The 55,498-nt window shown below is 73.6% G+C and carries 53 protein-coding genes (1 of these 53 running past the window's edge); 28 read left to right on the top strand and 25 right to left on the bottom strand.

The window, feature by feature from the left end:
• The 3 genes from IG94_RS0124355 to IG94_RS0124345 form a co-directional block, all read left to right on the top strand.
• Positions 1 to 185, top strand: the end of a protein-coding gene (locus IG94_RS0124355) for a GntP family permease (RefSeq protein WP_031040995.1). It extends 1,213 nt beyond the left edge of the window; 185 of the gene's 1,398 nt are visible here — the last part of the coding sequence; its start codon lies off the left edge, out of view; its stop codon occupies positions 183 to 185.
• Positions 186 to 249: 64 nt separating this feature from the next.
• Complete coding sequence (locus IG94_RS0124350; RefSeq protein ID WP_031040992.1) at positions 250 to 1,011, top strand: SDR family oxidoreductase; 762 nt, start codon at positions 250 to 252, stop codon at positions 1,009 to 1,011.
• Complete coding sequence (locus IG94_RS0124345) at positions 1,008 to 2,132, top strand: L-idonate 5-dehydrogenase (RefSeq protein WP_043484426.1); 1,125 nt, start codon at positions 1,008 to 1,010, stop codon at positions 2,130 to 2,132. The genes IG94_RS0124350 and IG94_RS0124345 overlap by 4 nt, the downstream gene beginning before the upstream one ends.
• A 49-nt stretch (positions 2,133 to 2,181) precedes the next feature.
• On the opposite strand, the gene IG94_RS0124340 is transcribed toward IG94_RS0124345, so the two are convergent.
• Positions 2,182 to 3,720, bottom strand: a complete 1,539-nt coding sequence (locus tag IG94_RS0124340; protein ID WP_031040984.1) for an APC family permease — start codon at positions 3,718 to 3,720, stop codon at positions 2,182 to 2,184.
• A gap of 127 nt (positions 3,721 to 3,847) precedes the next feature.
• Positions 3,848 to 4,798 carry a hypothetical protein gene (locus IG94_RS0124335; RefSeq protein ID WP_031040981.1) on the bottom strand — a complete coding sequence of 317 codons (951 nt, stop codon included), beginning with the start codon at positions 4,796 to 4,798 and terminating at the stop codon, positions 3,848 to 3,850.
• A 268-nt stretch (positions 4,799 to 5,066) separates the two neighbouring features.
• On the opposite strand from IG94_RS0124335, the gene IG94_RS0124330 reads away from it, so the two are divergent.
• From IG94_RS0124330 to IG94_RS0124305, 6 genes are all read left to right on the top strand, one after another.
• On the top strand, positions 5,067 to 5,960 hold the full coding sequence (locus IG94_RS0124330; protein WP_031040979.1) for a DMT family transporter: 894 nt from the start codon (positions 5,067 to 5,069) through the stop codon (positions 5,958 to 5,960).
• A 79-nt stretch (positions 5,961 to 6,039) separates the two neighbouring features.
• Complete coding sequence (locus IG94_RS0124325; protein ID WP_043484446.1) at positions 6,040 to 6,579, top strand: NUDIX hydrolase; 540 nt, start codon at positions 6,040 to 6,042, stop codon at positions 6,577 to 6,579.
• 211 nt (positions 6,580 to 6,790) lie between these two features.
• Entirely contained in the window at positions 6,791 to 7,183 is a 393-nt protein-coding gene (locus tag IG94_RS0124320; RefSeq protein ID WP_031040975.1) for a YidH family protein, read from the top strand.
• Between the two features lie 2 nt (positions 7,184 to 7,185).
• On the top strand, positions 7,186 to 7,515 hold the full coding sequence (locus tag IG94_RS0124315) for a DUF202 domain-containing protein (RefSeq protein ID WP_372457607.1): 330 nt from the start codon (positions 7,186 to 7,188) through the stop codon (positions 7,513 to 7,515).
• A 139-nt stretch (positions 7,516 to 7,654) separates the two neighbouring features.
• A complete protein-coding gene (locus tag IG94_RS0124310; protein WP_031040972.1) occupies positions 7,655 to 8,680 on the top strand; it encodes a phosphotransferase family protein in 1,026 nt (341 codons plus the stop codon).
• A 7-nt stretch (positions 8,681 to 8,687) separates the two neighbouring features.
• Positions 8,688 to 9,902: an acyl-CoA dehydrogenase family protein gene (locus IG94_RS0124305; protein WP_031040971.1), complete on the top strand. Its 1,215-nt coding sequence runs from the start codon at positions 8,688 to 8,690 to the stop codon at positions 9,900 to 9,902.
• Positions 9,903 to 9,978: 76 nt separating this feature from the next.
• Here IG94_RS0124305 and IG94_RS0124300 read toward each other — a convergent pair whose 3' ends face one another.
• From IG94_RS0124300 to IG94_RS0124290, 3 genes are read right to left on the bottom strand one after another with little or no spacing between them, the layout of a single operon-like run.
• Complete coding sequence (locus tag IG94_RS0124300; RefSeq protein ID WP_031040970.1) at positions 9,979 to 10,572, bottom strand: TetR/AcrR family transcriptional regulator; 594 nt, start codon at positions 10,570 to 10,572, stop codon at positions 9,979 to 9,981.
• Positions 10,573 to 10,594: 22 nt separating this feature from the next.
• Entirely contained in the window at positions 10,595 to 12,277 is a 1,683-nt protein-coding gene (locus IG94_RS0124295; RefSeq protein ID WP_031040968.1) for a class I adenylate-forming enzyme family protein, read from the bottom strand.
• A complete protein-coding gene (locus IG94_RS0124290; RefSeq protein ID WP_031040966.1) occupies positions 12,274 to 13,044 on the bottom strand; it encodes an SDR family oxidoreductase in 771 nt (256 codons plus the stop codon). Before IG94_RS0124290 ends, IG94_RS0124295 begins: the two co-directional genes overlap by 4 nt.
• Before the next feature lie 275 nt (positions 13,045 to 13,319).
• Between IG94_RS0124290 and IG94_RS0124285 the strand changes: the two genes are divergently transcribed.
• Positions 13,320 to 14,600 carry an exo-beta-N-acetylmuramidase NamZ family protein gene (locus IG94_RS0124285; RefSeq protein WP_031040962.1) on the top strand — a complete coding sequence of 427 codons (1,281 nt, stop codon included), beginning with the start codon at positions 13,320 to 13,322 and terminating at the stop codon, positions 14,598 to 14,600.
• A 21-nt stretch (positions 14,601 to 14,621) separates the two neighbouring features.
• Here the strand turns inward: IG94_RS0124285 and IG94_RS0124280 are convergent, their stop codons facing one another.
• Positions 14,622 to 17,441 (bottom strand): penicillin acylase family protein, encoded by a 2,820-nt coding sequence (locus IG94_RS0124280; RefSeq protein ID WP_031040959.1) that lies wholly within the window; start codon positions 17,439 to 17,441, stop codon positions 14,622 to 14,624.
• Positions 17,442 to 17,662: 221 nt separating this feature from the next.
• Between IG94_RS0124280 and IG94_RS0124275 the strand changes: the two genes are divergently transcribed.
• Entirely contained in the window at positions 17,663 to 18,265 is a 603-nt protein-coding gene (locus IG94_RS0124275; protein WP_031040956.1) for a hypothetical protein, read from the top strand.
• 90 nt (positions 18,266 to 18,355) lie between these two features.
• Here IG94_RS0124275 and soxR read toward each other — a convergent pair whose 3' ends face one another.
• On the bottom strand, positions 18,356 to 18,883 hold the full coding sequence (gene soxR, locus IG94_RS0124270) for a redox-sensitive transcriptional activator SoxR (RefSeq protein ID WP_031040954.1): 528 nt from the start codon (positions 18,881 to 18,883) through the stop codon (positions 18,356 to 18,358).
• A gap of 149 nt (positions 18,884 to 19,032) precedes the next feature.
• Between soxR and IG94_RS0124265 the strand changes: the two genes are divergently transcribed.
• Positions 19,033 to 19,494, top strand: a complete 462-nt coding sequence (locus IG94_RS0124265) for a MaoC family dehydratase (protein WP_031040951.1) — start codon at positions 19,033 to 19,035, stop codon at positions 19,492 to 19,494.
• On the opposite strand, the gene IG94_RS0124260 is transcribed toward IG94_RS0124265, so the two are convergent.
• The 3 genes from IG94_RS0124260 to IG94_RS0124250 form a co-directional block, all read right to left on the bottom strand.
• Positions 19,485 to 20,150 carry a TetR/AcrR family transcriptional regulator gene (locus tag IG94_RS0124260; protein ID WP_031040948.1) on the bottom strand — a complete coding sequence of 222 codons (666 nt, stop codon included), beginning with the start codon at positions 20,148 to 20,150 and terminating at the stop codon, positions 19,485 to 19,487. The genes IG94_RS0124265 and IG94_RS0124260 overlap by 10 nt on opposite strands.
• Positions 20,151 to 20,210: 60 nt before the next feature.
• A complete protein-coding gene (locus IG94_RS0124255) occupies positions 20,211 to 20,525 on the bottom strand; it encodes a YiaA/YiaB family inner membrane protein (RefSeq protein WP_031040945.1) in 315 nt (104 codons plus the stop codon).
• 89 nt (positions 20,526 to 20,614) lie between these two features.
• Positions 20,615 to 21,766 carry an acyl-CoA dehydrogenase family protein gene (locus IG94_RS0124250; RefSeq protein WP_031040942.1) on the bottom strand — a complete coding sequence of 384 codons (1,152 nt, stop codon included), beginning with the start codon at positions 21,764 to 21,766 and terminating at the stop codon, positions 20,615 to 20,617.
• A gap of 111 nt (positions 21,767 to 21,877) precedes the next feature.
• On the opposite strand from IG94_RS0124250, the gene IG94_RS0124245 reads away from it, so the two are divergent.
• Both IG94_RS0124245 and IG94_RS0124240 read left to right on the top strand, forming a co-directional pair.
• Positions 21,878 to 22,519, top strand: coding sequence for a TetR/AcrR family transcriptional regulator (locus tag IG94_RS0124245; RefSeq protein ID WP_031040936.1), 642 nt, complete (start codon positions 21,878 to 21,880; stop codon positions 22,517 to 22,519).
• A 64-nt stretch (positions 22,520 to 22,583) separates the two neighbouring features.
• Positions 22,584 to 23,300, top strand: coding sequence for an ArsR/SmtB family transcription factor (locus IG94_RS0124240; protein ID WP_031040934.1), 717 nt, complete (start codon positions 22,584 to 22,586; stop codon positions 23,298 to 23,300).
• Positions 23,301 to 23,375: 75 nt separating this feature from the next.
• On the opposite strand, the gene IG94_RS0124235 is transcribed toward IG94_RS0124240, so the two are convergent.
• From IG94_RS0124235 to IG94_RS0124200, 8 genes are all read right to left on the bottom strand, one after another.
• Entirely contained in the window at positions 23,376 to 24,473 is a 1,098-nt protein-coding gene (locus tag IG94_RS0124235; protein WP_031040930.1) for a Zn-dependent alcohol dehydrogenase, read from the bottom strand.
• Positions 24,474 to 24,560: 87 nt separating this feature from the next.
• The gene (locus tag IG94_RS0124230) at positions 24,561 to 25,949 is read right to left on the bottom strand and encodes an aldehyde dehydrogenase family protein (RefSeq protein ID WP_031040928.1); all 1,389 of its coding nucleotides are present in this window, start codon (positions 25,947 to 25,949) and stop codon (positions 24,561 to 24,563) included.
• A 140-nt stretch (positions 25,950 to 26,089) separates the two neighbouring features.
• A complete protein-coding gene (locus IG94_RS0124225; RefSeq protein ID WP_031040925.1) occupies positions 26,090 to 26,293 on the bottom strand; it encodes a hypothetical protein in 204 nt (67 codons plus the stop codon).
• A 2-nt stretch (positions 26,294 to 26,295) separates the two neighbouring features.
• On the bottom strand, positions 26,296 to 27,549 hold the full coding sequence (locus tag IG94_RS0124220) for an MFS transporter (RefSeq protein WP_031040921.1): 1,254 nt from the start codon (positions 27,547 to 27,549) through the stop codon (positions 26,296 to 26,298).
• A gap of 58 nt (positions 27,550 to 27,607) precedes the next feature.
• Positions 27,608 to 29,056: a CitMHS family transporter gene (locus IG94_RS0124215; RefSeq protein WP_031040918.1), complete on the bottom strand. Its 1,449-nt coding sequence runs from the start codon at positions 29,054 to 29,056 to the stop codon at positions 27,608 to 27,610.
• Positions 29,057 to 29,202: 146 nt separating this feature from the next.
• Entirely contained in the window at positions 29,203 to 31,446 is a 2,244-nt protein-coding gene (locus IG94_RS0124210) for a molybdopterin oxidoreductase family protein (protein WP_031040915.1), read from the bottom strand.
• A gap of 163 nt (positions 31,447 to 31,609) precedes the next feature.
• Positions 31,610 to 32,227, bottom strand: coding sequence for a TetR/AcrR family transcriptional regulator (locus tag IG94_RS0124205; RefSeq protein WP_031040912.1), 618 nt, complete (start codon positions 32,225 to 32,227; stop codon positions 31,610 to 31,612).
• Entirely contained in the window at positions 32,224 to 32,910 is a 687-nt protein-coding gene (locus IG94_RS0124200; protein ID WP_052410837.1) for a hypothetical protein, read from the bottom strand. Before IG94_RS0124200 ends, IG94_RS0124205 begins: the two co-directional genes overlap by 4 nt.
• 204 nt (positions 32,911 to 33,114) lie before the next feature.
• Here IG94_RS0124200 and hmgA point away from each other — a divergent pair, with 204 nt between their 5' ends.
• From hmgA to IG94_RS0124185, 3 genes are read left to right on the top strand one after another with little or no spacing between them, the layout of a single operon-like run.
• Positions 33,115 to 34,464 (top strand): homogentisate 1,2-dioxygenase, encoded by a 1,350-nt coding sequence (hmgA, locus tag IG94_RS0124195; RefSeq protein ID WP_031040903.1) that lies wholly within the window; start codon positions 33,115 to 33,117, stop codon positions 34,462 to 34,464.
• Positions 34,465 to 34,490: 26 nt separating this feature from the next.
• Positions 34,491 to 35,240: a GntR family transcriptional regulator gene (locus tag IG94_RS0124190; RefSeq protein ID WP_031040900.1), complete on the top strand. Its 750-nt coding sequence runs from the start codon at positions 34,491 to 34,493 to the stop codon at positions 35,238 to 35,240.
• Positions 35,241 to 35,262: 22 nt separating this feature from the next.
• Positions 35,263 to 36,432, top strand: a complete 1,170-nt coding sequence (locus tag IG94_RS0124185) for a type ISP restriction/modification enzyme (protein ID WP_031040898.1) — start codon at positions 35,263 to 35,265, stop codon at positions 36,430 to 36,432.
• Between the two features lie 82 nt (positions 36,433 to 36,514).
• Here IG94_RS0124185 and IG94_RS0124180 read toward each other — a convergent pair whose 3' ends face one another.
• Positions 36,515 to 37,219, bottom strand: coding sequence for a TetR/AcrR family transcriptional regulator C-terminal domain-containing protein (locus IG94_RS0124180; RefSeq protein WP_031040896.1), 705 nt, complete (start codon positions 37,217 to 37,219; stop codon positions 36,515 to 36,517).
• A 63-nt stretch (positions 37,220 to 37,282) separates the two neighbouring features.
• Between IG94_RS0124180 and IG94_RS0124175 the strand changes: the two genes are divergently transcribed.
• A complete protein-coding gene (locus IG94_RS0124175) occupies positions 37,283 to 38,227 on the top strand; it encodes a daunorubicin resistance protein DrrA family ABC transporter ATP-binding protein (RefSeq protein WP_031040894.1) in 945 nt (314 codons plus the stop codon).
• Between the two features lie 56 nt (positions 38,228 to 38,283).
• The gene (locus IG94_RS0124170) at positions 38,284 to 39,084 is read left to right on the top strand and encodes an ABC transporter permease (protein WP_031040893.1); all 801 of its coding nucleotides are present in this window, start codon (positions 38,284 to 38,286) and stop codon (positions 39,082 to 39,084) included.
• Positions 39,085 to 39,312: 228 nt separating this feature from the next.
• Here IG94_RS0124170 and IG94_RS0124165 read toward each other — a convergent pair whose 3' ends face one another.
• Together IG94_RS0124165 and IG94_RS0124160 are read right to left on the bottom strand one after the other, a co-directional pair.
• Entirely contained in the window at positions 39,313 to 39,582 is a 270-nt protein-coding gene (locus IG94_RS0124165; RefSeq protein ID WP_031040890.1) for a hypothetical protein, read from the bottom strand.
• Between the two features lie 542 nt (positions 39,583 to 40,124).
• Entirely contained in the window at positions 40,125 to 40,931 is an 807-nt protein-coding gene (locus IG94_RS0124160; RefSeq protein WP_031040887.1) for an SGNH/GDSL hydrolase family protein, read from the bottom strand.
• 537 nt (positions 40,932 to 41,468) lie between these two features.
• Here IG94_RS0124160 and IG94_RS0124155 point away from each other — a divergent pair.
• The 4 genes from IG94_RS0124155 (at position 41,469) to IG94_RS0124140 (ending at position 45,545) form a co-directional block, all read left to right on the top strand.
• Positions 41,469 to 42,368 carry a glycosyltransferase family 2 protein gene (locus IG94_RS0124155; protein WP_224222202.1) on the top strand — a complete coding sequence of 300 codons (900 nt, stop codon included), beginning with the start codon at positions 41,469 to 41,471 and terminating at the stop codon, positions 42,366 to 42,368.
• Entirely contained in the window at positions 42,365 to 43,435 is a 1,071-nt protein-coding gene (locus IG94_RS0124150) for a glycosyltransferase family 2 protein (RefSeq protein ID WP_052410836.1), read from the top strand. Before IG94_RS0124155 ends, IG94_RS0124150 begins: the two co-directional genes overlap by 4 nt.
• Complete coding sequence (locus IG94_RS0124145; protein ID WP_031040879.1) at positions 43,428 to 44,246, top strand: polysaccharide deacetylase family protein; 819 nt, start codon at positions 43,428 to 43,430, stop codon at positions 44,244 to 44,246. Before IG94_RS0124150 ends, IG94_RS0124145 begins: the two co-directional genes overlap by 8 nt.
• A 189-nt stretch (positions 44,247 to 44,435) precedes the next feature.
• Complete coding sequence (locus IG94_RS0124140) at positions 44,436 to 45,545, top strand: DUF5925 domain-containing protein (protein WP_031040875.1); 1,110 nt, start codon at positions 44,436 to 44,438, stop codon at positions 45,543 to 45,545.
• Between the two features lie 47 nt (positions 45,546 to 45,592).
• Here IG94_RS0124140 and IG94_RS0124135 read toward each other — a convergent pair whose 3' ends face one another.
• Positions 45,593 to 45,964 carry a GntR family transcriptional regulator gene (locus IG94_RS0124135; protein ID WP_031040872.1) on the bottom strand — a complete coding sequence of 124 codons (372 nt, stop codon included), beginning with the start codon at positions 45,962 to 45,964 and terminating at the stop codon, positions 45,593 to 45,595.
• Positions 45,965 to 46,035: 71 nt separating this feature from the next.
• On the opposite strand from IG94_RS0124135, the gene IG94_RS0124130 reads away from it, so the two are divergent.
• The 3 genes from IG94_RS0124130 (at position 46,036) to IG94_RS44110 (ending at position 47,799) form a co-directional block, all read left to right on the top strand.
• Positions 46,036 to 46,962, top strand: coding sequence for a GNAT family N-acetyltransferase (locus IG94_RS0124130; RefSeq protein WP_031040870.1), 927 nt, complete (start codon positions 46,036 to 46,038; stop codon positions 46,960 to 46,962).
• Positions 46,943 to 47,443 carry a ribonuclease FAU-1 family protein gene (locus IG94_RS0124125; RefSeq protein WP_031040867.1) on the top strand — a complete coding sequence of 167 codons (501 nt, stop codon included), beginning with the start codon at positions 46,943 to 46,945 and terminating at the stop codon, positions 47,441 to 47,443. The genes IG94_RS0124130 and IG94_RS0124125 overlap by 20 nt, the downstream gene beginning before the upstream one ends.
• Before the next feature lie 221 nt (positions 47,444 to 47,664).
• Positions 47,665 to 47,799 carry a hypothetical protein gene (locus IG94_RS44110; protein ID WP_107060664.1) on the top strand — a complete coding sequence of 45 codons (135 nt, stop codon included), beginning with the start codon at positions 47,665 to 47,667 and terminating at the stop codon, positions 47,797 to 47,799.
• Between the two features lie 14 nt (positions 47,800 to 47,813).
• Here IG94_RS44110 and IG94_RS0124115 read toward each other — a convergent pair whose 3' ends face one another.
• Positions 47,814 to 48,302, bottom strand: coding sequence for a GNAT family N-acetyltransferase (locus tag IG94_RS0124115; RefSeq protein ID WP_031040864.1), 489 nt, complete (start codon positions 48,300 to 48,302; stop codon positions 47,814 to 47,816).
• A 178-nt stretch (positions 48,303 to 48,480) separates the two neighbouring features.
• Here IG94_RS0124115 and IG94_RS0124110 point away from each other — a divergent pair, with 178 nt between their 5' ends.
• Complete coding sequence (locus tag IG94_RS0124110) at positions 48,481 to 49,551, top strand: lytic polysaccharide monooxygenase auxiliary activity family 9 protein (protein ID WP_031040851.1); 1,071 nt, start codon at positions 48,481 to 48,483, stop codon at positions 49,549 to 49,551.
• A 129-nt stretch (positions 49,552 to 49,680) separates the two neighbouring features.
• Here IG94_RS0124110 and IG94_RS0124105 read toward each other — a convergent pair whose 3' ends face one another.
• Positions 49,681 to 50,649, bottom strand: coding sequence for a DNA polymerase Y family protein (locus IG94_RS0124105; RefSeq protein ID WP_031040847.1), 969 nt, complete (start codon positions 50,647 to 50,649; stop codon positions 49,681 to 49,683).
• Positions 50,646 to 54,209 (bottom strand): DNA polymerase III subunit alpha, encoded by a 3,564-nt coding sequence (locus IG94_RS0124100; protein WP_031040844.1) that lies wholly within the window; start codon positions 54,207 to 54,209, stop codon positions 50,646 to 50,648. The genes IG94_RS0124105 and IG94_RS0124100 overlap by 4 nt, the downstream gene beginning before the upstream one ends.
• Before the next feature lie 154 nt (positions 54,210 to 54,363).
• Between IG94_RS0124100 and IG94_RS0124095 the strand changes: the two genes are divergently transcribed.
• Entirely contained in the window at positions 54,364 to 55,422 is a 1,059-nt protein-coding gene (locus IG94_RS0124095; protein WP_031040840.1) for an ABC-2 transporter permease, read from the top strand.
• Positions 55,423 to 55,498: the final 76 nt, after the last annotated feature.

Below are 55,498 nucleotides of genomic sequence, written 5' to 3'. Positions count from 1 at the left end.
TGCTGGTCCTGGCCATCGGCGCCGGTTCGCTCTTCTTCAGCCATGTCAACGACGCCGGTTTCTGGCTGGTGAAGGAGTACTTCGGGCTGGACGTCGGCCAGACCATCAAGACCTGGTCCGTCATGGAGACGATCATCTCGGTCGTCGCGGGTGCGCTGGTCCTGCTGTTGTCCCTGGTCATCTAGCCAGGTCCGGCAGCCCGGCCGGCAGTGGACCGAAGTGGACCGGAAGGACCCGAGGAGTACGACGATGACGGCTCACCCCCTCTTCGACATCGCGGGGCGCACCGCCCTGGTGACCGGCTCCAGCCGGGGCATCGGGCTGGCCCTCGCCCGGGGCCTCGCGGAGGCCGGCTGCCGGGTGGTCCTGAACGGGCGCGACGGCGACCGCCTCGCCGAGGCCGCCGCCGGGCTGCCCGGCGAGGTCCGCACGGCAGTGTTCGACGTGACCGACGGGCCGTCCGTGGCCGCCGGGATCGCGGAGGTCGAGGAGCGGGTGGGCCCGCTCGACATCCTGGTCAACAACGCGGGGATGCAACTGCGGGCGCCGCTGCTCGAGTTCGCGGACGCCGACTGGCACCGCGTCCTGGACACCAATCTCACCAGTGCCTTCCTGGTGGGCCGCGAGGCCGCGCGCCGGATGACGGAGCGCGGCCGCGGCAAGATCGTGAACATCTGCTCGCTGCAGAGCGAGGTGGTCCGCCCGGGCATCGCCCCGTACGCGGCGACCAAGGGTGCGCTGAAGATGCTCACCAAGGGCATGTGCGCCGACTGGGGCCCGCACGGAGTGCAGGTCAACGGGCTCGGCCCCGGATACGTCGAGACCGAGCTGACCCGGCCGCTGGTCGAGGACGAGCAGTTCAGCGCCTGGGTGCGCGGGCGCACGCCGGCCGGGCGCTGGGGGCGTACCGAGGACCTGGTGGGCGGGCTGCTGTTCCTCGCCTCGCCCGCGGCGGACTTCGTCGGCGGACAGATCCTGTACGTCGACGGCGGCATGACGAGCGTGCTGTGAGCGCCGGGGAGACCGGTCCGGGTCCCGGCGTGGAGTCCGTCGTGCCGGGCTGTGTGATCCACGGTGCGGGCGACCTGCGGGTCGAGGACGTGCCGGTCCCCCGGCCGGGTCCGGGCGAGGCGCTGGTCGCCGTGCGCTACGGCGGCGTGTGCGGCTCCGACCTGCACTACTGGCGGCACGGGGGCGTCGGCGACTTCCGTCTGAGGGAGCCGATGCTGCTCGGGCACGAGGTCGTGGGGACGGTCGTCGCGTACGGTCCGCCGGGCACGGGTGCCGGCACGGGGACCGCCACCGGCTCGGCGGCGCCGGGCCGTCCGGCCACCGGTGCGTTCGTCGCCGTGCACCCGGCGACCCCGTGCGGGGTGTGCCCGGAGTGTGCGGACGGGCGGCGCAATGTCTGCCGGGACACCCGGTATCTGGGCAGTGCGGCTCGTTTTCCGCACGTCCAGGGCGGCTTCGCGGCGCAGATCGTTGTGCCCGCCGAGCAGCTGCGGGCCCTGCCCGCCGGTCTCGACCCGCGCCGGGCCGCCCTCGCCGAACCACTCTCCGTCGCCCTGCACGCCGTGCGCCGCGCCGGGGATCTGGCCGACCGGCGGCTCCTGGTCACCGGCGCGGGGCCCATCGGGTGCCTCGTCGTCGCGGCGGCCAGGGCGGCGGGCGCGGCGCACGTGACGGTGACGGACCTGCTCCCGGCGGCCCTGGAGTACGCGGCGGCCGCCGGCGCCGACACCGTCGTACGGGCGGACGCCCCGGGGGACGCCGGGTGGCCGCCGGAGGTGGACGCGGCGATCGAGGCGTCCGGGGTGGCCGCGGGGCTGGACACCTGCCTGCGGCTGGTCCGGCGCGGCGGGGTCGTCGTCCAGCTCGGCATGCTGCCGCCGGGGCAGAGCCCGTTCGCCGGCAACCTGGTGGTGAGCCGGGAGATCGAGCTGCGCGGGGCGTTCCGCTTCGACGGCGAGTTCGACGACGCGCTCCGCCTGCTGGCGGCGGAGCCCGCGTTCGACGCGCTGGTCAGTGCGGTGCTTCCGGTGCGGGAGGCGGAGGCGGCGTTCGGGCTGGCCGCGGACCGCGGCCGGTCCTGCAAGGTGCTGCTGGACTTCGGCGGGGCCCCGGCCCGCTGAGCCCGCCGCCCTGCTCCCGCGTGGTGTGCCGCCCAGCTCCCGCGCGGTGTCAGGACGAGGCCGCCTTGTCCAGTTGGAACGCCTCGTTGCCCTGGCCGATGCGGGCGTGCCGCTCGGGGGCGCGGGAGCGCAGGAGCGCGCCCTGCACCACGCCGGCGAGTGCGGCGAGGCCGATGATGCCGGGCAGTACCCAGCTCAGGGCGGAGCCGGGTCCGGCGCCGACGAGGACGTCGAAGTCCTTGACCGTGTAACCGGCGATCACGAGCAGGGCGACGCCCGCGACGGCCGAGGTCACCAGCCGGACGCCCTGGGCGCCGGCGGCACCGCGGCGGACGAAGAAGGCGACCACGGAGAAGGACGCGGCGGCCATCAGCACGATGACGCCGAGCGCGCCGATGTTGCCGCCCCAGGTGAACAGGTGCAGGACGGGCTGGGTGGGGTCGCCGTTCGGCTTGTCGTCGGCCACGGCGAAGCCGATGACGACGACCGCGGACACGGCGGTCTGGAGCAGGGAGCCGGTGCCGGGCGCGCCGCTGGTGCCGCTGGTGCGTCCGAAGGCGGCGGGCAGCAGTCCCTCGCGGCCCATGGCGAAGGCGTACCGCGCGACGACGTTGTGGAAGCTGAGCAGGGCGGCGAACATGCCGGTCACGAACAGGATGTGCAGCACGTCGGTGAACGTGGCGCCCAGCCGCGACTCGGTCAGGAAGAACAGCAGTCCGGCGCTCTGCTCCTGCGAGGTGGCGACGACGTCGTCCGGGCCGGTCGCGACGGTCAGGGCCCAGCTGCTGAGCGCGAAGAAGACGGCGACCCCGGCCACTGCCAGGAACATGACACGCGGAACCAGTACGTGGGGCCGGCTGGTCTCCTCGGCGTACACGGGTGCCTGCTCGAAGCCGAGGAAGGCGGCGATGCAGAAGCACAGCGCGGTTCCGACACCGGCCCCGCCGAGGGTGTCCGGGTTGAAGGCGTGCAGCGAGAGTCCCTGCGGCCCCGGGTCGGTGACGGCGGCGATGTCGAAGACCACCACGAGGACCACCTCGATGAGGAGCAGGACACCCAGCACGCGCGCGTTGACGTCGATCTTCAGCCAGCCCAGCGCGCCCACGGCGACCACGGCCAGCAGCGCGGGGATCCACCAGGCCACGTCGAGGCCGGCGTAGGTCGACAGGAGCCCGGAGACCTCGAAGCCGAAGATGCCGTAGATGCCGACCTGGAGGGCGTTGTAGGCGACGAGGGCGACCAGGGCGGCGCCCGCGCCGGCGGTGCCGCCGAGTCCGCGGGAGATGTACGCGTAGAAGGCGCCCGCGTTGTGGACGTGCCGGCTCATCTCGGCGTACCCGACGCTGAACAGGATCAGCACCACGCCGAGCACCACGAAGAGCAGCGGCTGCCCGACCATGCCCATCACCGCGAAGGTGGTCGGCATGACGCCCGCGACGACCATCAGCGGAGCGGTGGCGGCGAGCACGGACAGCAGCAGCCCGCCCGTTCCCAGCCGGTCCGCGCGCAGCGCCCGCTCCTCGCCCTTGAAGGTGCTGATGGCGCCACCGCTCGCGGATCTGCTCGTGCTCGAACTGCCCGTGGTCATCGCAGGACGTCCTTCTCTCGTACGGTCGGGTGCGCCGGTTCGTGCTCTTGATCTGTCGTTCGCGTTCTCGTTCTTGTTCGCGTCTGCGTTCTCGTTCTTGTTTGCGTTCTCGTCCGGGCCGGAACTCTCATGCCGTGCCGAGGGCGCTCGCGCGGGCGGCGCGGAAGGCTGGCAACGGGGCGCGGTCGGGGTACGACCAGGGCGCGGGCGTGGCGTGCTCGCCGATGCGCTGGAAGAGGGCGGCGGCCTCGGCGCCGCGGCCCTCGCAGAACTTGGCGTGGGCGAGGAAGTTGAGGTCGATCAGCCGCCGCGGGTGGCCGTCCTGCTCCCACTCCAGCCACCAGTCGAAGGCCGCCTTCATCACCAGCCGGGCGCGTCGGCCGACCCAGTGGCCGGAGGCGTTCGGGTCGGCGGACTCGTGCCCGCCGGCGGCCAGCACCCGGTAGCGCTCGGCGTGCGCGACGACCGGGAGAATGGCCAGCGGGGAGTCGGCGGGGGCCTGCTCGGCGGCCCAGTTGGCGAAGTCGTAGACCTCGTGCAGCGGGTCCGGGCCCTCGCCGCCGCCGCGCTCGGCGAGGGCGGCGACCATCAGGTGGTGGGCGTGGTGGTGGTCGGCGTAGCGCCCGCGCACCTGCTCGAAGGCCCGGGTGACGTCGTCGTCGGCTCCCAGCGAGCGCTCCAGCAGGAGCAGTCCGAGCCAGGGGGTGGGGTCGTCGGGCGCGCGGTCGGCCGCGCCACGACAGGTTTCCCGGGCCCTGTCGGGCTTCTCCTTGCCCCGCAGGGCGCGGTGCACGAGGGCGAGGGCGAGCAGGACGGCGGCGTCCGCGGCATCCGGTTCGGCGAGCAGCCACTCGCGGGCCCAGGCGGCGCAGTAGGTCTCCTTGGCGAGCACGGTGATCCGGTGCCCGCGCCGGTCCCACTCGTCGCCCGTGTGGGCCAGCAGGGAGCGGGCGGACTGCCACCGGCCCTGGGCCAACGCCGCACGGGCGGCGGCGAGTTCGGCGTCGTCCAGGGCCTCGTCGAAGACCTGCGCCGCGCGTTTGCGGCCTCGGCCGAGGGCGGGCGGGGGTGGAGACACCGCGGGAAACTTCCTCACGCGACGATGACGGGTCGTCGTAGCCGGGTTGTCATGACCGGACTGCCATGAACTGATCACGCACAGCAAACCCCCAGCCAACGCTTGAGTCAAGCGGAAAAGTCGCATGACACGCGTCAACTCACCTGACGCACAAGCCACTTGCCTCACTCCCACCTCGAATGCGTCGCCCACCCGGCGCCCGCCACCCGCCCGCACTAGAGTCGTCCCCGACGCACCCGTGACCCGACTGACGATCGAGGTACGCAGCGTGTCGGTTCTCGTTCTGACCCTCGCCGTGAGCGCCGCGTGCTGCCTGGGTCTCGGCTTCGTCCTCCAGCAGAACGCGGCCGAACGCGCCCCGCTGGGCGACTTCCTCTCGCCCCGTCTGCTGCTCGACCTCGTGCGGGTACCGCGCTGGCTGGCCGGCATGGGACTGATGGTGACCGGCATGGTGCTGGGCGCGATCGCCCTGGGCGGCGGCGAACTCACCCTGGTCGAACCCCTCCTGGCCACCAACCTCCTGTTCGCCCTCGCACTGTCCCGCCTGCAGACCCGGCAGCCGCTGGGACGCCAGGGCTGGGTCGGTCTCGCGCTGCTGGCGGGCGGGGTCACGGCTTTCGTCCTGGCGGGCGAGCCGCGGGGCGGCAGCGCGGTCACCGATCCGGTACGGCACTGGCTGATTGTCGGCGCGATGCTGGGCCTGGCCCTCGTGCTCACGGCGTGCGCCGGGCGTTTCCGGCTGACCTGGGGCCCCACCCTGCTCGCCCTGGCCGCCGGGCTGCTGTACGGGGTGCAGGACGCGCTGACGCGGGTGAGCGGGCGGCGCTTCTCCAAGGGCGGCATGGCGGAGGTGCTGACGGGGTGGCAGCCGTACGCGGTCGTGGTGCTCGGCGTCACCGGCCTCGTCCTGGTCCAGAGCGCCTTCGAGACGGCGCCGCTGCGCAGGTCGCTGCCCGCGCTGACGGCGGCCCAGCCGCTCGCGGGCATCGCCTGCGGCGTCGGGTTCCTCGGCGACCGGCTGCGGACCGACGCCCCGGCGCTGGCGTGGGAGGCGGGCGGGCTCGCGGGCGTGGTGGCGGGCATCGTCCTGCTGGGCCTGCACCCGGCGATGCCGCAGGGCACGGGTGAGAGCGGGCACGAGCGGGCCCTGCAGCGGGGGTGACCGGACGGGTGCCGCCGCTTCGGGCGGCCCGTGGGCTGCTGCTTCGGGCGGCCCGTGGGCTGCTGCTTGGATGGCGGGCATGAGTGCTGCTGACGAGATCCTCGACGTCGTCGACGAGAACGACCACGTCGTCGGGCGGGCCCGCCGGGGCGACGTGTACGCCCGGGGACTGCGCCACCGCTGCGTGTTCGTCCGGGCCCGCGACCCGGAGGGCCGCGTCTTCGTCCACCGCCGCACGGCGACGAAGCTGGTGTTTCCCGGCCTGTACGACATGTTCGTCGGCGGGGTCGTGGGCACGGGCGAGTCCTACGACGACGCGGCGCTGCGGGAGGCGGAGGAGGAGCTGGGGGTGAGCGGGCTGCCGCGGCCGGAGTACCTCTTCAAGTTCCTGTACGACGACGGGGGCGGGCGTACGTGGTGGTCCGCGGTGTACGAGGTGGAGTGGGCGGGGGCGGTTGCTCCGCAGGTGGAGGAGGTCGCGTGGCACGGGTTCCTCGGGGAGGAGGAGCTGGCGGGGCGGGTGCGGGGCGGGGAGTGGGAGTTCGTGCCGGACGGGTTGGCGGCGTATGCGCGGCTGCGGGCCTGGCGGGGGTTCAGTGGGTCGGCGCCGATGCGGTGACCTGGCGCGGGTGCGGGTCGGCGCCGATGGGTGACCCGGCGTGCGGGCCGGCGGGGGGTGGGTGCGCGGCCCGGCGCTTGCGGGGTGCCGCTGCGCCCACCCGTGCCGCCCTGGGGGCACCTCCCAGGCCCTTCAGGCACTGGGGGAGGCACGACTGCCCGCAGCTCGGGCGGCACGACTGCCCCTAGCTGCGCGGGGTTAGGGTCTTGGGGTGATGGGAATTGTGCGGAACGTTCGGGTGTGGTTCGTGCCCGAGGAGGTGCGGCGGGAGGGGGCTACGCCCGACTACCGGTTCTCGCTGGCCAACGAGCGGACCTTCCTCGCCTGGCTGCGGACCGCCCTCGCACTGATCGGCGGCGGCTTCGCGGTGGACCAGTTCCTGCCCGACCTGCGCTGGGGCTGGCGGGTGGGACTGGCGCTCGCGCTGCTCGCCGCGGGCGTCCTGTGCTCGCTGCGGGCCGTGAACCACTGGGTGCGCTGCGAACGCGCCATGCGCCGCAACGAGGACCTGCCCGTCTCCCGCTTCCCGGCCCTGCTCAGCGCCGTCGTCGCCGTCGTCGCCCTGGTGATGGTCGTCGTGGTGCTCGTCGGCTGGGAGGGCTGAGCGTGAGCGGCGCCGGCCCGGCCGCCCCGGGCCGCGACCCCGGGCTGCAGCCCGAGCGCACCCGTCTCGCGTGGCGCCGCACCACCCTCTCCGGCGCCGTCGTCGCCGTACTCGCCGTCAAGACGGCGCTGCACGGCGGGGCGACTCCCGTCGGCGTCCTCGCCACCGCCCTGTGCTGCGGCCTCTGGCTGGCCTTCCTCCGGATCGCGCACGTGCGCATCCGCACCCTCGCCGTGGCGCACCGCCCGCCGTCGCTCGCCCCGTCGCTCGCCGCCGCGGCGGCCCTGTGCACCGGCGCTCTCGCCGTGTGCGGCGTCCTGCTCGTCCTCTGAGTACGCGCCGGTCCCCGAACACGCACCGGCCCCGCGGCGCCCGGCCGTAACGCCGATCACGTTCCGCCCGCCCACTGGACGGCATACCGACCGGTCGGCATCATGAGTCCCGTACTGTTCACCTGCCCAGGGAGCGCCGATGAGCCCCGACCACCCGCCCGGACTCGATCTCGACAGGTTGCGCGTCCTGCTCGACCGCGAGCGGCCCGGCCTGGTGACCGGGCCGCTGTCCGGCCGGCTGATCGAGGGCGGGCGCTCGAACCTCACCTACGAGGTCTCGGACGGTACCGCCCGCTGGGTCGTCCGGCGCCCCCCGCTCGGCCACGTCCTGGCCACCGCGCACGACATGAGGCGCGAGCACCGTGTCATCACCGCCCTGCACCCGACGGACGTGCCCGTGCCGCGCACCCTGCTCCTGTGCGAGGACGAGGAGGTCGTCGGCGCGCCCTTCTACGTCATGGAGTTCGTGGCGGGCACCCCGTACCGCACCGCCGCCCAGCTGGCCCCCCTCGGGCCGGAGCGCACCCGGGCCGCCGTGCTCAACCTGGTCGACACGCTGGTCGGGCTCCACGCGGTGGACACCGCGGAGGTCGGCCTCGCGGACTTCGGCCGCCCCGAGGGGTTCCTCGACCGCCAGCTACGCCGCTGGGCCAAGCAGCTCGACGCCTCCCGCAACCGCGACCTGGCCGGCATCGACGAACTGCACGCCACCCTCGGCCGGGAGCTGCCCCGCTCCCCCGCCCCGACCGTCGTGCACGGCGACTACCGGCTCGACAACGTGCTGATCGGCGGTGACGACGACGGGATCAGGGCGGTCCTCGACTGGGAGATGTCCACGCTGGGCGATCCGCTGACCGACCTCGGCCTGCTGGTGATGTACAGCAGCCCGCTGGGCCTGCCGGACTCCCCCGTCTCCACCACCGCCCAGGCCCCGGGCCACCCCGCCCCCGCCGAGCTGATCGAGCGGTATGCCGCGCGCTCGGGGCGCGACGTGTCCGCCGTCGCCTGGTACACGGCGTTCGCGTGGTTCAAGCTCGCGGTGATCCTGGAGGGCATCCACTACCGCTACACGCTGGGCCAGACGGTCGGCCGCGGCTTCGACCGCATCGGCGACCTCGTCCCCGTCTTCATCGAGCACGGACTGACCACCCTTCAGGAGGGCTGACCCCGTCATGGACTTCGCGTACGACGCACGCACCGAGGAACTCCGCGCCAGGCTGCTGGCCTTCATGGACGAGTACGTCTACCCGGCCGAGCGGACCGCCCACGAGCAGCGCGCCCGGCTCGCCTCCCCCTGGGACACCCCGCAGGTCGTGGAGGACCTGAAGGCCGAGGCCCGCCGCCAGGGCCTGTGGAACCTGTTCCTCCCCGACGCCGAGTACGGCGCGGGCCTCACCAACCTCCAGTACGCCCCGCTCGCCGAGATCACCGGCCGCAGCCCGCAGCTGGCCCCGACCGCGACGAACTGCGCCGCGCCCGACACCGGCAACATGGAGGTGCTGGCCCAGTTCGCCGACGAGGCGCAGCGCAAGCAGTGGCTGGAGCCGCTGCTCGCCGGGGAGATCCGCTCGGCGTTCGCGATGACCGAGCCGGAGGTGGCCTCCTCGGATGCCACGAACATCACCACGCACATCGAGCGCGAGGGTGACGAGTACGTCGTCACGGGCCGCAAGTGGTACATCTCCGGGGCGATGAACCCGGACTGCAGGATCTTCATCGTGATGGGCAAGACCGACCCGGACGGCGCGGACGTCCGCCGCCAGCAGTCCATGGTGCTGGTCCCGCGCGACACGCCCGGGGTGACGGTCCACCGGGCGATGCAGGTCTTCGGGTACGAGGACCACTACCACGGCGGCCACGCCGAGGTGGTCTTCGACCGCGCGCGCGTGCCGGTGTCGAACCTGATCGGCGAGGAGGGCGGCGGGTTCGCCATCGCCCAGGCCCGTCTCGGTCCCGGCCGCATCCACCACTGCATGCGGCTGATCGGCATGGCCGAGCGCGCGATCGAGCTGATGTGCCGCCGCGCGGTGTCCAGGGAGGCCTTCGGCAAGGCGCTGGCCCAGCAGGGCGTGGTCCACAACTGGATCGCCGACGCCCGGGTCACCGTCGAACAGCTGCGGCTGCTGGTGCTGAAGACCGCCTGGCTGATGGACACCGTCGGCAACCGGGGCGCGCACACCGAGATCCAGGCGATCAAGATCGCCACGCCCCGCGCGGTGGTCGACATCATCGACCGGGCGATCCAGCTGCACGGCGCGGGCGGCGTGAGCCAGGACTTCCCGCTGGCGGAGCTGTACGCCGGTGCGCGGACGCTGATGATCGCCGACGGTCCGGACGAGGTCCACCAGCGCTCGCTGGCCCGCCGGGAGATCAAGAAGTACCTGTAGAGGGACCTTCGAGCGGGCGGGCGACGCGCGACGGGCCCCCGGGAGGTTCCCGGGGGCCCGTCGCCGCACGGGTGTGTCAGGGGCGCAGTGCGCGCAGCAGCAGGTCCGCGAGGTGGTCGGCGACCTCCTGCGGGCTGAGCGGGCCGTCGGGGCGGTACCAGGTGGACAGGTGGTGGATGGACCCGAAGTGGTAGTCCACCACCAGGTCGGCCGGGGTCTCCTTGGTGAAGACGCCGGTGCGCTGCCCCTCCTCGATGAGCGCCCGGAACCGTTCGTGGTAGCGGCGGCGCTCGGCGCGTACCTGTTTGTTCTTCTCCGGGCTCAGCTGGTGCATGGAGCGAAAGAAGATCGACGCGTCGTCGAGGTTCTCGATGGTCGTGACGACGACGTCCGCCGCCGCCTCGCGCACCCTGCTCTCCACCGGGTCGTCAGAGTCCGCGAAGGCGTCCAGGCGTTCCTGCTGGAGGCGCAGCACGCGCGCGTACACCTCGTGCAGGAGGTCGTCCTTGGAGCCGAAGTAGTGGTAGAGCGCCCCCTTGGTGACGCCCGCCGCCTCCACGATCTCCTGTACCGAGGTGCGGTCGTAGCCCTGCTCGGCGAAGAGCCGGGTGGCGGCGGCCAGGAGCCGCTGCGGCACCGGAGTGCCGTCCCCGTCCGTGGTCCTGGGCACTGCCTTCACCTGCCTTTCCGTTTCACTGTCCGTTCACTGCCGTGTCCTGGTGCGTACGGGAACGCAGTTCCCGACGGAGGATCTTCCCACTCGCCGTCTTCGGCAGGTCGGGCAGGATCTCCACCTGGCGCGGGTATTTGTACGCGGCCAGTCTCTCCCCGCAGTAGGCGGCGAGTGCGTCCGGGTCCGTGTCGGCGCCCGGCCGGAGGCTGATGTACGCCTTGACGGTCTCCCCGCGGTAGCCGTCGGGGACGCCGACGACGGCCGCCTCGCGCACCGCCGGGTGGGTGTAGAGCACGTCCTCGACCTCGCGCGGCCAGACCTTGAAGCCGGAGGCGTTGATCATGTCCTTCTTGCGGTCGACGACGTAGAGCCACCCCTGGGTGTCCATGAAGCCGATGTCGCCGGTGCGCAGTTCGCCGCCGGGGAAGGTCTCCGCGGTGGCGTCCGGGCGGCGCCAGTAGCCGGGGACGACCTGGGGGCCGCTGACAACGATCTCGCCCTGCTCCCCGAAGGGCACCTCGGCGCCCTGGTCGTCGACGATCCGCACGACCGTCTCGGGGCCGGGCACGCCGACGGCGAGGGTCCCGGAGGCCGGGTCGACCGGCGCCTCCAGGTGCGGCGGCACGGAGGCGCAGGGCGCGGTGCACTCGGTGAGGCCGTAGCCGTTGCGGACGTACGGGCCGAGGCCCGCGCGGAACTTCTCCACCAGGGCGGGCGGCAGCGGGGCGCCGCCGGAGGAGATGTTGGCGAAGGACGCGAAGTGCTCGCGCGTGACGGAGGGGTGGGCGGCCAGGGCCATGAAGGCGGTGGAGGGGCCGACCGTGTAGTGCGGCCGGTGCTCGGCGAACGCGTCGAGCACCACGCCCGCCTCGAAGCGGTACGCGAGGACGAGGGTGCCGGCGCTGTTCAGGCAGGCGCCGAACTCGCAGACCAGGCCGGTGATGTGGAACAGCGGGGCCAGCGCGAAGTACACCGGTGCGTCGGGCAGAAGGAGCCCGGTGCGCTGCCGTTCCGCGTTGTACATGATGTTGCGGTGGGTGTTGGTGGCGCCCTTGGGGGTGCCGCTGGTGCCCGAGGTGTAGCTGATGAGCGCGGTGTCGTTGGGGCCGGGGTCGCGGCCCTCGGGTGCCCGGTGGCCGGCGCGGGCCACCTCGGCGAGGTCGTCGGTGCCGGCCGGGCGCGGCAGCCGCTCGAAGGCCAGTACGCGCGTGTCCCGGCGGGTCTGGAAGTCCAGCTCGCACGCCGTGAGCACGATCCGCACCGGCGACCGGGCCGCCGTCTCGCGCAGGTACGACTCCCAGGCCCGGTCGGAGCAGACCAGCGCGGCCACCTCGCCGTCCCGCAGGACGTGGCCGACCTCCCCCGACTTGTACATGGGGTTGACGGGCACGACGACCGCGCCCGCCTTCCAGGCGCCGAGGACCGCGAGCACGAAGTGCGGGGAGTTCTGCAGCAGGACCGCCACCCGGTCGCCGCGCTCCAGGCCCCGCGCGGTGAGGTGTCCGGCGACCGAGTCGCTCAGCCGGTCCACCTCGCGGTAGGTGAGGCGGCCGTCGAAGTAGGCGATCAGGGCGCGGTCGGGGGCCTCGGCGGCGGCCCGCCGCAGGGCGTGCACCAGGGAGTCGTCGGGGTGCAGCGGGGCCTTCTGGGCGTCGGTCAGCAGGTCCAGCCAGGGCTTGTCGGCGTAACGGGGGCCGGTCATCGGGCCGTCGCCTCCTCCCACTGGCGCTGGAGGCGGTTCATGCCGTGCAGCCAGCGGTCAGGTTCGACGGCCCGGGCCCGGTAGTACTCGGCCACCTCGGGGTGCGGCAGGATCAGGAAGCGGTCCTCCTCGATGCCCTTGAACAGGGCGTCCGCGACGTCCTGCGGCTCGATCGCGGTGGGCTGGAGCACCAGGTCGCCGGCGCTTCCGGTGGCCGCCAGCATGTCGGTGCGCACGCCCTGCGGGCAGATGGCGTGGACCTTGATGCCGCGGTGGCGGTAGGTCAGGGAGAGCCACTCGGCGAAGGCGTAGGCGCCGTGCTTGGTGACGCTGTAGGGCGCGGCTCCGATCATGGTGAGCAGGCCGGCGGCGGAGACGGTGGAGACGAAGCGGCCGCTGCCGCGCTCCAGCCAGTCGGGGATGAGTTCGTGGGCCGCGCGGACGTGGGCCATGACGTTGACGTCCCAGGCCAGCGCCCAGACGGCCGCGTCGGCGGCCTCGGATCCCGCGGAGCCGACGCCCGCGTTGGCGCAGTACACGTCGACGGTGCCGCCCAGCGCCTCGCGGGCCTCGGTGACGGTCGCGGCGGCGTCGCCGGGGACGGCGATGCCGCCGATCTCGTCGGCGACGGCCCGGGCCCGGTCGGCGTCGAGGTCGTTGACGACGACCCGGGCTCCGCCGGCGGCGAAGCGGCGGGCCAGCGCGGCGCCGATGCCGCCTCCCGCCCCGGTGACGACGACTCCGGCATCCTGCACGGCTTCCACCATCGGTCTCCTTCGACACGGCACGACGACACGGCTGGGCCCGACCGGGCACGACTCGCGACCCGTGCCACTCCGTGCGACCCAGTGCGGCTCGGCACGGCTCGGCACGCCTCCGCGCGGCCCGGGAACGGCCGGTTCCCCGGCACGGCAGGCACCAGACTAACCAGTCGGTATGTACGACGGAAGAGGTGAACCGCGGTCCGACACGTTCCGCGCCGCCCGGGGCGCGGGTTAGCGTGCGTGCGCATGACACCCGCCGCGATCACGGAGGTCACCGCATGACGCTGTCCAGACGGAACCTGCTCGCCACGACCGCCGCCGTGGCGGCCGGGCCCACGGCGGCGGCCACCGCCGCGGGCCCGGCGCAGGCGGTGCCCGCGGCGCAGGCGGCACACGCCGGACACGGCGGCCGCCGGCTGCGCACCGGCTTCGAGCGCCTCGCCGACGGCGGCTACGCCCCGCTCGCCGGGCAGAAGGTCGGCGTCGTCACCAACCCGACCGGCATCACCCGCGACGTGCGCCACATCGTCGACGTCATGCACGCCGACGACCGCGTGGACCTGACCGCCGTCTTCGGCCCCGAGCACGGCTTCCGCGGCACCGCGCAGGCGGGCGGCTCCGAGGGCCGCTACGACGACCCGGCGACCGGGCTGCCGGTCTACGACACGTACCTGAAGAGCGGGCAGCCGCTCGCCGACGTGTTCACGGCGTCCGGCGTGGACACCGTCGTCTTCGACATCCAGGACGTGGGCGCGCGCTTCTACACGTACATCTGGACGCTGTTCGACTGCATGGAGGCGGCCGGGCTGGCGGGGAAGCGGTTCGTGGTGCTGGACCGGCCGAACCCGGTGACCGGGCGGGCGGCCCTCGGTCCGGTCCTGCACAAGGAGTTCGCCAGTTTCGTCGGACGGCAGCCGATCGCGCAGGCGCACGGCATGACGGTCGCCGAGCTGGCCCTGCTCTTCAACCACGAGTTCCTGCCGGAGCCGGTGCCGCTGGAGACGGTCACGATGACGGGCTGGCGGCGCTCGGAGTTCTACGACGCCTCCGGGCTGCCCTGGGTGCCGCCGAGCCCGAACATGCCGACGCCGGAGTGCGCGCTCGTGTACTCGGGGACCTGCCTGTTCGAGGGCACGAACCTCTCCGAGGGGCGTGGCACCACCCGCCCGTTCGAGCTGCTGGGCGCGGAGGGGATCGACGGGAGCTGGGCCGCCGCCGCGAACGAGGCCGGCCTGCCCGGTGTGCGGTTCAGGGAGGCCTACTTCGCGCCCTCGTTCTCCAAGTTCCAGGGGAAGACCGTCGGGGGCGTGCAGCTCCACGTGCACGACCGGGCCGCGTTCGATCCGGTGCGCACCGGAATCGCCCTTCTGGTGACCGCGAAGCGGTACTGGGACGGCTTCGCCTGGCGGGCGGACCACGCGATCGACCGGCTCTCCGGCTCCGCGCGGGTGCGCACGATGATCGACGCGGGCGCGGACACCGACGAGGTGGTGGACGGCTGGGAACGGGAACTGGCGGCGTTCCGGAGGACGCGCCGCCAGTACCTGCTCTACCGCTGATGCCCTACCGCCGCCGGCCGCTCACCGGTGGGACGTGAACTCCACGACCTGCTGGTAGGTCGGCCGGTTCTGCCAGCCGATGCCACCGTGCTTGATGCCGCCGAGGGTCCGGTGGATCACCGAGTCGGCGCACCACTGGTCACCGGCCGAGCAGTTCTCGTCGCCGGGGTAGACCTGGACGGCCGTGCGGCCCGCCGCCTCCTTGAGGGTGGTGACCAGCGTGTCCCGGCAGGCGGCGAGGTCGCCGTCGCCGCAGTACGGGTGCGCCAGCGGGCCCTTGACGTTCTCACCGAGCACGGCCCGGATGTCCTTGTCGACATAGCTCCACCAGCCGTACTGGAAGGCGCTGCCGGCGTGGGCGCCGGTCGGGCCGTGGGCGGCGGACGGGGACTCGTCGACGGGCAGGTTGCGGGTGAAGGCGGTGTAGAGGCCGGTGCCGAGGCCGGGTTCGAACTCGGCCTTCACCAGCAGCGGCCACCAGGCGTCCAGGGTGCGGATCGCGTCGGCGTGGGCGTACTTCCCGGAGCCGGCCGAGGTCTCCGTGCGCAGGCCGCCCGCCGACAGCCACGCCTTCAGTCCGTCCACGGCCGTCTTCGCGGCCGGATCGGTCACCGGTGCGGACTCGACCACCTTCAGCAGGCCGGGGACGACGTCCTCGGCCCGCAGGTCGGCGAGGGCGGCCTCGGCCATGGCCCCGACCAGCGCGGTACGGGTGACGCCGCCGTCGGCGACCAGCTTCTTCACCCGGTCGTCGAGGAGGTTGCCGCGGTGCACGGAGCCGTTGCCCCAGGAGGCGGCCGGATAGTCCTCGGCCTGCTTGTTGTTCCAGGAGATGTAGTAGTCCTGGTCGGCCGACTGCGGGTGGGCGGACGCGCCGGTGTAGCGGGCGGTGTTGGCGGCCGGGTCCCAGTCCCGCCACTCGTACGCCTGCCGCGCCCAGACGGGGAACTCGGCGTCGACGCCGTCCGCGCGCACCGGGTTGTCGCCGCTGTTGTAGTACGCGGTGTGCTCGGAGTCGGCGTAGAACCAGTTGAACGTGTAGTTGATGTGCTGGACGGCGCCCTTGAAGCGCTCGGGGCCGTCGAGGTAGTCGGGGTCGTTGAGCATCTGGAAGCCGATGATGGAGTCGGCCTCGTGGAGGTAGGAGGAGCGCAGGGTGGTGTAGGCGACCTTCTTGCCGCCGACCGTGGCCCGGTACTCGACCGGCCCGTACGCTGTGCGCCAGACGCGCATCGTGTAGGAGCCGGCGGCCGTGGAGTCGGCGACGGTCGGCTTCCAGGCGTTGTGGCGCTCGACCTTCTCCATCGGCGTGCAGGTGCCGCGGTGGAGGTAGTGGTAGTCGTCCTGGCACAGTTCGACCGCGTAGGTGTCGATGATGTCCTGGCCGGACGTGGTGGCGCTCCACGCGTAGTCCTGGCCGCGGCCGAGTTCGACGTACATGCTCAGGCCCGCGAAGGAGGCGCCGCGGGCGCTGATGCCGGGGCCCTGGAGCTCCTGGAGCATGAGCAGTTGCGGGGCGAAGTAGCCGGTCTGCGGTCCGAAGACGGCGACCGGGTGGCCGCTCGCGGTGTGCTCGCCGCTGACGACGAGGGCGTTGGACATGCCGCGCCGCGCGGAGGCGGTGGCGCTCTGCGCCGCGGTGGTGGAGGCGCCGGTCGCGCTCGCCCCGGCGGCGCTGCCCGTACGGTCGTACACCAGCGGCTCCGCCTCGGCCGACCCGGCGTCGGGCAGGGCGCGCCCCTGCGGGTCGTCCGGCGTGGGCAGGTACGGGAAGCTGCCGTCCTGCTGGGTGAGGACGGCCTCGGGGTCGTTGCGCTGACGGAAGGACTCCCAGACCTCGGTGCCCTCGGCGACGCCGTACTTTTCCTGGGCGGCGAGCAGGGAGAGCGCGTTGTCGACCTCGCCGCCGCCTCCGGCGCCGAAGAGGGAGCCGATGACGGAGGCCAGCGCGATCAGGTCGGCGCGCTGGAAGCGCTCGATGGTGCCGACGTTGGTGATCGCGTCCTTGTGGCCGGTCAGGACGTACTCGCCGGGGAAGTAGCGGCCCTGGTCGGAGGCGTCGATGTAGGCGTTGACGCCGGCGAGGTAGGCGTCCACGTCGGCCAGGGCGAGGTCGCCGCGCTCACCGGCCTTCGCGGCGGCGCTCTCGATCTGCGCCTCCAGATCGGCCTCGGTGTAGGGGGCGCTGCGCCAGAACTGCTGTTCCAGGCCCTGGTTGGCGGGGGCGCCGCCGGCGAAGGGGGTCAGCTGTCCGCGGCCGACGTGGCGGAAGAGGTCCATGAGCCACAGCCGGTCCTGGGCCGCGGCATAGCCCGCGCCGAACTCGGTGCCGTAGCGGGTGGTGCCGGTGATGTGCGGCACGCCGGTCTTCTTGTCGCGGACGATGGTGACGTCGTCGCGTCCGGCGGGGCGGAGGGTCGAGGCGGCCTGGCCGTCGGGGACGCCGAAGGAGGCGTCGTTGAAGAAGGTGTTGATCTTGTCGTTGGTCAGGCCGGTGTAGCCGGTGGCGAGGTTCGCGTAGGGGCCGAGCTGGTCCTCGGCGTGCTCGGGCTGGGTGCCGAAGGCCTGGTTGAGGAGGATCTGCGCGAGGGTGGCGTTGCCGTTCTGGCCGGGCGGCAGGATGTCGGAACACTGGCCGCCGCAGTGGTCGTTGGCGGCCGCCTCGGCGGGTTCCGCGGCGGTGGTCCCCGCGGACGGCGATGTCCCTGCGGCCATCGCCGGGGAAAGCGGTGACAAAAGACCGGCAACGAGAGTGCATACGGATGCGGCCTTCAGGAACCCGTGGAGGCCGCGGGGAGTTCTCAGTCTGTCGAGGGCGTTGCGTGGGTTGCGCCGTGGCATGACAGCTCCTCCCGACGGGGGTGTGGCGGGACGTTACCGCCGGTATCCCCGAGTTGGAAGATGAACATGCGTCACTTTCCGGAGTGGGTGGATCGGCTTATGGAGGGCATCGGAAATCGGATGGAGCCGAATCGGTTGTCGATACGTCTATTCGGCGACGTCCGTACGACGACGCCGAGATGACCGAAGTACAGGTGCAGGTGTGACGGAGGTGCAGGGCGATGGCCGGTTTCCGAAGTCTGGCGAGACAGGTCCGCGATCCACGGTGCGACCTGGCGCTGCGGCGCTATTCACTGCGCAAGTGCCTTGAGCGTTTTGCCCCTTACGGGCACAGGGCGACCTGGGACCATCTCTGCTCCCGGGCCGGGTTCGGACCCGAGGACCGCTCCCCCGATCCGGCGCGGCTCGTGGCCGCACTGGAGGAGCTGGAGGAGGCGCGCTCGGTCTGGCTGGCCTACGAGGTGGAGTTCGCCGAGCGGCGCAGGAAGGAGAAGCACGACGGGCTGCGCAGGCCGGGCAGCGTGGACGACTGGCACCGGCTGACCTGGGGCGGGTTCGGTGTGGCCTGGTGCGACGACCCCAGGGTCCACCCCGACGGCCCGCTGGCGGAGGTGCTGCGCCGGCTGATCACGGCGCTGGAGCGCGAGCCGGGCTCCGTGTGCCCGGTGTGCGCCGGGGAGCGCCTGATCTGGACGTACGACCTGGACCACGAGCCCTCGACGGGGCCGGTCTGCGCGGACTGCGGCATCCTCGTGCCGCGGCCCGTCCTCACCCCCGACGCACTGGGGGACGCCCGCCGGGGGCGACTGCTGATGTCGGCGTGACCGGCCGCGGGGGTGCGCCGGGGGCACCGCATCCCCGACGGCGGTGAGCCGCCGTCAGCCCTGACGGACGTCCCGGCGGCCGGTGACGCGTCAGTCGCCGCAGCACTGGGCGGTCTGCTGGTCGGGAGCGGGGCCCGGCCGGCCGGCGCGGGCCGCGGGACCGCGGCGTTCCACCAGCAGGCGCGAGCCGGTGCCGCGTTCGCCGAAGGCGTCGTCGGGGTTGGACAGGACGCAGGTGTCCAGGGACAGGCAGCCGCAGCCGATGCAGTCGGTGAGGTGGTCGCGCAGCCGGTTGAGCTGCTTGATGCGCTCGTCCAGTTCGGAGCGCCAGGACCGGGAGAGCCGGGCCCAGTCCTCCTCGGTGGGCGTGCGCTCCTCGGGCAGTTCGGCGAGCGCCTCGCGGATCGTGGCGAGCGGGATGCCGACGCGTTGCGCCGCGCGCACGAAGGCGACCCTGCGCAGGGTGTCGCGGGTGAAGCGGCGCTGGTTGCCCGAGGTGCGGCGGCTGGAGATCAGGCCCTTCGACTCGTAGAAGTGCAGGGCGGAGACGGCGGCGCCGCTGCGTGCGGCGAGCTGGCCGACCGTGAGTTCGTGAACCTTCTCGGGGATCTGGGGCACCCCACCGACCCTACCGAGCCCGCCACCCGTGCGGTCCGTTGACAGGGACCCCGCGGGCCACCATGCTAAGCAGTCGCTTAGCATGGTGAGAGTCGCTGGAATCAGTACGACGTGGCATGACTTGGTACGACTTGGGAGGCCGGGACAGCATGGCAGAGCCGAGGATCTTCGCGTCCGCCGACGAGGTGAAGGCGGCCGTGGGAGAGCAGCTGGGGTACACCGACTGGCTGGAGGTCGACCAGAAGCGCATCGACCTGTTCGCCGAGGCGACCGGCGACCACCAGTGGATCCACGTGGATCCGGAGCGGGCCGCCGAGGGGCCGTTCCGCACCACGATCGCGCACGGCTACCTGACCCTGTCGCTCCTCCCGCTGTTCGGGCCGCAACTGCTCCGGGTCGAGGGCGTGACGATGGGCGTCAACTACGGCACCAACAAGGTTCGTTTCCCCTCCCCCGTCCCGGTCGGCTCGCGGGTGCGCGCCACGGCGACGATCACCGGCGTCGAGGATGTCAAGGGAGGCATCCAGGTGAGCGTCGCCTTCACCGTGGAGCGCGAGGGCGGCGACAAGCCGGTGTGCGTCGCCGAGTCCGTCTCGCGCTACTACGTCTGAGCGGTGCCGGACCGCTCCCACGCGGCGCCGGAGGCCCCGGCCCCCACCATCCGCAGCACGAGGTCGGCGTAGAGCGCGCCGATCTCGTCGGGGGTCCGGGGGCCGTTCACGTTGAACCAGCGGGCCACGTCGATGCAGAGCGACAGGATGGCGAGCGTGGTGCCCTTGGCGTCCGGCACGTCGAACTCGCCGGACGCCACTCCGTCCTCGACGATGCCGCGCACCTCGGCGTCGACCCGGCGGCGCAGGGCGAGGATCTCGTCGCGCGCCTCGGGGCCGAGCGCGTCCAGTTCGTACTGGACGACACGCGCGGTGGTGCGCCGGCCCGCGTGCCAGCGCACGAAGGAGCCGACGGCGTCGGCCAGCCGCTGCGCGGCGCTGCCCTCGCTCTCGGCCGCGGTCCGCAGGATGGCGAGGGCCCGTTCGTGACCGATGCGGCTGATGCGGTGGAGCAGCTCTTCCTTGGTCTTGTAGTGGATGTAGAGCGCGGCCGGGCTCATGCCGGCCCGGCCGGCGATGTCGCGGGTCGTGGTCGCGTGGTACCCGCGCTCGGCGAAGGCCTCCACGGCGGCGACCAGGAGCCGCCTGGCCGCGTCGGGCGTGACCTCGTCCCACGGCTCGGTGTCGCCGCCCGCCGTCTCGGCCGCCGTACTCATCGCTTGTTCGCCCCTCTCGGTGACAGGGGCACCACCATACCGGGGAAACTGAGCGAGCGCTTAGGGACGCTGTCCCGCGGGGGCGCCGCCCGGCTTCTGGAAGGGGTCGTGCTCGACGAGGATCTTGTCCAGCCGCGCCTGGTCGACCCGGCTCACTATCTGGCCGACCTCCTGGCGGTCCCGGATGATCTTGGCCAGCGTGAAGGCCGAGGTGACCAGGTACAGGACGGCGATGGCGAGGAAGGCGCGCACCCAGGGGTCGGCCTCCAGCTGGTAGATGCCGATCGCGGTGGCGGCCATCGCCACCCCGAACGACGCGACGGCCTGACCGTAGAAGGCCGCCGTGTTCTGCTGCTTGACCGCTGTCTCACTCATGGGGACAAGGATCGGCGGTTGTGGTCCGGGCCACATCCGCCCGCGTACTCAGTACGGCTACTCAGAGGGCCCGCTCGGGCCTCCTGCGCTCAGAAGGCCGAAACCCCGGTCAGCGCGCGGCCGATGACCAGCTTCTGGATCTGGCTGGTGCCCTCGTAGAGGGTCATCACGCGGGCGTCGCGCAGCAGCTTGCCCGCCGGGTACTCGTCGATGTAGCCGTAGCCGCCGAAGACCTGGAGGGCGTTGTTGGCCGCGCGCACGGCCGCTTCCGAGGCGAAGAGCTTGGCCTTGGAGGACTCGACGGTGAAGGGCTGCCCGCGGTCGATCAGGTCGGCGACCCGCCAGGTCAGCAGCCGGGCGGCGTCCACGTCGAGGGCGATGTCGCTGATCAGCTCCTGGACCAGCTGGTGGTGGGCGATGGTCTTGCCGAACTGCTCGCGCTCGCCCGCGTACTTCACGGCCGCGTCCAGCGCGGCCTGGGCTATGCCGACGCAGCCGGCCGCGACCGACATGCGCCCCTTGGCGAGGGCCGACATGGCGACCGAGAAGCCCTTGCCCTCGGGGGCGAGCATCGCGGAGGCGGGCACGCGGACGTCCTCCAGGACCAGTTCGGCGGTGGCCTGGCCGCGCAGCCCCAGCTTGCCGTGGACGGTGCGGCGGGTGAGGCCGGGGGTGTCGGTGGGCACCAGGAAGGCGGAGACGCCCCGGTGGCCGGGGGCGTCGGTGGAGCGGGCGAAGAGCAGGACGACGTCGGCCCAGGTGCCGTTGGTGATGAACATCTTGGTGCCGTTGACGACGTAGTCGTCGCCGTCGCGCACCGCGCGGGTGGCGAGGTTGCCCGCGTCGGACCCGGTGCCGGGCTCGGTCAGGCCGAAGCAGCCGAGGTACGCGCCGGAGGTGAGGCCGGGCAGCCAGCGGCGCTTCTGCTCCTCGCTCCCCCAGGCGGCGACGGTCTTGGCGACCAGGCCGAGGGAGACGGAGACGATCCCGCGCACGGAGCTGTCACCGCGCCCCAGCTCCTCGGTGACCAGGCAGTACGCGAGGTGGTCGCCCCCGGAACCGCCGTACTCCTCGTCGACGGTGAGCCCGAGGAAGCCGACTTCGCCGAGTTTCTTCACGATCGACCGGTCCACCTCCTCGGCCCGGTCCCAGGCGACGACGTGCGGGGCGATCTCGCGCGCCACGAAGTCCCGCGCGAGCTGCCGTACGGCGCCCTGCTCCTCGCTGAGCTCCAGATTCATGCCGAGTCACCCCACAGAAGACAGACCTTGAACAGCGGATCACCGGACGCACCGGACGGCGCCTGTAAATTAGCACTGCTAGTTAAATGCCGCAGCCCTACTATGTGCGCCATGGCCCGACCGCGCAAGCCCCTGCTCAGCACCGACCGGATCGTCGAGGCGGCCCGCGCCCTGGTGGACGCGGAGGGCCTCGCGGCCGTCTCCACGCGCCGGCTCGCCGCGGAGCTGGGGGTGAGCGGGCCCTCGCTCTACAACCACTTCCGCACCAAGGACGAGATCCTGGAGGCCGTCGCCGACTCGGTGAGCGCGCAGGTCGACCTGTCGATGTTCGAGGACGGGCGCGAGTGGCGGACCGCACTGCACGACTGGGCCGTCTCCTACCGGGCGGCCCTGCGCGACCATCCCAACATCGTCCCGGTCCTGGCCCACGGCCCCGGCCGCCGCCCGGCCGCCCTGCACCTCGCGGACGCGGTCTACGGCGCGATGGTCGCGGCCGGCTGGCCCCCCGCCCAGGCCACGTCCATCGGCGCACTGGTGCGCTACTTCGTCATGGGCTCCGCGCTCGGCTCCTTCGCCGGGGGCTTCGTGGACGAACCGGACGCCTACGACCCCGTTGACTACCCGCACCTCCAGCAGGCCCACCGCCTGGCCGAACAGCAGGAGAAGATCGACGAGCGGGCCTTCGGGACCGGGCTGACGGCCCTCCTCGACGGGCTGGCGCTGCAGTACGAGCAGGTGCGGCAGGAGCCGTGAGCACGCCGGGCGTACGAGGACACTTCGGCGGCCGCCGAACCGTGCGTGACGCATCCTGGGAGGCATGACCGAGAAGGACGCCGAGGCGCCCGGCCTCGCCCGGCTGGCCGCACTGATCGCGGACGAGACCCGCGCCGCGTGTCTGCTGGCGCTGCTCGACGGGCGGGCGTGGACCGCCGGTGAGCTGGCCCGGCACGCGGGGGTCGCCGCGTCGACGGCGAGCGAGCACCTGGGCAAGCTGGTCGCGGGCGGGCTGCTGGCCCAGGAGCGGCAGGGGCGCCACCGGTACGTGCGGCTGGCCGACGAGCGGGTGGCGCAGCTGGTGGAGGACCTGGCCGCGCAGGTCGCGCCGGAGGCGGTGGGGCGCCGCCCGCGTACGCTGCGGGCGGCGAGCGCCGGGTCCGCGCTGGCCCGCGGGCGCACCTGCTACGACCATCTCGCCGGGCGGCTCGGCATCGCGCTCACCGACGCGCTGACCGGCCGCGGGCTGCTCCGCCAGGACACCGGCTTCGCACTCACCGACGCGGGCCTCGGCTGGTTCGAGGCCGCCGGGATCACCCTGCGGCCGACCGGTCGGCGCCCGCTGGCCCGGGCCTGCCTCGACTGGACCGAACGGCGCCCCCATCTCGCGGGCGTCGCGGGCGCGGCCCTGTGCCGGCACGCCCTGGACACCGGGTGGTGCGTGCGGATCGGCTCAGGACGGGCGGTGAAGGTCACGGCGACGGGTGAGCGCGCGCTGTCCGGGCTGCTGGGCATCGAGGCGGCGGCGCTGCGCGACTGAGGGGACGTACGTACGGTGACCGGCCTCGGGTGCGCCGGTTTCCTTCCGTACGCGGCCGAGGTCTGACCGCCGCCGTCAGAACACCACCAGCGCCCGGCCGCCCTTGCCCGCCAGCATGTTCTCGAAGGCGGCCGGGATGCCGTCCAGGCCGATGCGTTCCGTCACCAGGGCGGCGAGGCCGAGGCGGCCCGCGCGGACGTGGTCGGCCAGGACCGGGAGGTCGCGGGACGGGTCGGCGTTGCCGTAGACGCAGCCCGAGAGGGTGCGGCCCCAGTGGAAGAGCTCCAGGGCGTTGAAGGTGACCTGCTGGTCCTTGCCGCCGATGCCGACGACCGTGGTCCGTCCGCCGCGCCGGGTGGACTCCCAGGCGGTGCGGATGGTGACCGCGCGGCCGACGCACTCCACGGCGACGTCCACGCCCTGCTTGCCGGTGAGGGCGCGGATCTCGCGGGCGGTGGTGTCGGAGGCGAGGACGTAGTCGGTGGCGCCGGCCGCGCGGGCCAGCTCCTCCTTCTCCGGCGAGACGTCCACGGCGACGATCTTCGAGGCGCCCGCGATCCGGGCGGCCTGGAGGGCGGCGAGGCCCACTCCCCCGACGCCGAAGACCGCGACCGTCTCGCCCTCGCGGACCCGCGCCGAGTGGTGGACGGCGCCGTAGCCGGTGAGGACGGCGCAGCCGAGGAGTGCCGCCTCGGTGAGGGGGATGCCCTCGGGGGCGGGCAGGACGCAGCCCGCGGCCACCACCGTCTCCTCGGCGAACGCGGCGACGTTCAGGCCGGGGTACAGGTCGGCGCCGTCGGCTGCGCGGCGGGCGTGCACGTCGGCGGCGCCGGCGAGCGCGTTGGCGCACAGCCAGACCTCGCCGAGCGAGCAGGCGTGGCAGGCGCCGCAGGACGGGGCCCAGTTGAGGACGACGCCGTCGCCGGGCGCGACGTGGGTGACGTCCTCGCCGACGGCGACGACGGTGCCGGCGCCCTCGTGGCCGAGGACGGCGGGGAGCGGCACGCGCATGGTGCCGTTGGACAGGGACAGGTCGGAGTGGCAGACCCCGGCGGCGGCGAGCCGCACCCGGACCCGGCCGGGGCCGGGCTCGGGCAGCTCGATCCCGGTGACCTCCAGCGGGGCGCCGACGGCGGGGACGACAGCGGCGCGGACTTCGGTACGGACGGCCATGGCGTGGACGGCTCCCCTGTGGGCTGGACCTGTGGACTGGACCGGTGGGCTGGACTTGGGCTGGACCTGGTCTGGAAACGAAGCGGGCTAGAACTGGAGGGACTTGGTCTGCAGGTACTCCGTGAGGCCGTGCGCGCCCAGTTCGCGGCCGACGCCCGACTGCTTGTAACCGCCGAAGGGGGCCAGCGGGTTGAACCGGCCGCCGTTGATGTCGACCTGCCCGGTGTCCATCCGGCGCGCGAAGGCGACCGCCTCCGCCTCGTCGCCGGCCCAGACGGCGCCCGCGAGGCCGTAGACCGTGCCGTTGGCGATGCGCAGGGCGTCCTCCTCGTCCTCGTAGCGGAGGATGGAGAGGACCGGGCCGAAGATCTCCTCCTGGGCGACGGTCATCTCGTCCGTCACCTCGGCGAAGACTGTCGGGCTGACGAAGTACCCCTGCTCGCGCGGGGCTTCGGGTCCGCCGGCGACGAGGCGGGCGCCCTCGGCGACGCCCTTCTCGATGTAACCGCGCACCCGCTCCTGCTGCTTGGCGTTGACGAGCGGCCCAATCCGGTCGCCGTACTTCGCGGCGGCCCCGGCGGCCAGTTCCACCGCCTCGTCGTACTGGTCGCGGTGGACGAGCATGCGGGTCCAGGCGCTGCACGTCTGACCGGAGTTGGACATGACGTTGGCGACGCCGACGTTCACGGCCCTGGCCAGGTCTGCGCTCGGGAGGATGACGTTGGCGGACTTGCCGCCGAGTTCGAGGGCGACCCGCTTGACGGCCGCGCCCGCGGCGGCGCCGATCCGGCGGCCGACGGCGGTGGAGCCGGTGAAGGAGACCAGGTCGATGCCGGGGTGCTCGGCGAGTGCCTGCCCCGCGACCGGGCCGAGGCCGGTGACCAGGTTGAAGACACCGGCCGGGACGCCCGCCTCGTGCACGGCCTCGGCGAAGAGCTGGGCGGTGAGCGGGGTGTCCTCGGCGGGCTTGAGCACCAGGGTGCAGCCGGCCGCGAGCGCCGGGGCGGCCTTGGCGACGATCTGGTGGAGCGGGTAGTTCCAGGGGGTGATGGCCCCGACGACGCCGACCGGCTCGTGGTGGACGACGGAGTTGCCCACCTTCTCCTCGAAGGCGTACGTGGCCGCCAGCTCGGCGTAGGAGCCGGCCACCGCGATCGGTGCGGCGGCGTGCACGGCCTGCGAGAACTTCAGCGGGGAGCCCAGCTCGGCGGTGACCGTCTCGGCGACCTCGTCCTTGCGGGCCACCAGCACGTCCCGCAGGGCGGCCAGGCGGGCGGCGCGCTCGGCGGGCGGAGTGGCGGCCCAGCCGGGCAGGGCGGCGCGGGCGGCCCGTACGGCGGTGTCGACGTCCAGGGCGTTGCCGGCGGGGACGCGGCCGATGACCTGGCCGTCGGCCGGGTTCACCACCTCGATCGGGTCCCGGCCGTCGGCGGGCCGCCAGGCTCCGTCGATGTACATGCCGTCGTGTGCCTTCATCGCGTTCCCTCCGGGCAGGCCTCGTCGTCCGAACCCCAAACTAGCGCCGATAGTTTTACGGCACCAGGGGCTCCGCCGAGGGTGGCACGGTTCACCCCGCCGGGAGGGGAGGTTCTCGGGGGCGCGCCCCGCGCGGAGCCTCAGCCGTCCGAGCCGTCGCCCATGGTGGTGCCGCCGCCGCTGTTCCGGCCGCCGCGGGGGCGCGCGCGCACCAGCTCGCCCGCCGCCAACGTCGCTGTGGCGATCCCCCGGGCCCAGGCCGGGCCGCCGCGGGCGGCCCACACGACGCAGGCACAGCCGCCGACGACGAGGACGAGGACCACGTACAGAATGATCAGGAGCATGCTCAGCCCTTCGCTTCCCGGCACGACCGGCGTTCCCCGGCCGCGTCCGGGCCATCCTGCCCGACGGCCGCGCGCCGCGGAACGGCCGCGTCCACCGCGGGGGCCCGCAGGGCGATGCCCGACGAGCACAGGAGGAGCGCCCCCAGCATCACGAAGGGTGCGGCCACGCCCGCGACGCCCGCGATCAGGCCGGCGGCGGCGGGCGCGGCGACCTGGCCGAGGCGGTTGCCGGTCAGGCGCAGGGCGAGAGCCGTGGAGCGCGCCTCGTCGGGGGCCGCCTGGACGACCGTCGTCATGGACAGCGGCTGGCCGACACCGAGGCAGAAACCGAGGGCGACCAGCATCAACCCGAGCGCCCACACCGGCACCGGCAGCGCGACCCCGGCGCACAGCAGGGCGGCCAGCAGACACGTGGCCGTCAGCAGCGCCGTGCGGCCCAGCAGCCGCAGCAGGGGCGTCAGCACCAGCCGGCAGGCGATGGTGGCCGCCGCGCGCAGGCTCAGCAGTACGCCGATCACGGCCGGGGAGATGCCCCGGTGCTCGCCGACCACCGGCAGGTAGGCGGTGAGGATGTCGGTCGCGGACAGCACGGAGAGGCTGATCAGGATGCCCGCGGGTACGCCGCGGGCCCGCAGGATGCCGCCCACGGGGACGCGCGGCCCCGGCTCCCTGCGGGACCCGGCGGCGCGCGGGTGCTCTATGCGCCACAGGGACGTGAAGGCGACGGCCGCCCCCGCGCCCGCCACGACCAGGGCGAGCGCACTGCTGCCCGCCATGTCGGGGCCCCCGATCAGCGCGCCCGCCGCGATGGGGCCGACGAGCTGGCCGAGCGAGGCGCCGATGGTGAAGTGGCCGAAGTTGCGGTCCTGTTCGTGCGGCGCGGACTGTCGGGCCACCAGTGACTGGGCGCCGATGACGAAGCAGAGGTGTCCGAGGCCCATGACGCCGCTCCACAGCGCCATCGTCCACAGCGACCCCGCGGCCCCGCTCAGCGCGCAACCGCCCGCGATGAGCACCACACCCACGGGCAGCAGGGGCGCGCAGCGGCCGTGGTCGGTGCGGCGGCCCAGCGGTACGGCGGCGAACAGCGGCAGCAGGGCGTACACGCCGGCGATGACGCCGACCGCCCGCTCGTCGGCGCCCAGTGCGAGGGCCCGGTAGGAGACGGCGGGCCGGGCCATCGACACCGCCCCCTGCGCGAAGCCGAAGGCGATGACGAGGCGGAGCAGCCAGCCGCGGTTCCCACCGGGCGCCATGATCGTGTCCTTCCTGGGTGTCCGGCTCCCGCGCGGTGGGCGATAACCGGTCCGATGATCAGACGATGCCGAACAGGATGCCCGACGCGAGCACCACCAGGCTCACCAGGACCGCCCACTTCACGACGAACCGCGTGTGGTCGCCGAACTCGACCTTGGCCATGCCGACCAGGACGTAGACGGCCGGGACCAGCGGGCTGGACATGTGCAGCGGCTGCCCGACGATCGAGGCGCGGGCGATCTCCAGCGTCGACACGCCGTGCGCCTGCCCGGCCTCGGCGAGCACCGGCAGGACGCCGAAGTAGAAACCGTCGTTCGACATGAAGTACGTGAGCGGCAGGCTCAGCAGGCCGGTCACGAGGCCCATGTGCGGGCCCATGCCCTCGGGGATCGTGTCCACGAGCCAGTTGGCCATGTGGTCGACCATGCCGGTGCCGGTCAGGACGCCCGTGAAGACGGCCGCGGCGAAGACCATGCCGGAGACGTTGAGCACGTTGTCGGCGTGGGCGGCGATGCGGGCCTTCTGGTCGGGGATGTGCGGGAAGTTCACGGTGAGCGCGAGCGCGGCGCCGAGCAGGAAGAGCACCGGGATCGGCAGCAGCTCCATGATCATGGAGGTGAGCAGGGCGACCGTGAGCAGCGCGTTGAACCAGTACAGCCTGGGGCGCAGGGTGGGCCGGTTCGGGTCGAGTCCCTGGAACTCCTCCTCTGCGGCCTCGCCGGTGTCGCCCGCGCCGCCGCCCGGACCGCCGTGCGCGGCACCGGCACCGCCCCCGCCCGCACGAGCGCCCGCACCGGCACCCGCACCGGCACCGGCACCGGCACCGGCACCGACCAGCACCGTCTCGGTCTCCGGCTCCGGCTCCCGCGCCGGCGCCTTGTCCAGCGACAGCGTGCCCAGCCGCCTGCGCTCGCGCAGACCGAGCACGTACGCCAGCACGACGACCGCGAGCAGACCGACGGCCAGGGCCGGGATCATCGGGACGAAGATGTCAGTGGCGTCGACCTTCAGCGCGGTGGCGGCGCGGGCGGTGGGGCCGCCCCAGGGCAGCGTGTTCATCACGCCGTTGGCCATCGCGGCGACGCCGGTCATCACGACCAGGCTCATCTTCAGCCGCTTGTACAGCGGGTACATGGCCGAGACCGTGATCATGAAGGTGGTGGAGCCGTCGCCGTCCAGGGAGACGATCGCGGCGAGCAGTGCCGTACCGACGACGATGCGCATCGGGTCTGCCTTGCAGAACTTCAGGATGGCCCGGACGATCGGGTCGAAGAGCCCGACGTCGATCATCACTCCGAAGTAGACGATCGCGAACATGAGCATCGCCGCGGTGGGGGCGAGGCTGGACACGCCGTCGATGACGTAGTCGCCGAGGTGGGCGCCCTTGCCGACGAACACGCAGAACAGCGCGGGGATCAGCACGAGCGCCGCGATCGGCGACATCTTCTTCATCATGATCAGGACCAGGAAGGTCGCGATCATGGCGAAGCCGAGGAGGGTCAGCATGAGTGAGTACCTAACGTTCGCCCTTGAACATTCCACCGGGGCAGGCGGTGCGAGCGACGTTAGGTGCCTCGAAGTCGCGTTAACAAGACGTTGACATGCGAGCAATAAGCGCAGAACTCCAGGTCACAGCCTCGGGAGTGCGGGAGTCACAGCTGTGCGCCGGTCAGTGGCGTCAGCTCGACGGGTACGCCGTTGAGGACCGCGTTGCCCGAGAGCGGGTCGAGCGCGCTGCCGTCGAGGAGCTGGTTGACGTTGACGCCGGGATCGGTGGCGGCGTGCCGCGTGCGGGTGCCGGGGCGGTCGTGGCCCCAGCCGTGCGGGAGGCTGACCACGCCGGGCCGGACGGTGTCGGTGACCTCGGCGGGGACGGTCACCTCTCCCCCGGGTCCCTTCACGCGCACGGGCCGGGCGTCACGCAGGCCGAGGCGGTCGGCGTCGTCGGGGTGGACATGCAGGGTGCAGCGGTTGGAGCCGCCGGTGAGGGCGGGGATGTTGTGCATCCAGCTGTTGTTGGACCGCAGGTGGCGGCGGCCGACGAGGACGAGCCCGGCGGGGCGCTCGTCGCGGGCCCGCGCGAGTCGGGGCAGGTCGGCGGCGATGGGCTCCGGCAGCAGCTCCACCTTGCCGCTGCGGGTCCTCAGCGGCTGCGGCAGGCGCGGACGCAGCGGGCCGAGGTCGATGCCGTGCGGGTGGGCGAGGAGGCGCTGGAGGGTCAGGCCGTCCGGTCGTACGCCGAAGCCGTCGCCGTAGGGGCCCAGGCGCAGCATCAGGTCGAGCCGCCGCTCGGGGCCGTTCTCGCCGGTGAGCAGGGCGGCCAGCTCGCCCGGGTCGCGGCCGTGCACGGGTGAGTGCGGCTCCCGTACGGCCTTGCCGAGGGTCTGCTCGATCACCATGGTGTCGACGGCGGCCGGGTCGGCGCCGTGCCGGCCGGCGACGGCCAGGGTCAGCCGGGCGAGGATCTCCGTCTCGGCCATCCTGCCGGGCTCCGGCGGGACGGCGGGGCGGGTGTAGCGGACCTGGTTGCGCACGGCGAGGGTGTTGAAGGCGAAGTCGTGGTGCGGGCTCTGCGCGGGCGGGGGCGGCGGGAGGACGACGTGGGCGTGGCGCGAGGTCTCGTTGAGGTACGGGTCGACGCTCACCATGAAGTCGAGCGAGCCCAGCGCCTTGTCGAGCCGGTCGCCGTCGGGCGCGGACAGGACGGGGTTGGCGGCGAGCGCGAGCAGCGCGCGGACGGGTTCGCCGGTGCCGGTGGCGGTGTCGATCTCCTCGGCGAGCGCGGACAGGGGCAGTTCGCCCTTGGCCTCGGGGTGGGCGCTCACCCGGGAGTGCCAGCGGCCGAGCGCGAATCCGCGGCCGGGCCCGGCGGGGCGCGGGGTGCGGTCGGTGGCGGCCTGCGGGAAGAGGGCGCCGCCCGGACGGTCGAGGTTGCCGGTGAGGATGTTGAGGACGTCCACGAGCCAGCTGGCGAGGGTGCCGTGCGGGACGGTGCAGCTGCCGATGCGGCCGTAGACGGCGGCGGTGCGGGCGGCGGCGAGCTCGCGGGCCAGGGCGCGGATCACGCCGGCGTCCACGTCGCAGGCGGCGGCGACGGACTCGGGGGTGAAGCCGGCGACGGCGGCCTCGACGTCGTCGGTGCCCGTGACGTGCGGGGCGAGGCCGCCGAGGTCGACCAGGTCCTCCTCGTACAGCACATGGACCATCGCGGCGAGCAGCAGCGCGTCGGTGCCGGGGCGGATCGCCACGTGCCGGTCGGCGAGTTTCGCGGTGCGGGTGCGGCGCGGGTCGACGACGGTGAGGGTGCCGCCGCGGGCCCCGAGCGCCTTGAGCCGGCCGGGGAAGTCGGGGGCGGTGCACAGACTGCCGTTGGACTCCAGGGGGTTGGCGCCGATGAGCAGCAGGTGGTCGGTGCGGTCGAGGTCGGGCACCGGGATGGCGTTCGCGTCGCCGAAGAGCAGTCCGCTGGAGACGTGCTTGGGCATCTGGTCGACGGTGGACGCGGTGAAGAGGCTGCGGGTGCCGAGGGCGCCGAGCAGGAGGGGCGGGTAGAGGGCGCCGGCCACGGTGTGGACGTTGGGGTTGCCGAGGACGACGCCGACGGCGTGCGGCCCGTACCGCTCGACGACGGGGCGGACACCGGCGGCGACCGCGTCGAAGGCCTCCTCCCAGGTGGCCTCGCGCAGTTGGCCGTCCCGGCGCACCAGGGGCGTGCGCAGCCGGTCGGGGTCGGAGTCGACGGCGCCGAAGGAGGCGCCCTTGGGGCAGATGAAGCCGCGGCTGAAGACGTCGTCGCGGTCGCCGCGGGCGGCGGTGACCGCGGTGCCGTCGACGGTGAGGGTCAGGCCGCAGGTGGCCTCGCACAAGGGGCAGATTCGCAGGGCGGTGCGGGACACGGGTCCTCCCGGAAGGCGGCGGTGGCGCTCTCTGACGGTGAGCATACCGACCGGTAGGCATGTTGGGGAGGGCTCGCGGGTCGAGGAACGCCGCCACTGGAAGCCGCCGCTGAGAGCCGCCGCTGAACGGCGGCACGGCCGGCCGGCTCGACCGGCGGTCGGGTCAGTCGAGTACGCGCCCCAGATACGCCCGCAGCAGTTCCCGGGCCTCCTCGATGATCCGGTCGTCCCCGTCGGGCGCGACCCGGAAGGCGAGCTGGACGAGGGTGTCGGCGGTCTCGACGGCGACGAGGAAGACGCGGCGCAGGTCGTCGTCGGGGCGGCGGCCCAGGTAGCCGGAGAGCAGCTCGGTGAGCCGTTCGGCGACCCGGTGGTTGGGGACGGAGCGGCGGTCGCCGACCGGGATCTGGTTGCCGAAGTCGATCAGGGAGAAGCCGGGCGCGGTCCGCTTCATCGCCAGGTACTCGTCGAGCACCGCGTCCAGCGCGTCGCGCCAGCCGCCGTCGGCGGCCTCCGTGAGGCGCTCGGTGACGCGTTCCGCGTAGCGCTCCAGGTTCCGCTGGGCCAGCGCGTCGGCCATCTGCCGCTTGTTGCCGAAGAAGCGGTACACCGAGCCGATGGGCACGTCGGCACGGAGCGCCACGGCCCGGGTGCTCAGCGCGTCGTAGCCGACCTCGTCGAGCAGGTCGGCGCACGCGTCGAGGATGCGGGTCAGCCGTTCGGCACTGCGGCGCTGTACGGGCGCGCGACGGAGCGGGGTCGCGTGGGGCACGGCGCTCATGATGCCGTCACGCCGGCCGCAGCCGCGCCCGCCGGATCAACCCCGCCCGGCGTACCGGCCCCGCCCGGCAGGCCAGCCCCGCCCGGCACGCCGGCCGCCCCCTGCGGTGCCGCGCCGCCCTCGCCGCCGTCCTCGGTCTCCGGCGTCCCGGTGATGTCCCCCGGCTCCGTCGCCCCCGTCGGCTCCGCGTCCGAGGCCGTGATGTCCGCCGTGCTCTCGACGGGTTCGCCGTCGACGGCCCAGACGGTGTCGTCGTCGGCGTAGAGCCGGACGGTGACCTGGTGGGTGCCGCGCGGGACGAGGTCGGCGGCGAGGTGGTACACGGGGCCGCGCAGGTGCGTGAGGAAGTCGCCGTCGAGGAAGAGGCGGGCGGTGCCGCGGCCCGCCACCGCCTCGGTCCCGGCGCCGGCCCGGGAGAACCGGAAGCCGCTCGGGGTCAGGCGGACGTCCCAGCTGTCGTCGCTCTCGGGCTGCACCTCGATCCCGACCTCGGGCGCCCGCTCGGCGTCCACCTCGCGGTAGCGCCGGCCCTCCTCGTCGGTGGCGTCGAGCAGCCTGCCCACCGGTGCGGCCGACGTCCCGGCGTCCGGTTCACCGCCGTCACCGGAACCGCAGCTCGCGGATCCGGTCAACAGCAGGACACAGACCGCGAGCACGGCGGGCATTCTCCGCGTCCACGACATGACGTGAGACTAGAACACGGGTCCGACAGTCCGGATCCCCCCGGGGCCTGGTTCCGGTCATCCTCAAGGGGGAGGCGGAGAGGGCCGGGGCGCGACGGGAGACGGAGGCGCCGGGCGGCCGCACGCCCTCTTGCGCACGGGAAACCGCAATCCTACGGTGTCCCACAGGAATCGGGGAGCAGCCGGACGGCGAGGGAGCGATCGATGAGCGGGGACGCGCGGAAGACCGCGGAGGGGCTGGCCCACCTGTCCGGCTTCGGCAACGAGCACAGCTCGGAGGCGGTCGCGGGCGCGCTGCCCGAGGGCCGGAACTCGCCGCAGCGGGCGCCGCTCGGGCTGTACGCGGAGCAGTTGAGCGGCACGGCGTTCACGGAACCCAGGGCGCACAACCGGCGTTCGTGGCTCTACCGGATCCGTCCCTCGGCCGCCCACCCGGCATTCACCCGTACGGGGAACGGCTCGATCCGCACGGCGCCCTTCACCCAGTCGGTGCCCGATCCGAACCGGCTGCGCTGGAACCCGCTGCCCGAGCCGGAGGCCGGGACGGACTTCGTGGCCGGCCTCTGGACGCTCGGCGGCAACGGCGACGCGACCCAGCGCACCGGCATGGCGGTGCACCTGTACCACGCGACGGCCTCCATGGAGCGCGTCTTCAGCGACGCGGACGGCGAGTTGCTCGTCGTCCCGGAGCGCGGCGGGCTGCTGCTGCGCACCGAGTTCGGGCTGCTGCACGCCGAGCCGGGCCACGTGGCGCTGATCCCGCGCGGGGTCCGCTTCCGCGTCGAGCTCCTGGACGACGACGCCCGCGGGTACGTCTGCGAGAACTACGGCGCCCCCTTCCAGCTCCCCGACCTCGGCCCGATCGGCGCCAACGGCCTGGCCAACGCCCGGGACTTCCTCGCGCCGGTCGCCGCGTACGAGGACGACGAAGGGACGGCGGGCCCGGTGGAGGTGGTCAACAAGTTCTGCGGCAACCTCTGGACCGCCGCGTACGACCACTCCCCGCTCGACGTGGTCGCCTGGCACGGCAACCACGTGCCGTACGTCTACGACCTGCGCCGCTTCAACGTCATCGGCACCATCTCGTACGACCACCCGGACCCGTCGATCTTCACGGTGCTCACGTCCCCGTCGGACACCCCGGGTCTGGCGGGCGTCGACTTCGTGGTCTTCGCACCGCGCTGGCTGGTGGGCGAGGACACCTTCCGGCCGCCGTACTTCCACCGGAACGTGATGAGCGAGTACATGGGCCTGATCGAGGGCGCCTACGACGCGAAAGCCGCCGGTCAAGGGGGCTTCGTACCGGGCGGCGGCTCGCTGCACAACATGATGTCGGCGCACGGACCGGACCGGGAGACCTTCGACCGGGCGAGCGGCGCCGAGCTGCGGCCGCAGCGCGTCGACGACGGGCTGGCGTTCATGTTCGAGACGCGGTGGCCGGTGACCCTCACCCCGCACGCGGCCCGCGCCGAGCACCTGCAGCCGCGCTACGACGACGTATGGCAGGGCCTGGAGCGGCACTTCGCCCCCTCGTCCCGGCACCCCTTGCACTGAGGAATGCCGACCGGTACGGATGGCCCGTGACCTCCTTCGCGCCGGACTCCATCGTCCTGAACCGCAAGCTGCCGCTGTGGTACCAGGTGTCGCAGTCGCTGCGCGCCTCGATACTCGGCCGCTCGCCCCGGGATCCGCTGCGCCTGCCCACCGAGGAGCAGCTGGCCGGTCATTACGGGGTGAGCGTGCTGACCATGCGGCAGGCACTGAAGGAGCTGGAGGACGAGGGCCTGATCACCCGCCACCGCCGGCGCGGCACGTTCATCGATCCGGACGCCCGGCGGGGCGCGCCGGTGCGGCTGCTGGGCTCGGTGGACGCCATCGTGGCCCAGCAGTCGGGCATGAAGGCCGAGCTGCTGGACCACGGCAGCGTGCCCGTGCCGCCCGGACTGGCCGACAGTTTCCCGGGGTTGTCCGAGGTGGCGGCGTACCACCGGCTGCGCTGCGACGAGCAGACCGGCGAGCCCACCAACCACGCCCGCAACTACGTCCGTCCCGAACTGGCCGCCCGTATCGACCCGGACGACCTGGCCCGCCGGCCGATGACCAAGGTGCTGCGGGACGTGGTGGGCACCGGCATCAGCCGGATCACGGACACCGTGGAGGCCCGGCTCGCGGACCCGGAGACGGCGCGGCTGCTCCAAGTCCCGCTGCTCAGCCCGATCCTGCACTACACGGGCATCACCTACGACACCGCGGGCCAGGTCCTCGACGTGGCCGTCATCCACTACCGGGGCGACCGGTTCTCGTTCACAGTCACCCTGGACGCCACGTGAGGCAGCGGCGCCCCGTCGTACGATGCCCGGCGTGACGCACGACGACGCTCCGCGCCTGGCGGACCTCATGCCGTGGTCCGTCGCACCGCCGCGGCTCGGCCGGGGGTGGCCGGCGGCCCCCGACGCGGCGACCCTGAAGGCCCGCTGGGACGCCCTGCTGAAGGCCGAGGGACCCGACCGCGCGGCCCTGTTCGAGCCGACCCGCTCGCGCACCCCGCACACGGCGGTCGGACGGCTGCCGGGCGGCACCGGCGGCACCGGACGGCTGGCCCGCGCCTCGGGTCCGTGCCCGGAGCCGGTGCGGGTGCTGCGCGCGCCGTTCGACGAGCAGTGGCTGATCCCCGACCACCGGCTGATCGACTCGGCCCGTCCGGAGCTGTGGCGGGTGGCGGACGAGCGGCAGGTGTTCGTCCTGGAGGCCCCCGAGGCGACCGGTCCCCCGCTGCTCCTCGCGACCTCGCTGCTGCCGCTGTACGGACCCGCCCGCGTCCGGCCGCTGTTCCGGCGCCCCGGCGGCGTGGAGCCCAACCTCGCTCCCGGCCTCCTGGACCACCTGGCCGTCCGGCTCGGGCGGCGGCCCGGCGCGGTGGACGTGCTCGCCTGGTCGGCGGCGGCGGTGCGGCCCGGACCGGTGGTCCCGCTCACCGCGGACCCCGAGGTGTGGGAGCGCGGGGTCGGGCTGGGCCGGCGCGCCCTGTGGCTGATGCGGCGCGACGGCGAGCGTCCGAAGCTGCCCGGCGGGCGGCGCCCGTACGTCCGCGCGCCGCTGCCCGCCCGTCCGCTGACCGTGCGCTACGACCGCGACGAGGAGGTCCTGCACCTGGACGAGGGCCGGGTCTCCCCCGTACCGCCGGGCGCCTGGGACTTCGAGGTGGGCGGGGTGCGGGTGCTGGAGGAGTGGTTCGCGGCCCGGACCGCCGAGGGCGAGCCGGGGACGCTGGCGGCGATCCGGCCGGCCGGGTGGCCGCAGAGCTGGACGTCGGAGCTGCTCGAACTGATCACGGTCCTCGCCCTGCTCGGCGAGGTGCGCGCGGACTGCGCCCGGTTCACCGGGACACCGGTGCCGGCCGAGATCACGGCGGCGGAGCTGCGCGAGGCGGGCGTCCTGCCGGTGCCGTCGGCGGCCCGCCGCCCCGCGTCGGTCCTGGACACCCCGGAGGAGGGACCGGAGGGGCAGCTGGCGCTGCTGTGACCCCGGCCCGCGCGCGCGTCGGCGGGGCGGCCCCGGCGCGGGAGTAACCGTCGGGCGCACGCGGCGGCGGGGCGGCCCCGGCTCAGGCGAAGCCGTCCAGCACGCGCGTCAGCGCCCGCTCGAAGACCGCTTCCAGGTCGATGGGGCCGGCGTCCTCCGCGAAGGACGCAGCGAGCCTCGGATAGGCGCCGCTCGCGACCTGCCGGCCGAGGTAGGCGAGGCGCGTCGCGTTCTCCTGCTCCTCCGACCAGGGCAGCGTGCGGGTGCGTTCCGCGGTGGCGATCTCGTTGGCGACGTACGTCGTCACGACGCCGTTCACCATGGCGACCAGCTCCATCTTGGTGCCGTACGGCGCGTCGTACGGGTCCAGGCAGGCCAGGCAGTGCTCCAGGTAGCGCAGGGCGTTGGGGCTGAAGCCGTAGACCGGGGACATCAGGCGGGGCAGCCAGGTGTGGCGGTGCATCAGCGCCCGGGTCTGGTGGGCGACCCGGACCAGGTCGGCGTGCCAGTCGCCGCTCGGCTCCCACAGCTCGTGCTCGCCGCTGACCGCGTCCATCATCAGCTCGTACAGGTCCTCCTTGCGGGGGACGTAGTTGTAGAGCGACATGGTGCCGCAGCCCAGTTCCCCGGCGACGCGGCGCATGGAGACGGCGCCCAGGCCCTCGGCGTCGGCGATCCGCACGGCGGCTGCGGCGATGTCGGCGCGGGTGAACGCCGGTCTCGGACCGCGGCCGGTGCGCTCGGGGCGCGACCAGATCACTTCGGGTACGGCCGCTCGGCCCGCCATCGTGCATCACCTCGGCCACCATCCTAGTTACGTACAGCGTACGTAGTGCGCTATGGTCGCTTCATGACTACTACGTACGCTGTACTTAGTGAAGGTCTGGAGAAGCGCTTCGGCGCCGTGCGCGCGCTGCGCGGGCTGGACCTCGCGGTGGCCGAGGGCACGGTGTGCGGGCTGCTCGGACCGAACGGCGCGGGCAAGACCACGGCGGTGCGGCTGCTGACGACGCTGCTGCGGCCGGACGCGGGATCGGCGCGGGTGGCAGGGCACGACCTGGTCCGCGAGGCCGCGGCCGTCCGGCGCCGGATCGGGGTCACGGGGCAGTACGCGTCGGTGGACGGCGATCTCACCGGGCGTCAGAACCTCCGGCTGTTCGCCCGGCTGCACCGGGTGCGGGACACGGCGGCGCGCGCCGGTGAACTGCTCGACCGCTTCGGCCTGACCGAGGCCGCCGACCGTCCCGCGGCCACCCTGTCCGGCGGGCTGCGGCGCCGCCTCGACCTGGCCGCGAGCCTCGTCCGGCGCCCCGACGTGCTGTTCCTGGACGAGCCGACGACCGGACTCGACCCGGCCGGCCGCGACCGGATCTGGGAGGCCGTGCGCCTGCTGAAGGAGGAGGGCACGACCGTGCTGCTCACCACCCAGTACCTGGAGGAGGCCGACCGCCTGGCCGACGACATCGTCCTGGTGGACCGGGGCCGGGTCGCGCACACCGGGTCGCCGGCCGAACTGAAGGCGCTGGTCGGGGCGTACGCCGAGGCGGTCGTCGCCGGCGCGGACGCGGTGCCGGTGGCGGCTGCGGTGCTGGACCGGCTCACGGGGACGGAGCCCGTGCTGGACCACGAGCGGCACACCGTCGGCGCCGTCAGCACCGACCCGGCCCTCACCCTGCCCCGCCTGGTGCGCGAACTGGACGCGGCGGGCGTGCCGCTGCTGGACGCGAGTCTGCGCCCGCCCACCCTCGACGACGTCTTCCTCCGTCTGACCGGCAGCAAGGAGATCGCGGCATGAGCACGACGACCCCCACCACGACCGGCGCGGCGAGGGGCCCCGCACCCGGCACGGAAATGAACCCCGCGCTCCGGGCGTACGGCCTGGTCCACGACGGATCGGCCATGCTGGGCCGCCAGTTGCGGCGGATCGGGAACAACCCCGGTCTGCTGATCCTCACCCAGACCATGCCGATCACGATGCTGCTGTTCTTCGGCTACGTCTTCGGCAGCGCGCTGGCGATGCCGGGCGAGGAGTACCGCGCCTTCCTGGTGCCGGGCCTGCTGGTCGCGACGGCCGCGAACGGCATCATGACCGGCATGTTCCAGGCGGCGCAGGACACCCACCGGGGCGTGACGGACCGGCTGCGCACGCTGCCGGTGAGCCGGGCGGCGGTGCCGCTCGGGCAGTCGGTGGCCGACGTGCTCGTCACGGCGGCGGGTACGGTGCCGCTGCTGCTCGTGGGCATCGCGGTGGGCTGGCGGATCGAGGGCGGCGCGGCCGGCGCCGTGGGCGCGGTGGGGCTGTTGCTGCTGTTCCGGTTCGCGACGACGTGGATCGGGATCTTCCTCGGGCTGCTCACCCGTAATGAGGAGGCCGCCGGTCAACTGGGCGGCGCGACCTTCATCCTGCCGCTGCTCTCCAACGCGTACATCCCGGCCGAGGGGCTGCCGGGATGGCTGCGCACGGTCGCGGAGTGGAACCCGATCAGCGCGGTGACCACGGCACTGCGGGACCTGTTCGGCAACGCGCCCGTACCGGACGGGGCGGCCTGGCCGGTGGCGCATCCGGTCGCCGGCTCACTGGGCTGGTGCGCGCTGCTGCTCGTGGTGTTCGTCCCGCTCGCCGTCCGCCGGTACGCGCACGGCGGTCGCTGAGCGGGCCAAAGAGCGCCACCGCCGGTGGGGAGACGGCGGCACACGGCGCGTGGACGGCGGAACGGGCCGGGAGGAGGACGTACGGGGCGGACGTACTCGGTCGGGTTCTTGGCTCTCCTGCGAAGCTCACGCTCTCGGGAACACACCGGGGCGCCGCTGCGTGCCGTGGGGATGACGGCCGGGTGCGCGGCGCCGTGCCGGGACGGTGCGATCGCCGGAGCGCGGGGGTCAGTTGCCGCCGAACAGCGAGCGGCGCAGTCGGCGCAGCGGCGCGAACAGCGAGACCCGGCGCACCCTGGCGCCCCTTCCGCTGCGCTTGTGGGCGGGCTCACGCGCGGTCAGCTCACGCATCAGCGACGTCGCCTCCACCGTCTCCCGCTGCGGGAGGGCGGGCCCTCCGAGCACGGCGAGATGCCGGTCCAGGCGCGAGCTGCTGGCGCTGCTCCCGCAGGTGATCGCAGGGACCCTGGCCCTGCTGTGCACTGTTATCTGATTCATGTCACTCCCCACCCGTACGAGTCCACCCGGCCCGGGCAGACTAACCCTATCGCCCCGGTACGGCTTGCGTGTATCGCGGTCACAGGATTCACCTTCCCCGTAAGGGGGTTGACGATTACTCTCCGAATCCGGAAGATTCCAGGGCGAGTTGGACAACCGGCCCATCGGCCGGCCGGCCCGGGCCGCCGCCGGACCCGACGGTCACCGCCAGTGACGTCGCGGACCGTTCGGGGCCGGAGACGGGCGGAAGCGCGCGCCTCCGCCGAGAAGAGTCCAGGGAGCGCGGCTGCGCGCCGGGGCGCACGGGCCGCGGCCGGCTGCACGCGGTCGTCCGCGCAATGCGTCGCGCGGGCGTCCGGCGCCGCCAGGAAGTGTGCGATCTCACGTACCCGGCCCGAAGACCGGCCAGAAGAAGGGGAGACTCCGGCGGGCGGAGTCTCCCCTTTCTCTTCCGTTTCCCCTTCTCTTCCGTCTCTTCGTACGGCCGGACCCTGCCCTGCCTCCATCCGGTCAGGGCCCGACCGGCGGATCGGGCTCCCGGGTCAGGCGGCGCCGTTGAGGACCGGCAGGTAGCCGCCGGACTGACCGGCGGCGGTCGGGTGGTACGACTCACCGATGTTCAGCCAGTTGACACTGTGCAGCCAGGAGTCGCCGGAGCAGAGTTCGTGGCCGGTGAAGGTGGTGCGTACGTCGCCGAAGGTGAAGCCGTGGGCGGCTGCGCGCTGGGCGATCGTGGTGTTGAGGTGGTCGGACGCGTCGTTGATCGCCTTCCGCTTGGTCTCGGAGAGGCCGAGGCAACTCGCGCCGAGCTGGTAGAAGCGCGGGTAGCCGATGACGGCGACGTGGGCGTTGGGGGCCTTGTCGCTGATCGCCGAGTAGACGCCGTCGAGGTTGCCGGGCAGCGTCGAGTCGACGTACGCCTCCGCGGTGGCGACCCGGGCGAGGCAGGAGCTGTCGGACTGGAGCACACAGGTCGTCATGACGTCGGCGAAGCCCGCGTCGTTGCCGCCGATGCTGATCGACACGAGGCCGGTCGCGGAGCCGAGGGGGCCGAGTTGTCCGGCGAGAACATCACCCGTACGGGCGCCGGAACAGGCGGTGAAGTCGAACGTCGAGGGTGAGTGGGCGGCCGCCCACAGGTACGGATGGGCCTTCGTGCTGCGCTTGCAGTCGCCGCTGGAGCTGATGTAGCTGCCCGCTCCGACTCCGGAGGAGTAGGAGTCGCCGAGCGCCACATAGCCCTCGGCCGCGGCGAGTTGGTCCGCCTGTGCGGTCGCTGCCCCGGTGAGGGCCGCGCCGGCGGCGAGGAGGACGGAACTCAGGAAGCCGACAAGTCGGAAACGTCTCATGGAACCTCCCTTAGCAGGATCTCTGCGAGAACGGTGGTACCCACTACGCGCGTTGACGGTATGTGTCCATGCCAAGAAATGGCTGACACTCGTTCAAATTCGGACGAAAGTCAGCGCGAACACCAGTGCGCCCTTGACGCTCCGTCGAGAGCTGCGCCACATTGAGGCCCGGCCAAACCGACAAAAACGTGAGACCTGCTTCCAGGTCTTGCCATACGGTTTCAATCGTCAATACCGTCATACATCTCTCGTATCGGTGCGTCGGCAAGCGGCTCAGGGGAGGGCTCGAGGCCGCGGCGGACCGGGGCGGGATGCGCGGTGGGGGGGGGTGTCGTGCTCGGTGACCACACCGGTCGCCGGGCCGTGCCGCGCGGTCGGCCGCCGGTTCTTCCCGGTGCCGACAGGCTTTGCCAGCTCACCTGGCATGCACGGAGTTCGATGTCGCCGTGCCGTGGGTGAGAACCCCCCTTTCGAACCGGACACAGAGCCGGACCGCCCCTGGGGCGGGCGGTCCACCGGACGAGAGGGACCAGACCCATGAGCTCAGTTCTGCAGCCGGTGTCCACGGGCGGCGATCCGTCACCCGGCGCGTCGGCCGTCACACCGCACGTCGCACCGCTCGTCGCGTCGCACGACCTGTCACCCGGCCCGACGCCCGCCGGCACGTACCGGCCCGTCTCCTCGCACCTGGCGATAGCGCCGCCGGTGAGCGTGGTGATACCCGCCATGAACGAGGCGGAGAACCTTCCCTACGTCTTCAAGACGCTGCCCGACTGGATCCACGAGGTCGTCCTCGTGGACGGCAACTCCACCGACGCCACCGTCGAGGTGGCCAGGGAGCTGTGGCCGGGCGTCAAGGTCGTCGGCCAGCGCGGCAAGGGCAAGGGGGACGCGCTGATCACCGGGTTCGAGGCGTGCAGCGGCGACATCGTCGTGATGGTCGACGCCGACGGCTCAGCCGACGGCCAGGAGATCGTCTCGTACGTCTCCGCGCTCGTCTCCGGCGCCGACTTCGCCAAGGGCTCCCGCTTCGCCAACGGCGGCGGCACCGACGACATGACCTTCATCCGCAAGCTCGGCAACCGCGTCCTGTGCGCGGTGGTCAACCGGAAGTTCGGCGCCCGCTACACCGACCTGTGCTACGGCTACAACGCGTTCTGGCGGCACTGCCTGGACAAGATCGACCTCGACTGCACCGGTTTCGAGGTGGAGACCCTGATGAACATCCGGGTGGTGAAGGCCGGTCTGAAGGTCCAGGAGATCCCCAGCCACGAGTACCTGCGCATCCACGGCGTCAGCAACCTGCGCGCGGTGCGGGACGGTCTGCGGGTGCTCAGAGTCATCCTCGGCGAGCGCTCCAACCGGCGTGCGCTGCGCAGCCGTACGCGCGCGACGACGCTGGCCGCCGTCGGCCCGGTCCGGGAGAAGGCGTCTTGAGCGCTCCGGCCGCCTCCGCCGACTCAGCCGACTCAGCCGCGTCCCCGGCGTTCTCCGTGGTGATCTGCGCCTACACCGAGGACCGCTGGGAGGACATCCTCGCGGCGGTCTCCTCGGTCCGGGCGCAGTCCCGACCGGCCCTGGAGACGCTGCTGGTCGTCGACCACAACGAGGCGCTGCGGGAGCGGCTGCTGAAGGAGTATGCGCAGGGGGAGGACCGGGAGCACGGGGCCGGCCGGGAGCACGGGGCGGGCCGGGAGGTGCGGGTGCTCGCCAACGCGGGCCCCCGCGGCCTGTCCGCCGGCCGCAACACCGGCATCGCCGCCTCGCGCGGCGAGGTGGTCGCCTTCCTCGACGACGACGCCGTGGCCGAGCGCGACTGGCTCCGGCACTTCGCCGAGGGGTACGCCGATCCGGCGGTCGTCGCCGTCGGCGGGCGCACGGTGCCCGTCTGGGCGTCGGGGCGCCGGCCCGACTGGTTCCCCGAGGAGTTCGACTGGGTGGTGGGCTGCACGTACCGGGGCCTGCCGCCCGGCCGGGTCCGGGTGCGCAACGTGCTGGGCGGCAACGCCTCCTTCCGGCGCGAGGCGTTCACCGCGGCCGGCGGCTTCGCCACCGGCATCGGACGGGACGGCGACCGGCGCCCGCTGGGCGGCGAGGAGACCGAACTGTGCATCCGGCTCTCCCGCGCCCGGCCCGGCGCCGTGCTGCTGATCGATGACCGCGCGGTGATCCACCACCGAGTGCCGGGGCCGCGCGAGCACTTCGCCTACTTCCGCACCCGCACCTACGCCGAGGGGCTGTCCAAGGCCCTGGTGGCGCGCAGTGTCGGCGCGCAGAAGGGGCTGGAGTCCGAACGCCGGTACGCCACCCGCGTGCTGCCCGCCGGGGTGGTGCGCGGGCTGCGCGACGCGGTGCTCGCCCGGCCGGGCGGCGCGGGCCGGGCGGGCGCGATCGTCGCCGGGGTGCTCTCCGCGGTGGGCGGCTACGTGCTGGGCAGCGTGCGGGCGCGGCGGAGCGGGGTCGCCTTCTCCCCGGCGCCCGTCGGGGAGGGAGCGCATGGCTGAGGAGGGCCGCGAGGCCGACGCGCGGGTGCCGGTGCTCATGTACCACGCGGTCGCGGCCGGCCCGAACGACGCGACGCGGGCGCTGTCGGTGACCCCGCAGGCGTTCGCCGAGCAGATGGCGGCCGTCGCCGACCGGGGCCGCACTCCGATCGGCACGGCGGAACTGGCCGCCGCCTGGCGCTCCGGCCGGCCGCTGCCGAGCCGGCCCGTCCTGATCACCTTCGACGACGGCTACGCGGGCGTGCACCGCCACGCGCTGCCCGTGCTCGCCCGGCACGGCTTCCCGGCCACCCTGTTCGTCTCGACCGGCTGGCTGCGCGGCCCGCACGACACCGGGGACGCCCCCGACACCATGCTCGACTGGGCCCAGGTGCGCGAACTGGCCGCCGCGGGCGTGGAGATCGGCGGGCACAGCCACACCCATCCGCAGCTCGACCAGGTCGGCGAGGAGCGGCTGCGGCACGAGCTGATCCACAGCAAGGAGATCGTCGCCGACCAACTGGGCGTCGTACCGGCCTCGTTCGCCTACCCGTACGGGTACTCCGACCGGCGGGTGCGGCGGGCGGTGCGCGAGACGGGGTACGCGCAGGCGCTCGCCGTCGGCAACGGCCTGGCCCGGCGCGCGCAGGGGCCGTACGCCCTGCGGCGGGTGACCGTGCGCCGCTCGACGGGGACCGAGGAGTTCGCGCGGCTGGTCGAGGGCCGCGCGATCGCCCGGACCTTCGCCCTGGACCGGGTCCTGACCAAGGGGTACGCCGTACTCCGCAGGACACGGCAGGCGCGGCGGAAGGTGCTGGGGGCCGGTGCCTGAACCACCGGCCGCCGGCCCCTCCGCGGCCATGGGCCGCCGGCACCGCGTGCGCGGTCCGCGCCCCGTGCGCGGTCCGCGCCGCGTACGCCCGGGGGGCCGCGTGCGCCCGCAGGACCGTGTGCGCCCGGGACGTCGGGGGCACGCCGGAAAGCGGGTGCACGCGGCGGCCGGGTGCCCGATCATGGCGGCATGTCCGTGAACCCGCACGAAGCCCTGCCGATCCGGCTCAACGTGGACGACAGCGACTCCCCGTCCGATGTCGTCGACGCGCTGTTCCTCGGGCGTTTCGCCACGGGCGAGCAGCCGTACTCGCACGCGGCGAACATCGACCGCGTACGGTCCGGCGCCACCCTGCTGCCGCCCGGCGCACACGTGCTGCGGCTCGCCCGCGACGACGACCGCAGCGCCACGCTCGCCGAGGGCGACGGCTGGACGCTGCTGATCTCGCGCTGGAACCGGGGCGCCGACGTCACCGTGACGGCGACCAGCGCCGACCTGGCCGAGAAGGTGCTCGGCGAGGCGACGGACGGAGCGGCGGACGAGCCCGAGCCGCAGCCGGAGAACGTGACGATGGGCTTCTGGTACGTCTCCCCGCGGCGCGGCCCGCACCGCACCACCCGGCAGATCGCCGCGGGCACCTGGGACGAGGTCCGGGCCAACTACACGGCACCGGTCGCCGACGCGATGGACGGGCTGATGAAGACGACGCCCGAGGACATCGCGGGCCGGCTGCTGCTCCTGCACGGCCCGCCGGGCACCGGCAAGACCTCGGCGCTGCGCACCCTCGCCCGCTCCTGGCGGGACTGGTGCCAGGTGGACTGCGTCCTCGACCCGGAGCGGCTCTTCTCGGACGTCGGCTACCTGATGGACATCGCCATCGGCGAGGAGGACGCGGCGGGCAAGGGCCGCTGGCGGCTGCTGCTCCTGGAGGACTGCGACGAACTGATCCGCGGCGAGGCCAAGCACACGGCGGGCCAGGCGCTCTCCCGGCTGCTGAACCTGACGGACGGTCTCCTCGGCCAGGGCCGCAACGTCCTGGTCGGCGTCACGACCAACGAGGACCTGGAACGCCTCCACCCCGCCGTGGTCCGCCCCGGCCGCTGCCTGGCCCGCATCGAGGTCGGCCCGCTCACCCGACGGGAGGCGGTGGACTGGCTCGGCGACGAGGTCGAGGGCCGGGAGGAAGCGGTCGGCCGCGAGGGCGCCACGCTGGCGGAGCTGTACGCGCTGCGCCGGGGCACCTCGCCGACCGCGCTGCCGGAGCCGCGGGCGGGCACGGAGGCCGGGCTGTACCTGTAGCCCGGCGTGTGGCCCGGCGCCCCGGCCCCCGACCGGAACGACGCCGCTCAGTCCTCCCCGTAGGCCGCCCGCAACGCGTCCCGCACGGCCCCGAGTGCGTCCGCCTCCGACAGCCCGAGCCTGCGCGCCCGCGCCGCGTACTCCTGCGCTCCGGCGACCGCCTCCCGCTGGGCCGCGGAGCCCGCGGCGGCGACGAACGTTCCGTTGCGTCCGCGGGTCTCGATCACCCCGTCCGCCTCCAGCGCGCGGTACGCCTTGGCGACCGTGTTCGCGGCGAGCCCCAGGGACTCGGCCAGCCCGCGTACGGTCGGCAGCCGGTACCCGACCGGCAGGGCGCCCGACCGCGCCTGTTCGGAGATCTGCGCGCGCACCTGCTCGTAGGGCGGCGTGCCGTCGTCGATACGGATCTTCAGGGTCACCCGGCGATTGTCGCGCACCCCCGCGAAAATGAGAGGCACCGGCCCCTGCGGCCGACGTAGCGTGCCTCCTCGTGACCGTTCTCGTACGCGATCTGCGGGTCGACGACCCGGCCGATGTCGCGGCCTTCGCGCAGGTCCGCCATCGCGCCCTGCCGTTCATCCTGTGGACGCCCGAGGCCGTCGTGCACCGGCTCGTCCACACGCACCCGGACGCCCGGAGCCGGTCCCTGGTCGCGGAGGAGGACGGGGAGGTGACCGGCACGGCCCAGATCGGGCTGGTGCACGACAGCCCGGAGCCGGGCCAGGGCTTCCTCAACGTGTACGTCGACCCGTCGAGGCAGCGGCGCGGCGCCGGGGGCCTGCTGGTGCGGACGGCGGAGGAGTACCTGACCGGCGAGGGCGCGACGAAGCTGTACTCCTGGGTGCTGGACCGGCCCGCCGGCCTGGCCTTCGCCGAGCGGCACGGCTACGAGCGCCGGCGCTCGGCGCACTTCCTCCGCCTGGATCTGGCCAACGCCGCGCTCCCGCCGCCCTGCTCCCCTCCCCCGGGCGTCGAGCTGCGCACCGCCGCCGACTACGCGGACGACCCCCGGCCCGTGTTCGAGCTGGACGCGGAGACGGTCGCGGACGAACCGGGCGACGTCGACGTCGCGTTCACGGACTACGAGGCCTGGCTCGCCGAGAGCTGGCGGCACCCGCTGCTCGACCGTGAACTGACCACGGTCGTGGTCGTCGACGGCCGCCCGGCCGCCTTCAGCGTCGCCTACACCGACGGCGCCCGGTACGCGACCGCGATGACGGGCACGGTCCGCGCCCGGCGCGGCCGGGGCCTGGCCAAGCTCGCCAAGACCGACTCCCTGCACCGGGCCCGCGCGGCCGGGTACACGGAGGCGCTCACCGGCAACGACAGCGACAACGGCCCGATGCTCGCGATCAACGCAGGGCTCGGGTACGAGATCTGCGCGACGGAGGTGCGCCATGTCCGCGAACTCGGCTGAACCGCCCACCGAGGTGGACGTGATCCTGGTCAAGGCCGGCCGCACGAAGATCCGGTACCCGGCCGCGCTGCTGCACGACGACGGCACCCGCCTCGCCGTCCGCGCCCCCTGGGCCGGTGACGGCGTGCGCGACTTCGGCTTCGTGCGCTTCGAGGCCGGGGACGTCTTCACCGAGTACTACTGGCGCGACCGGTGGTACGCGGTGAAGGAGGTCCGCACGGCGGCCGGTGCGCTGAAGGGCTGGTACTGCGACATCACCCGCCCCGCCGTCCTGACCGGCACCCACCTGGTCGTCGAGGACCTCGACCTGGACCTGTGGCGCTCGGCCGACGGCACGGACGTACGACGCCTCGACGAGGACGAGTTCACCGCGAGCGGCCTCCCCACCCGCGACCCCGAGGCCGCAGCCGCCGCCCTGTCCGCACTGACCACCTTGGAACACCTGGCCCGCGGAGACGGCTTTCCCGCCTTGCTGCGATAGCCGCCGCCCGGCTCACCGGCATGTCAACCCCGGCACCCTGCGTGCCCGTTCCGTCACTGTTTCCAGTCATGTGCTCAGGGTGACACCCGTCGCTGACAACGGAGTCGGGGCGGGGCGACGTGAGAACCGCCACTGACAGGGAGGCTTCGATGAGTGAGTCTCGGGGAAAGGGTCTACCTCCGTGAGAACGCGGAACCCGGTGGATCCGTAAGGAGGCAGCCATGCGCCGTCTGACCGTGCAGAAGCCCCTGAAGAAGACCGACGCCCGCCGAGTCCGCGAGGAAGCGGACGAGCGTCCCTCGGGGCGGCCGGAGGTCCGCAAGGACGTCGCGCGCACGTGGTGGCCGGAGGGCTGAGCGGGCGGGCCGCCTCATGAGACGCGTCGGAGCAGCCGCTTGCGGTAGTGGACGCGGTCGTAGGGCCCGTCCGTACGGCGTTCCACGACCTCGTACCCGTACCTCGGGTAGATCTCCTGGTTCTCCCACATCGTCGCGTGTGTGTAGAGCCTGACCTCGGGCAGGCCCAGCGCACGCGCGCGTGCGTCCACGAACCGCAGCAACCGCCGTCCCACGCCCCTGCCGTGCACGTCGGGGTGGACGGCGACGCTGTCGAGGAACAGGTGGTCCGCGTACGCCTGGACGACGACGGCCCCCACGAGTCCCGCGAGTTCCGCGGGGCCCGTGCCGGGCTCGTCGGCGACGAACACCTTTCCCGCCGCCACGTTCGCCGCGTGGTCCGCCTCCATGGGCTGCGGCGCCCTCCCGATGCGCGCGACGTAGGGGCGGTACGCGGCGTCGGTCACGGCCTTCAGGGCAGGTACGTCCGAGGTCTTCGCCGGCCGGATCCGCTGTCGTTCCATGCCGTGAACGGTAGCTACCTGAGCCCAGCCTGAGCACTCCCTTAACGCGACCATAAGGATCTCCGTCACCCGCCTCCAGCAGGCGGTTCCGCGGTCTCTTCGGGCTAGCTTGCTGGTCGACCCCACGGGTTCCGGCCCGAGTTCCCCCAGTCCCCAGTGACCGTTCCGAGGAGTTCCCATGCCCGCATCGTCCGTGTCCCGCAGGGCCGCCGCCGTCGCCGTCGCAGGTCTCGCCCCGCTCGCCCTGACCACGCTGGCCGCGGCCCCCGCGGCGGCGCACGGCTCGATGGGCGACCCGGTCAGCCGGGTGTCGCAGTGCCACGCCGAGGGCCCCGAGAGCCCGCAGTCGGCCGCGTGCAAGGCCGCGGTCGCCGCGGGCGGCACCCAGGCGCTCTACGACTGGAACGGCATCCGCATCGGCAACGCCGCGGGCAAGCACCAGGAGCTGATCCCGGACGGCAAGCTGTGCAGTGCCAACGACCCGGCCTTCAAGGGCATGGACCTGGCCCGCGCGGACTGGCCCACGACCAGTGTGAGCAGCGGCTCGTACACCTTCAAGTACCGCGTGACGGCCCCGCACAAGGGCACCTTCAAGGTGTACATCACCAAGCCCGGCTACGACCCGTCGCAGCCGCTCGGCTGGGGCGACCTGGACCTGTCCGCCCCGGTGGCGACCTCCACCGACCCGGCCGCCGAGGGCGGCTTCTACACGTTCTCCGGCACGCTGCCCGAGCGCTCCGGCAAGCACCTGCTGTACGCGGTCTGGCAGCGTTCGGACAGCCCGGAGGCGTTCTACTCCTGCTCGGACGTGGCCTTCGGCGGCGACAGCGGCGGCGCTGCCGGTGGCGGTGACAGCGCCGCGTCCGGCGACACGAAGAGCGACCCGGCCGGTGGCGCCGCCCCGGCGCCCGAGGCGTCCGCGCCGTCGGAGGAGCAGCTCGCCGCCGCGGCCGAGAAGTCGACGATCGAGCACCACGGCCACGGCGACCAGGACGCGGAGACCACCACGGACCCGACGGACCCGGCCGCCGCCCCCGAGGAGGCGCCCGGCACGGCCGCCGCGGAGGCCGCCGAGCCCAACGAGGTCAAGGCCGCCGGCGGGAGCACCGAGAACCTCGCCGAGACCGGCGGGGACGGCACCACGCCCTACATCGCGGTCGGTGGCGCCGCCGCCCTGGCGCTCGGCGCGGCGGCCCTGTTCGCGTCGGTCCGCCGGCGCGCGGCGGCCGGTGGCCGGCACGGCCGCTGACGCGGGGCACCACAGGGACCACGGGGGCACGAGGGGAACGCGGGGCCCGTCCCGGCTCGGGCCGGACGGGCCCCGCGTGGCGTGCGCCCGCAGGATCGGAGGGAGTGGGCGGCGCGGGGCACGGCGGTGTTACGCCGCCAGCGATCCCGGCATCACCGCGCGGGGCCCGAACTTCGCTCGCGCGCGGTCCGCGACCTCCTCGATCCGGCGGACCTTCTCGTCCACGGGGTCGAAGGTGAGCTGGTGGGAGGCCTGTTCGGCGGGGGTGAGGCCCTCGGCGCGCAGGGTGAGGGAGCGGACCCGGGCGCGCTGGAGGCCGAGCGCCTCGTACATGTCGTACGCGGCCCGCGTCAGGGCCGCCGAGTGCGCGGTCGGCTCCTTCAGGGTGCGGCTGCGGGTGGTGCCCGACCGGTCGGCGTAGCGGACGGTCAGGGTGAGGGTGCGGCAGACCTTGTCCACGGCGCGCAGCCGGGCGCCCAGTTCCCCGGCGGCCGAGAGCAGGGCGCGGCGGTGGCGGTCGGGGTCGAGTTCGTCGCGTCCGAAGGGGCGGTCGGCGGCCAGCGACCGGGAGACGCCGTTGGGGACGACCCGGCCGCGGTCGACGCCCTGGGCCCTCTCGTGCAGCTCGCGGCCGGTCTTCGCACCGACCAGGCGCTGGAGCGTGGACAGCGGCGCGGCGGCGACCCGGCCGAGGGTGTCGAGGCCGTACTCGCACAGCGTGCGGGCGGTCGCGGTGCCGACGCCGGGCAGCGCGGCGACGGGCCGGCCGGCGAGGAACTCGCGCTCCCCGCCGCCGGGCACCGCGCGGGTCAGTCCCGGCCGGGCGTCGCGCAGCGCCATGCGGGCCAGCATCGGGCCGGGACCGGCGCCGATCACGCAGTCCACGCCGTACAGGGCGAGGGCGCGCACCCGGATCACCGAGGCCAGTTCCACGGCGTCGCGCCCGAAGTACCGCTCGGCGCCGCGCAGGTCGGCGAGCGCGCCGTCGGGCGGCAGCGCCTCGACGACCGGCGTGAACTCCTCGAGGAGCCCGAGCAGTTCGGGCAGGGCCGCCTCGCACATCGGCGGCAGCTGGAAACGTACGCAGAGGATCGTCATCCCGCACTCCCCGGACTCTGGTGCCACAACTTCCTTCCGACCGCGGGCCCTTCGCCCGCGGGGCGCAGGTCGGCCCAGGGGTGCATCTCGTACCCGGTGGACATGCGGATCCTCCGCTGCTCCATCGGGTCCTGGGCCGCGGAGCCGGCCGGCGCGGGACGTCCGTCCGAGCCGGCGAGGCGGCGGCGCGCCGGACCGCCCTCGGGGTCGTCGCCCTCCTGGCTCCCGCCCGCCGCGGCCAGCCGGGCGGCGACGCCCTCCAGGCCCTCCTCCCGGCGCACTTCCAGCAGGTCGGCGAGGTTCCAGGCGGCGGAGCCGACCACGCTGAAACTGCGCGGGCCGCGCCGCTGCACCACCCCGCGCACCAGCAGCAGCCAGGAGTGGAAGACGGTGTGCGCGCAGGCGTCGTGGGAGTCGTCGAAGAAGGCGAGGTCGACCAGGCCCGTGCCGTCGTCGAGGGTGGAGAAGATGACGCGGCGGCCGGAGCGGATCGGCGGTGTCTGGGTGGCCGCCTTGGCGCCCGCGACCAGCACCGTCTCCCCGTGCCGGGCCTCGCGCAGCCGCTTGGCCGACACCACGCCCAGCTCGCGCAGGAAGGTGCGGTGGTCGTCCATCAGGTTGCGCGAGGCGTCCATGGAGAGCACGCCCAGTTCGGCGCTGAGCCTCTCCGCCGAGGTGAGGTCGGGCAGTCCGGCGGGGGCGGTCTTCCGTCCGCCGGACAGCGGGAGTTGGTCGCCGCGTCCGCCCCGGGCGCCGCGGTGCAGCTCGGTCAGGTGCAGTTGCAGGTCGCGTCGGTTGGCGCCGAACGCGTCCAGCGCGCCGACCTGGGCGAGCCGTCCGGCCAGCGGCCTGCTGGGGCGGGCCCGTTCCCAGAAGTCGAGCAGGGAGGCGTAGGGCTGCCCCTCGGCGATCCGTTCCGCCTCGGCCTCGCTGATGCCGTGCACGTCGGAGAGGGCGAGGCGCAGGCCCCAGACCGTCCCCTTGGAACGCCGCGCCTCGGACACCAGTTCGATCCTGTGTGCGACCCCCGACGCGTTCACGTCCAACGGCAGGATCGGCACCCCGCGCCGCCGCGCGTCCGCGAGGAGCAGCCGCTTGGGATACATGCCGGGGTCGTGGGTGAGCAGGCCCGCGTAGAAGGCGGCCGGGTGGTGGACCTTCAGCCACGCCGACTGGTACGTCGGCACCGCGAAGGCGACGGCGTGCGCCTTGCAGAAGCCGTAGCTGCCGAAGGCCTCGACGATCCCCCAGGTTCGCTGAATCGTTTCTGCGTCGTATCCCCTCGCCGCCGCGTGCTGGGCGAACCACACCTTGATCCGCCCCTGCGACTCCGGGTCGGAGAGGCCGCGCCGCACCCGGTCGGCCTCTCCGCGTCCGCAGCCGGTCATGATGGCGACGATGTCGATGATCTGCTCGTGGAAGACGACGACCCCGTAGGTGCTCTCCAGCGGCTCCGCCAGATCCTCGTGCGGGTGGCGCACCGGCGCCCGTCCGTGCCGGGCCTCGATGAACGGCCGCACCATGTCGGCGGCGACCGGGCCGGGCCGGAAGAGCGAGATGTCGACCACGAGGTCGTGGAAGGTCGACGGCTGGAGCCGACCCACCAGGTCCCGCTGGCCCGGCGACTCGATCTGGAAGCAGCCCAGCGTCTCGGCGGAGCGGATCATCCGGTACGTCGCCGGGTCGTCCTCCGGTACGGCGTCCAGGTCGACCCGCTCCCCCGTCGCCCGCTCCACCTCGGCGACCGCGTGCGCCATCGCCGACTGCATCCGCACGCCGAGCACGTCCAGCTTGAGCAGCCCGAGGTCCTCCACGTCGTCCTTGTCGAACTGGGCCATCGGAAAGCCCTCGCCGCTGGTCGGCACGACCGGCGTACGGGAGAGCAGGGAGGCGTCGGAGAGCAGGACTCCGCAGGGGTGCATGGCGACACCGCGCGGGAGGGCGTCCAGGCCCTCGACCAGGTCCCAGAGCCTGCCGTACCGCCCGCCTTCCCGCCCTTCCCGCCGGGTCTCCTCCGCGAGTTCCCGCAGCTCGGGCAGTTCCTCCAGCGCCGCGCGGGCGTCGCGGGCGCGGATGTGCGGGAAGGACTTGGCGACCCGGTCGATCTCGGCCGGGTCCATGGACAGGGCGGCACCCACGTCGCGGATGGCGTGGCGCACCCGGTAGGTCTCCGGCATGGCGACCGTGGCGACCCGCTCGGTGCCGAACCGGCCGATGATCGCGCGGTAGACCTCCAGGCGGCGCGCGGACTCCACGTCGATGTCGATGTCGGGCAGGACCACCCGCTCCTTGGACAGGAACCGCTCCATCAGCAGCCCGTGCTCGACCGGGTCGGCGTGGGCGATGCCGAGGAGGTGGTTGACGAGCGAGCCCGCGCCCGAGCCGCGCGCGGCGACCCGGACGCCCATGTGCCGTACGTCGTCCACGACCTGGGCGACGGTGAGGAAGTACGAGGCGAAGCCGTGGTGGGCGATGATGTCCAGCTCGCGGTGCATCCGCTCCCAGTACGCGCGGCGGCCCGGCCGCCGGTCGTAGCCGCGCCGCACCATGCCCGCCGCCGCCCGGGAGGCGAGCGCCCGCTGGGCGGTGCGGCGCCCGGCGCCGACGAGGTGCGGTTCGGGGAAGTGGACGGCGCCCATGCCGAGGTCGTCCTCGGGGTCGACCAGGCACTCGGCGGCCGTGGCCCGCGTCTGCTCCAGCAGGCGGTCGGCGGTGTCGCGCCGGAAGCCCGCGGACTCGACGATCCGCTCGGCGGCGTGCCGCATGGCGCCGGCGTCCTTGAGCCAGGCCTCGCCGGAGTCCAGTTCCCCGGTGACGTCGATCGGGACGAGGCGGCGGGCGGCGTCCAGCACGTCGGCGACCCGGCCCTGGCCGGGGTCGGCGTAGCGGACGGCGTTGGAGAGCACCGGCCGGACACCCTGCTCGGCAGCGAACCCGACGGTGCGGGAGGCCAGGCGCAGGGAGCCGGGACCGGTGCCGGTGCGGCCGTGCCAGACGGCCTCCAGGCGCAGGGCGTCGCCGTAGACCTCCCGCCAGGGGGCGAGGAGCCGCGCCGCGCGGTCGGGGCGGCCGGCGGCGAGGGCGCGGCCGACGTCGGAGCCGGGGCCGAGCAGGACGGTCAGACCGTCGGCGTGGTTGTCGGCCCAGGACAGCAGCGGGGTGCCCTCGGCCGTGTGGGCGGCGGAGACGAGGCGGCACAGGCCGGCCCAGCCGCGGGCGCCGTCGCGGGCGAGGTAGGTCACCCGCGGGGCCGACTCGTCGACGAAGGCACCTCCGCGCGCGGGGGCACGGCGCCGGTCCCGGCGTACGGACGTCTCCGTGCGGTCGGCGGCCCCGGACTCGGACGCGGCCACCGCCAGCTCCGCGCCGAACAGCGGCCGGACGCCCGCCCCGGCGCAGGCCTTGGCGAAGCGGACCGCGCCCGCGAGGGTGTCGCGGTCGGTGAGGGCGAGGGCGTCCATACCCCGTTCGACGGCCCGCTCGGCCAGCCGCTCCGGATGGGAGGCGCCGTAGCGGGCGGAGAACCCGGAGACGGTGTGCAGATGCGTGAAACCCGGCATCACGCACCTCCCGACTCATGAACCACGACGCCTTATCGAACGTCTGTTCCCAACTACCTCACCCCCACCATAGACCAAATTTCGAATACGTGTGCGACATCCGTTCGGCCCTGTCCCACCTGCGCAAACACCCGTCGACCCGGACCGTGGGGACATGTCACACACCCCGGTCGCCGACCGTCGCAGCGGCTCCTTCCTCGACGAGGTGAAGGACGCCGTCACCCTGCGGGCCACCCTGCTCGTGATCGGTGTGCTCGCGCTCCAGCTGCTGTTCATCGCCTCCTACGTGGGCGCGCTGCACGACCCGAGGCCGAGGGACGTGCCCTTCGGGGTGGTCGCGCCGGGGGCGGCGGCCGAGCAGACGGCGGGCCGGCTGGAGCGGCTGCCGGGCTCGCCGCTGGATCCGCGCACGGTGGCCGACGAGGCGAGCGCCCGGCGGCAGATCGAGAACCGGGAGATCGACGGCGCCCTGGTCGTCGACCCCTCCGGCCGCACCGACACCCTGCTGGTCGCCTCCGGCGGCGGCACCGTCCTCGCCACCACGCTGGAGGGCATCCTCGGCAGGGCGGAGCAGTCCGAGGGGCGCGCGACGCGGACCGTCGACGTGGCTCCGGCCTCCCCCCGCGACTTCGACGGGCTGTCGTCCTTCTACCTGGTCGTGGGCTGGTGCGTCGGCGGCTATCTGTGCGCCTCGATCCTGGCGATCAGCACCGGCGCCCGGCCGGCCAACCCGCGCCGCGCGGCGATCCGGCTCGTCGTGATGGCGCTGGTCGCGATCGCCGGCGGACTCGGCGGCGCGGTGATCGTCGGGCCGGTCCTGGGCGCGCTGCCCGGCAGCGTGGTGGACCTGTGGGGGCTGGGCGCGCTGATCACCTTCGCGGTGGGCGCCGCCACCCTCGCCCTCCAGGGCGTCTTCGGGGTCGTCGGCATCGGGCTGGCGATCCTGCTGGTGGTGATCGCGGGCAACCCGAGCGCGGGCGGCGCCTTCCCGCTGCCGCTGCTGCCGCCGTTCTGGCAGGCGATCGGCCCGGCGCTGCCGCCGGGCGCGGGCACCTGGGCGGCCCGCTCGATCGCCTACTTCAAGGCGAACGACGTGACCTTCTCCCTGCTGGTGCTGTGGGCGTGGGCGGTCGCGGGGACGGTGATCACGATGCTGGCGGCCGCGCTGCCGGGCGTACGGCGGGACAGGGAGCTGCCCGGGCGGACCGGCTGACCGCCCTGCGCACACGGAGGCGCCGACCCGCCGTACGCACGCGGAGACGCTGACTCGCCGTACGCGCCGTACGCAC

The sequence above is a fragment of the Streptomyces olivaceus genome, from assembly GCF_000721235.1.
Taxonomy (GTDB): Bacteria; Actinomycetota; Actinomycetes; order Streptomycetales; family Streptomycetaceae; genus Streptomyces; species Streptomyces olivaceus.
The sequence above is the reverse complement of the archived record's forward strand: the minus strand, read 5'-3'. Positions and strand labels throughout refer to the sequence as shown.

Bases quoted from the DNA above. Each gene is read 5' to 3' on its own strand.
- IG94_RS0124265 (WP_031040951.1), top strand. From the start codon at position 19,033: ATGGCAGAGCCGAGGATCTTCGCGTCCGCCGACGAGGTGAAGGCGGCC.
- IG94_RS0124255 (WP_031040945.1), bottom strand. From the start codon at position 20,525: ATGAGTGAGACAGCGGTCAAGCAGCAGAACACGGCGGCCTTCTACGGT.
- IG94_RS0124160 (WP_031040887.1), bottom strand. From the start codon at position 40,931: ATGAGACGTTTCCGACTTGTCGGCTTCCTGAGTTCCGTCCTCCTCGCC.
- IG94_RS0124290 (WP_031040966.1), bottom strand. From the start codon at position 13,044: ATGGTGGAAGCCGTGCAGGATGCCGGAGTCGTCGTCACCGGGGCGGGA.
- IG94_RS0124125 (WP_031040867.1), top strand. From the start codon at position 46,943: ATGTCCGCGAACTCGGCTGAACCGCCCACCGAGGTGGACGTGATCCTG.
- IG94_RS0124305 (WP_031040971.1), top strand. From the start codon at position 8,688: ATGGACTTCGCGTACGACGCACGCACCGAGGAACTCCGCGCCAGGCTG.
- hmgA (WP_031040903.1), top strand. From the start codon at position 33,115: ATGAGCGGGGACGCGCGGAAGACCGCGGAGGGGCTGGCCCACCTGTCC.
- IG94_RS0124310 (WP_031040972.1), top strand. From the start codon at position 7,655: ATGAGCCCCGACCACCCGCCCGGACTCGATCTCGACAGGTTGCGCGTC.
- IG94_RS0124340 (WP_031040984.1), bottom strand. From the start codon at position 3,720: ATGACCACGGGCAGTTCGAGCACGAGCAGATCCGCGAGCGGTGGCGCC.
- IG94_RS0124165 (WP_031040890.1), bottom strand. From the start codon at position 39,582: ATGAATCAGATAACAGTGCACAGCAGGGCCAGGGTCCCTGCGATCACC.
- IG94_RS0124215 (WP_031040918.1), bottom strand. From the start codon at position 29,056: ATGCTGACCCTCCTCGGCTTCGCCATGATCGCGACCTTCCTGGTCCTG.
- IG94_RS0124240 (WP_031040934.1), top strand. From the start codon at position 22,584: ATGACCGAGAAGGACGCCGAGGCGCCCGGCCTCGCCCGGCTGGCCGCA.
- IG94_RS0124115 (WP_031040864.1), bottom strand. From the start codon at position 48,302: ATGGAACGACAGCGGATCCGGCCGGCGAAGACCTCGGACGTACCTGCC.
- IG94_RS0124095 (WP_031040840.1), top strand. From the start codon at position 54,364: ATGTCACACACCCCGGTCGCCGACCGTCGCAGCGGCTCCTTCCTCGAC.
- IG94_RS0124105 (WP_031040847.1), bottom strand. From the start codon at position 50,649: ATGACGATCCTCTGCGTACGTTTCCAGCTGCCGCCGATGTGCGAGGCG.
- IG94_RS0124230 (WP_031040928.1), bottom strand. From the start codon at position 25,949: ATGAAGGCACACGACGGCATGTACATCGACGGAGCCTGGCGGCCCGCC.
- IG94_RS0124285 (WP_031040962.1), top strand. From the start codon at position 13,320: ATGACGCTGTCCAGACGGAACCTGCTCGCCACGACCGCCGCCGTGGCG.
- IG94_RS0124170 (WP_031040893.1), top strand. From the start codon at position 38,284: ATGAACCCCGCGCTCCGGGCGTACGGCCTGGTCCACGACGGATCGGCC.
- IG94_RS0124225 (WP_031040925.1), bottom strand. From the start codon at position 26,293: ATGCTCCTGATCATTCTGTACGTGGTCCTCGTCCTCGTCGTCGGCGGC.
- IG94_RS0124145 (WP_031040879.1), top strand. From the start codon at position 43,428: ATGGCTGAGGAGGGCCGCGAGGCCGACGCGCGGGTGCCGGTGCTCATG.
- IG94_RS0124185 (WP_031040898.1), top strand. From the start codon at position 35,263: ATGCCCGGCGTGACGCACGACGACGCTCCGCGCCTGGCGGACCTCATG.
- IG94_RS0124250 (WP_031040942.1), bottom strand. From the start codon at position 21,766: ATGAATCTGGAGCTCAGCGAGGAGCAGGGCGCCGTACGGCAGCTCGCG.
- IG94_RS0124200 (WP_052410837.1), bottom strand. From the start codon at position 32,910: ATGTCGTGGACGCGGAGAATGCCCGCCGTGCTCGCGGTCTGTGTCCTG.
- IG94_RS0124350 (WP_031040992.1), top strand. From the start codon at position 250: ATGACGGCTCACCCCCTCTTCGACATCGCGGGGCGCACCGCCCTGGTG.
- IG94_RS0124140 (WP_031040875.1), top strand. From the start codon at position 44,436: ATGTCCGTGAACCCGCACGAAGCCCTGCCGATCCGGCTCAACGTGGAC.
- IG94_RS0124295 (WP_031040968.1), bottom strand. From the start codon at position 12,277: ATGACCGGCCCCCGTTACGCCGACAAGCCCTGGCTGGACCTGCTGACC.
- IG94_RS0124275 (WP_031040956.1), top strand. From the start codon at position 17,663: ATGGCCGGTTTCCGAAGTCTGGCGAGACAGGTCCGCGATCCACGGTGC.
- IG94_RS0124100 (WP_031040844.1), bottom strand. From the start codon at position 54,209: ATGCCGGGTTTCACGCATCTGCACACCGTCTCCGGGTTCTCCGCCCGC.
- IG94_RS0124235 (WP_031040930.1), bottom strand. From the start codon at position 24,473: ATGGCCGTCCGTACCGAAGTCCGCGCCGCTGTCGTCCCCGCCGTCGGC.
- IG94_RS0124325 (WP_043484446.1), top strand. From the start codon at position 6,040: ATGAGTGCTGCTGACGAGATCCTCGACGTCGTCGACGAGAACGACCAC.
- IG94_RS0124175 (WP_031040894.1), top strand. From the start codon at position 37,283: ATGACTACTACGTACGCTGTACTTAGTGAAGGTCTGGAGAAGCGCTTC.
- IG94_RS0124220 (WP_031040921.1), bottom strand. From the start codon at position 27,549: ATGGCGCCCGGTGGGAACCGCGGCTGGCTGCTCCGCCTCGTCATCGCC.
- IG94_RS0124155 (WP_224222202.1), top strand. From the start codon at position 41,469: ATGAGCTCAGTTCTGCAGCCGGTGTCCACGGGCGGCGATCCGTCACCC.
- IG94_RS0124110 (WP_031040851.1), top strand. From the start codon at position 48,481: ATGCCCGCATCGTCCGTGTCCCGCAGGGCCGCCGCCGTCGCCGTCGCA.
- IG94_RS0124205 (WP_031040912.1), bottom strand. From the start codon at position 32,227: ATGAGCGCCGTGCCCCACGCGACCCCGCTCCGTCGCGCGCCCGTACAG.
- IG94_RS0124280 (WP_031040959.1), bottom strand. From the start codon at position 17,441: ATGCCACGGCGCAACCCACGCAACGCCCTCGACAGACTGAGAACTCCC.
- IG94_RS0124260 (WP_031040948.1), bottom strand. From the start codon at position 20,150: ATGAGTACGGCGGCCGAGACGGCGGGCGGCGACACCGAGCCGTGGGAC.
- IG94_RS0124245 (WP_031040936.1), top strand. From the start codon at position 21,878: ATGGCCCGACCGCGCAAGCCCCTGCTCAGCACCGACCGGATCGTCGAG.
- IG94_RS0124180 (WP_031040896.1), bottom strand. From the start codon at position 37,219: ATGGCGGGCCGAGCGGCCGTACCCGAAGTGATCTGGTCGCGCCCCGAG.
- IG94_RS44110 (WP_107060664.1), top strand. From the start codon at position 47,665: ATGCGCCGTCTGACCGTGCAGAAGCCCCTGAAGAAGACCGACGCCCGC.